This window comes from Gordonia sp. 135, assembly GCF_009720185.1.
Taxonomy (GTDB): domain Bacteria; phylum Actinomycetota; class Actinomycetes; order Mycobacteriales; family Mycobacteriaceae; genus Gordonia; species Gordonia alkanivorans.
The window spans coordinates 1265868-1323538 of the sequence record NZ_CP046257.1 but is presented as its reverse complement, the minus strand read 5'-3'; the positions used below and the strand labels follow the sequence as shown (position 1 = coordinate 1323538).

The 57671-nt window shown below is 67.2% G+C and carries 52 protein-coding genes and 1 pseudogene (2 of these 53 cut by a window edge); 26 read left to right on the top strand and 27 right to left on the bottom strand.

Annotated features, from left to right (window positions below; all coding sequences use genetic code 11):
* Window positions 1-160, bottom strand: partial view of an MFS transporter gene (locus tag GKZ92_RS06050; RefSeq protein ID WP_035750961.1) — the 5' portion only. It extends 1109 nt beyond the left edge of the window; only the first 160 of its 1269 coding nucleotides appear in the window; the start codon lies at window positions 158-160; its stop codon lies off the left edge, out of view.
* 89 nt (window positions 161-249) lie between these two features.
* On the bottom strand, window positions 250-945 hold the full coding sequence (gene pdxH / locus GKZ92_RS06045; protein WP_281430958.1) for a pyridoxamine 5'-phosphate oxidase: 696 nt from the start codon (window positions 943-945) through the stop codon (window positions 250-252).
* 166 nt (window positions 946-1111) lie between these two features.
* Here pdxH and GKZ92_RS06040 point away from each other — a divergent pair, with 166 nt between their 5' ends.
* The 8 genes from GKZ92_RS06040 to GKZ92_RS06005 all read left to right on the top strand — a co-directional run bounded on the left by GKZ92_RS06040 (window position 1112) and on the right by GKZ92_RS06005 (window position 10609).
* Window positions 1112-2239, top strand: a complete 1128-nt coding sequence (locus GKZ92_RS06040; protein WP_075863655.1) for a citrate synthase 2 — start codon at window positions 1112-1114, stop codon at window positions 2237-2239.
* Window positions 2240-2538: 299 nt separating this feature from the next.
* On the top strand, window positions 2539-2862 hold the full coding sequence (locus GKZ92_RS06035) for an invasin (RefSeq protein WP_081724778.1): 324 nt from the start codon (window positions 2539-2541) through the stop codon (window positions 2860-2862).
* A gap of 238 nt (window positions 2863-3100) precedes the next feature.
* Window positions 3101-5224 carry a TPR repeat region-containing protein gene (locus tag GKZ92_RS06030; RefSeq protein ID WP_230461910.1) on the top strand — a complete coding sequence of 708 codons (2124 nt, stop codon included), beginning with the start codon at window positions 3101-3103 and terminating at the stop codon, window positions 5222-5224.
* 197 nt (window positions 5225-5421) lie between these two features.
* Window positions 5422-6105: a hypothetical protein gene (locus GKZ92_RS06025; RefSeq protein WP_230461909.1), complete on the top strand. Its 684-nt coding sequence runs from the start codon at window positions 5422-5424 to the stop codon at window positions 6103-6105.
* 168 nt (window positions 6106-6273) lie between these two features.
* The gene (locus GKZ92_RS06020) at window positions 6274-7191 is read left to right on the top strand and encodes a type IV toxin-antitoxin system AbiEi family antitoxin domain-containing protein (RefSeq protein ID WP_042378529.1); all 918 of its coding nucleotides are present in this window, start codon (window positions 6274-6276) and stop codon (window positions 7189-7191) included.
* A gap of 168 nt (window positions 7192-7359) precedes the next feature.
* Window positions 7360-8505, top strand: a complete 1146-nt coding sequence (gene serC, locus GKZ92_RS06015; RefSeq protein WP_075863653.1) for a phosphoserine transaminase — start codon at window positions 7360-7362, stop codon at window positions 8503-8505.
* Window positions 8506-8737: 232 nt separating this feature from the next.
* A complete protein-coding gene (sepH, locus tag GKZ92_RS06010) occupies window positions 8738-9835 on the top strand; it encodes a septation protein SepH (RefSeq protein ID WP_035751322.1) in 1098 nt (365 codons plus the stop codon).
* Between the two features lie 3 nt (window positions 9836-9838).
* Window positions 9839-10609: a DUF6928 family protein gene (locus GKZ92_RS06005; protein WP_035750952.1), complete on the top strand. Its 771-nt coding sequence runs from the start codon at window positions 9839-9841 to the stop codon at window positions 10607-10609.
* 36 nt (window positions 10610-10645) lie between these two features.
* Here GKZ92_RS06005 and GKZ92_RS06000 read toward each other — a convergent pair whose 3' ends face one another.
* Complete coding sequence (locus tag GKZ92_RS06000; protein WP_230461908.1) at window positions 10646-11947, bottom strand: DUF222 domain-containing protein; 1302 nt, start codon at window positions 11945-11947, stop codon at window positions 10646-10648.
* Between GKZ92_RS06000 and GKZ92_RS05995 the strand changes: the two genes are divergently transcribed.
* A protein-coding gene (locus tag GKZ92_RS05995) for an IS3 family transposase (protein ID WP_155225059.1) occupies window positions 11946-13246 on the top strand; the annotation gives its coding sequence in 2 pieces (ribosomal slippage) (window positions 11946-12219 and window positions 12219-13246; 1302 coding nt in all). The genes GKZ92_RS06000 and GKZ92_RS05995 overlap by 2 nt on opposite strands.
* 5 nt (window positions 13247-13251) lie before the next feature.
* On the opposite strand, the pseudogene GKZ92_RS05990 reads toward GKZ92_RS05995, so the two are convergent.
* Window positions 13252-13629, bottom strand: a pseudogene (locus GKZ92_RS05990) (HNH endonuclease); the annotation flags it as partial.
* A 132-nt stretch (window positions 13630-13761) separates the two neighbouring features.
* Between GKZ92_RS05990 and GKZ92_RS05985 the strand changes: the two are divergent.
* On the top strand, window positions 13762-14997 hold the full coding sequence (locus GKZ92_RS05985) for an ISL3 family transposase (RefSeq protein ID WP_155225094.1): 1236 nt from the start codon (window positions 13762-13764) through the stop codon (window positions 14995-14997).
* Between the two features lie 216 nt (window positions 14998-15213).
* On the opposite strand, the gene GKZ92_RS05980 is transcribed toward GKZ92_RS05985, so the two are convergent.
* Both GKZ92_RS05980 and GKZ92_RS05975 read right to left on the bottom strand, forming a co-directional pair.
* The gene (locus GKZ92_RS05980; protein WP_006360677.1) at window positions 15214-15513 is read right to left on the bottom strand and encodes a DUF2537 domain-containing protein; all 300 of its coding nucleotides are present in this window, start codon (window positions 15511-15513) and stop codon (window positions 15214-15216) included.
* Window positions 15510-16364, bottom strand: coding sequence for a TrmH family RNA methyltransferase (locus tag GKZ92_RS05975; RefSeq protein WP_035753036.1), 855 nt, complete (start codon window positions 16362-16364; stop codon window positions 15510-15512). The genes GKZ92_RS05980 and GKZ92_RS05975 overlap by 4 nt, the downstream gene beginning before the upstream one ends.
* A 96-nt stretch (window positions 16365-16460) precedes the next feature.
* On the opposite strand from GKZ92_RS05975, the gene GKZ92_RS05970 reads away from it, so the two are divergent.
* Entirely contained in the window at window positions 16461-17711 is a 1251-nt protein-coding gene (locus GKZ92_RS05970) for a GNAT family N-acetyltransferase (protein ID WP_035753038.1), read from the top strand.
* A 2-nt stretch (window positions 17712-17713) separates the two neighbouring features.
* Here GKZ92_RS05970 and GKZ92_RS05965 read toward each other — a convergent pair whose 3' ends face one another.
* Together GKZ92_RS05965 and GKZ92_RS05960 are read right to left on the bottom strand one after the other, a co-directional pair.
* Window positions 17714-18178 (bottom strand): MarR family winged helix-turn-helix transcriptional regulator, encoded by a 465-nt coding sequence (locus GKZ92_RS05965; RefSeq protein ID WP_035753039.1) that lies wholly within the window; start codon window positions 18176-18178, stop codon window positions 17714-17716.
* Between the two features lie 98 nt (window positions 18179-18276).
* Entirely contained in the window at window positions 18277-19875 is a 1599-nt protein-coding gene (locus tag GKZ92_RS05960; protein ID WP_075862743.1) for an NCS2 family permease, read from the bottom strand.
* Window positions 19876-19899: 24 nt separating this feature from the next.
* Here GKZ92_RS05960 and GKZ92_RS05955 point away from each other — a divergent pair, with 24 nt between their 5' ends.
* Complete coding sequence (locus GKZ92_RS05955) at window positions 19900-20148, top strand: DUF2530 domain-containing protein (protein ID WP_035753043.1); 249 nt, start codon at window positions 19900-19902, stop codon at window positions 20146-20148.
* An 18-nt stretch (window positions 20149-20166) separates the two neighbouring features.
* On the opposite strand, the gene GKZ92_RS05950 is transcribed toward GKZ92_RS05955, so the two are convergent.
* Window positions 20167-20769 carry a TetR/AcrR family transcriptional regulator gene (locus tag GKZ92_RS05950; RefSeq protein WP_155225092.1) on the bottom strand — a complete coding sequence of 201 codons (603 nt, stop codon included), beginning with the start codon at window positions 20767-20769 and terminating at the stop codon, window positions 20167-20169.
* Between the two features lie 53 nt (window positions 20770-20822).
* Between GKZ92_RS05950 and GKZ92_RS05945 the strand changes: the two genes are divergently transcribed.
* Window positions 20823-21794 carry an oxygenase MpaB family protein gene (locus GKZ92_RS05945; RefSeq protein ID WP_075862745.1) on the top strand — a complete coding sequence of 324 codons (972 nt, stop codon included), beginning with the start codon at window positions 20823-20825 and terminating at the stop codon, window positions 21792-21794.
* Between the two features lie 3 nt (window positions 21795-21797).
* Here the strand turns inward: GKZ92_RS05945 and GKZ92_RS05940 are convergent, their stop codons facing one another.
* From GKZ92_RS05940 to GKZ92_RS05925, 4 genes are all read right to left on the bottom strand, one after another.
* On the bottom strand, window positions 21798-22871 hold the full coding sequence (locus GKZ92_RS05940; RefSeq protein ID WP_035753048.1) for a phosphotransferase family protein: 1074 nt from the start codon (window positions 22869-22871) through the stop codon (window positions 21798-21800).
* Between the two features lie 48 nt (window positions 22872-22919).
* Entirely contained in the window at window positions 22920-24170 is a 1251-nt protein-coding gene (locus tag GKZ92_RS05935) for an acyl-CoA dehydrogenase family protein (RefSeq protein ID WP_042378062.1), read from the bottom strand.
* Between the two features lie 35 nt (window positions 24171-24205).
* A complete protein-coding gene (locus GKZ92_RS05930; protein WP_230461906.1) occupies window positions 24206-26695 on the bottom strand; it encodes an outer membrane protein assembly factor BamB family protein in 2490 nt (829 codons plus the stop codon).
* Window positions 26696-26757: 62 nt separating this feature from the next.
* Complete coding sequence (locus tag GKZ92_RS05925; protein ID WP_006360655.1) at window positions 26758-27339, bottom strand: phosphatase PAP2 family protein; 582 nt, start codon at window positions 27337-27339, stop codon at window positions 26758-26760.
* Window positions 27340-27565: 226 nt separating this feature from the next.
* Here GKZ92_RS05925 and GKZ92_RS05920 point away from each other — a divergent pair, with 226 nt between their 5' ends.
* The gene (locus GKZ92_RS05920) at window positions 27566-28288 is read left to right on the top strand and encodes a hemerythrin domain-containing protein (protein WP_006360654.1); all 723 of its coding nucleotides are present in this window, start codon (window positions 27566-27568) and stop codon (window positions 28286-28288) included.
* 126 nt (window positions 28289-28414) lie between these two features.
* Here GKZ92_RS05920 and GKZ92_RS05915 read toward each other — a convergent pair whose 3' ends face one another.
* Window positions 28415-29554: an acyl-CoA dehydrogenase family protein gene (locus GKZ92_RS05915; RefSeq protein WP_035753056.1), complete on the bottom strand. Its 1140-nt coding sequence runs from the start codon at window positions 29552-29554 to the stop codon at window positions 28415-28417.
* Window positions 29555-29663: 109 nt separating this feature from the next.
* On the opposite strand from GKZ92_RS05915, the gene GKZ92_RS05910 reads away from it, so the two are divergent.
* From GKZ92_RS05910 to GKZ92_RS05890, 5 genes are all read left to right on the top strand, one after another.
* Entirely contained in the window at window positions 29664-30242 is a 579-nt protein-coding gene (locus tag GKZ92_RS05910) for a TetR/AcrR family transcriptional regulator (RefSeq protein ID WP_042378064.1), read from the top strand.
* Between the two features lie 226 nt (window positions 30243-30468).
* A complete protein-coding gene (locus tag GKZ92_RS05905; protein ID WP_139319419.1) occupies window positions 30469-31689 on the top strand; it encodes an ABC transporter substrate-binding protein in 1221 nt (406 codons plus the stop codon).
* Between the two features lie 33 nt (window positions 31690-31722).
* The gene (locus tag GKZ92_RS05900) at window positions 31723-33741 is read left to right on the top strand and encodes an ABC transporter permease (RefSeq protein WP_155225090.1); all 2019 of its coding nucleotides are present in this window, start codon (window positions 31723-31725) and stop codon (window positions 33739-33741) included.
* On the top strand, window positions 33738-34589 hold the full coding sequence (locus GKZ92_RS05895) for an ABC transporter ATP-binding protein (protein ID WP_042378067.1): 852 nt from the start codon (window positions 33738-33740) through the stop codon (window positions 34587-34589). The genes GKZ92_RS05900 and GKZ92_RS05895 overlap by 4 nt, the downstream gene beginning before the upstream one ends.
* On the top strand, window positions 34586-35314 hold the full coding sequence (locus GKZ92_RS05890; RefSeq protein ID WP_035753068.1) for an ABC transporter ATP-binding protein: 729 nt from the start codon (window positions 34586-34588) through the stop codon (window positions 35312-35314). The genes GKZ92_RS05895 and GKZ92_RS05890 overlap by 4 nt, the downstream gene beginning before the upstream one ends.
* On the opposite strand, the gene GKZ92_RS05885 is transcribed toward GKZ92_RS05890, so the two are convergent.
* The 5 genes from GKZ92_RS05885 to GKZ92_RS05865 all read right to left on the bottom strand — a co-directional run bounded on the left by GKZ92_RS05885 (window position 35281) and on the right by GKZ92_RS05865 (window position 40926).
* Entirely contained in the window at window positions 35281-36849 is a 1569-nt protein-coding gene (locus GKZ92_RS05885) for an MFS transporter (protein WP_052362809.1), read from the bottom strand. The two genes, GKZ92_RS05890 and GKZ92_RS05885, sit on opposite strands and share 34 nt — an antisense overlap.
* Before the next feature lie 17 nt (window positions 36850-36866).
* Entirely contained in the window at window positions 36867-37796 is a 930-nt protein-coding gene (locus GKZ92_RS05880; RefSeq protein ID WP_042378068.1) for an alpha/beta hydrolase, read from the bottom strand.
* A 52-nt stretch (window positions 37797-37848) separates the two neighbouring features.
* Window positions 37849-38331, bottom strand: a complete 483-nt coding sequence (locus GKZ92_RS05875; protein WP_042378070.1) for a DoxX family protein — start codon at window positions 38329-38331, stop codon at window positions 37849-37851.
* Between the two features lie 56 nt (window positions 38332-38387).
* Window positions 38388-39860, bottom strand: a complete 1473-nt coding sequence (locus tag GKZ92_RS05870) for an aldehyde dehydrogenase family protein (RefSeq protein ID WP_042378071.1) — start codon at window positions 39858-39860, stop codon at window positions 38388-38390.
* Between the two features lie 85 nt (window positions 39861-39945).
* Window positions 39946-40926 carry a cyclase family protein gene (locus tag GKZ92_RS05865; RefSeq protein WP_035753079.1) on the bottom strand — a complete coding sequence of 327 codons (981 nt, stop codon included), beginning with the start codon at window positions 40924-40926 and terminating at the stop codon, window positions 39946-39948.
* Window positions 40927-41040: 114 nt separating this feature from the next.
* On the opposite strand from GKZ92_RS05865, the gene GKZ92_RS05860 reads away from it, so the two are divergent.
* From GKZ92_RS05860 to GKZ92_RS05850, 3 genes are read left to right on the top strand one after another with little or no spacing between them, the layout of a single operon-like run.
* Complete coding sequence (locus GKZ92_RS05860; RefSeq protein ID WP_042378075.1) at window positions 41041-42210, top strand: acyl-CoA dehydrogenase family protein; 1170 nt, start codon at window positions 41041-41043, stop codon at window positions 42208-42210.
* Window positions 42211-42252: 42 nt separating this feature from the next.
* Window positions 42253-43233, top strand: coding sequence for an acyl-CoA dehydrogenase family protein (locus GKZ92_RS05855; protein WP_075862752.1), 981 nt, complete (start codon window positions 42253-42255; stop codon window positions 43231-43233).
* The gene (locus tag GKZ92_RS05850) at window positions 43230-44417 is read left to right on the top strand and encodes an NAD(P)/FAD-dependent oxidoreductase (protein WP_052362810.1); all 1188 of its coding nucleotides are present in this window, start codon (window positions 43230-43232) and stop codon (window positions 44415-44417) included. Before GKZ92_RS05855 ends, GKZ92_RS05850 begins: the two co-directional genes overlap by 4 nt.
* A gap of 81 nt (window positions 44418-44498) precedes the next feature.
* On the opposite strand, the gene GKZ92_RS05845 is transcribed toward GKZ92_RS05850, so the two are convergent.
* From GKZ92_RS05845 to GKZ92_RS05835, 3 genes are all read right to left on the bottom strand, one after another.
* A complete protein-coding gene (locus GKZ92_RS05845; RefSeq protein ID WP_042378078.1) occupies window positions 44499-44804 on the bottom strand; it encodes a hypothetical protein in 306 nt (101 codons plus the stop codon).
* Between the two features lie 4 nt (window positions 44805-44808).
* Window positions 44809-45963: an amidohydrolase family protein gene (locus GKZ92_RS05840; RefSeq protein ID WP_042378079.1), complete on the bottom strand. Its 1155-nt coding sequence runs from the start codon at window positions 45961-45963 to the stop codon at window positions 44809-44811.
* Window positions 45964-46152: 189 nt separating this feature from the next.
* Complete coding sequence (locus GKZ92_RS05835) at window positions 46153-46797, bottom strand: TetR/AcrR family transcriptional regulator (protein WP_052362811.1); 645 nt, start codon at window positions 46795-46797, stop codon at window positions 46153-46155.
* A 224-nt stretch (window positions 46798-47021) separates the two neighbouring features.
* Here GKZ92_RS05835 and GKZ92_RS05830 point away from each other — a divergent pair, with 224 nt between their 5' ends.
* Window positions 47022-48299, top strand: a complete 1278-nt coding sequence (locus GKZ92_RS05830) for a cytochrome P450 (protein ID WP_158037458.1) — start codon at window positions 47022-47024, stop codon at window positions 48297-48299.
* 196 nt (window positions 48300-48495) lie between these two features.
* On the opposite strand, the gene GKZ92_RS05825 is transcribed toward GKZ92_RS05830, so the two are convergent.
* The 4 genes from GKZ92_RS05825 to GKZ92_RS05810 all read right to left on the bottom strand — a co-directional run bounded on the left by GKZ92_RS05825 (window position 48496) and on the right by GKZ92_RS05810 (window position 53663).
* The gene (locus GKZ92_RS05825; protein WP_035753097.1) at window positions 48496-49608 is read right to left on the bottom strand and encodes a Zn-dependent alcohol dehydrogenase; all 1113 of its coding nucleotides are present in this window, start codon (window positions 49606-49608) and stop codon (window positions 48496-48498) included.
* Between the two features lie 55 nt (window positions 49609-49663).
* Window positions 49664-50653, bottom strand: a complete 990-nt coding sequence (locus GKZ92_RS05820; RefSeq protein WP_035753099.1) for a cyclase family protein — start codon at window positions 50651-50653, stop codon at window positions 49664-49666.
* 87 nt (window positions 50654-50740) lie between these two features.
* Window positions 50741-52216, bottom strand: a complete 1476-nt coding sequence (locus GKZ92_RS05815) for an aldehyde dehydrogenase family protein (RefSeq protein ID WP_155225088.1) — start codon at window positions 52214-52216, stop codon at window positions 50741-50743.
* 268 nt (window positions 52217-52484) lie between these two features.
* Window positions 52485-53663: a thiolase C-terminal domain-containing protein gene (locus GKZ92_RS05810; RefSeq protein ID WP_035753103.1), complete on the bottom strand. Its 1179-nt coding sequence runs from the start codon at window positions 53661-53663 to the stop codon at window positions 52485-52487.
* A gap of 116 nt (window positions 53664-53779) precedes the next feature.
* On the opposite strand from GKZ92_RS05810, the gene GKZ92_RS05805 reads away from it, so the two are divergent.
* A complete protein-coding gene (locus GKZ92_RS05805; RefSeq protein ID WP_230461905.1) occupies window positions 53780-54244 on the top strand; it encodes a Zn-ribbon domain-containing OB-fold protein in 465 nt (154 codons plus the stop codon).
* A 39-nt stretch (window positions 54245-54283) separates the two neighbouring features.
* Here GKZ92_RS05805 and GKZ92_RS05800 read toward each other — a convergent pair whose 3' ends face one another.
* Window positions 54284-55462, bottom strand: a complete 1179-nt coding sequence (locus GKZ92_RS05800) for a thiolase family protein (protein ID WP_042378080.1) — start codon at window positions 55460-55462, stop codon at window positions 54284-54286.
* 126 nt (window positions 55463-55588) lie between these two features.
* On the opposite strand from GKZ92_RS05800, the gene GKZ92_RS05795 reads away from it, so the two are divergent.
* On the top strand, window positions 55589-56359 hold the full coding sequence (locus GKZ92_RS05795; protein ID WP_042378081.1) for an SDR family NAD(P)-dependent oxidoreductase: 771 nt from the start codon (window positions 55589-55591) through the stop codon (window positions 56357-56359).
* A 67-nt stretch (window positions 56360-56426) separates the two neighbouring features.
* A protein-coding gene (locus GKZ92_RS05790; RefSeq protein ID WP_042378098.1) for an AMP-binding protein crosses the window boundary here: on the top strand, window positions 56427-57671 show its 5' portion. The gene runs 324 nt beyond the window's last position; 1245 of the gene's 1569 nt are visible here — the first part of the coding sequence; its start codon is at window positions 56427-56429; its stop codon lies beyond the right edge, outside the window.

Here is a 57671-nt window from a genome sequence, read left to right as displayed (position 1 = left end):
TCAGACCGACGTACGCAGAGCTGCCGGTGACCTCGTAGATCTGCGCGGGCACCGCGATGATCGTGAGCTGGGCCCCGATGACCGTGACGATGTTCGCGATCCACAGCCGTCGGAAATACCGGTTCCGCAGGGGCGTCGTGTCTGCGAGGAGCCGTGACATTTTCACGATGCTAGGAGGCCCCTCGGGTGTGACCTCCGTCCGGTCCGCCGGGCCGCCACGAACCCCCGGGAATCACCAGTGGACCCGTCTCAGGGCTGCAACCGCTCGATTCGCCATTCGTGGTCGACGTGGGTGAGTCGCACCCGGTTGTGCAGGCGGTTCGCCCGCCCCTGCCAGAACTCGACCTCCACCGGCTCGATGCGATAGCCACCCCAGTCCGACGGGACGGGGATCTCGTCGCCGGCGTCGAATCCGCCGTACCGGTCGGCCAGATCGGCGGCCTTCTGTTCGAGTTCGAGGCGGCTGCCGATCGGCCGGGACTGATCCGACGCGGCGGCCGACAACTGCGAGCCGCGCGGCCGGAGCTCCCAGTAGGCCTGTGTCTCCTCGGCGCTGAGATGTTCGACGGGACCGCGGAAATGGACCTGACGCTCCAACGCGATCCACGGGAATGTCACGGATGCGTAGGGATTGTCGGCCAGATGCCGACCTTTGTCCGACTCGTAGCCGGTGAAGAAGACCACCCCGTTGGCGTCGACACCCTTGCACAGCACGGTGCGGGTCGACGGCCGACCGTCGGCGTCGGCGGTACCCAGGACCATCGCGTTGGGCTCGGCGATCCGGGCGTCGAGCGCTTCCTTCAGCCAGACACTGAACAAGTCGAGCCACGGCGGGTCGCCGCGGAGCCAGCTGGGGTCGAGGTTCTCGCGAATTCCGTCTGCTCCCGCCGCGCGATCGCCCTCTCCGATGTTGGGCGGAATACCTCCGCCGTAGCCGACGCGCATGTTCGGCAGATCAATCGGATCGAGCGGTTTCTCCAACACTCGCCTGAATTTACTCCGCCGACATCGTCACTCCCTGATACACGCGGGGTGTCGTGCTGATCTACAGTTCGATCTGGATCGACGCACGTGATTGCAGGACACAGTTGTCTGGAGTGAGGTGGTTGTCATGGCCAACGCGGTTCCCGAGGATTTCGTCCCAGGTCTCGAAGGCGTGGTGGCTTTCACCACCGAGATCGCCGAACCCGACAAGAACGGCGGCAACCTGCGTTATCGCGGCGTCGACATCGAGGATCTCGTCGAGAACAAAGTGACCTTCGCCGACGTCTGGGCACTTCTCGTCGACGGCAAGTTCGGCGACGGACTGCCCCCGGCCGAACCGTTCCCGCTGCCCATCCACACCGGTGACGTGCGCGTCGACGTGCAGGCCGCACTCGCGATGCTCGCCCCGATCTGGGGTTATGAGCCGCTCCTCGACATCGACGACGAGACCGCTCGCGAAAACCTGGCCCGCGCATCGGTGATGGCGCTGTCCTACGTGGCGCAGTCGGCTCGAGGCATCCATCAGCCCGCGGTCCCGCAGCACGTCATCGACGAATGCTCCACCGTCACCGAACGGTTCATGACCCGCTGGAAGGGCGACCCGGACCCCAAGCACGTCGCCGCCATCGACGCCTACTGGGTCAGCGCCGCCGAGCACGGCATGAATGCGTCGACCTTCACCGCACGAGTCATCGCCTCCACCGGCGCCGACGTCGCCGCGTCGCTGTCGGGAGCGATCGGCGCCATGTCCGGACCGCTCCATGGTGGTGCGCCGGCCCGCGTGCTGCCGATGATCGAAGAGGTCGAGAGCACCGGTGACGCACGAGGATTGGTGAAGGGAATCCTCGACCGCAAGGAGAAGCTGATGGGCTTCGGGCACCGCGTGTACCGCGCCGAGGACCCCCGGGCCCGCGTGCTCCGACGCACCGCCCAGGAACTCGGGGTACCGCGTTTCGAGGTGGCCGCCGCGCTCGAGCAGGCCGCGCTCACCGAACTTCGCGAACGACGCCCCGACCGCGCGATCGAGACGAATGTCGAGTTCTGGGCCGCGGTCATCCTCGACTTCGCCGAGGTCCCGCCGCACATGATGCCCGCGATGTTCACCTGCGGGCGCACCGCGGGCTGGTGTGCCCACATCCTGGAGCAGAAGCGCCTCGGCAAGCTGGTCCGCCCTGCGGCGATCTACACCGGCGCCGCACCCCGCCGTCCCGAGGACGTCGCCGGCTGGGGTGATCTGGTGAAGCCGGGGCTTTAGCCGCCGCAGCAACCGACTGCCCGTTACTGTCGCGCGCTGGCGGCCAGGAGAACCCGCTCAACGTCGTGGCCATCACGTCCTGCGGAGGCCCAGTCGCCTTCTCGGAGTCGAACCCGCAGAGCGGTTAGGTATTCCTCGATCAGTTCGTCGAGACGATCGAACGGATCGTCGGATCTGAAAAGCACGATGAGATTCAACGGCCACCCGACGCCGCCTGTGGATGCCTCTCAGCCGGCCGGCCTGCGGCATCGTAAAGTCTTGCGTGGGTAACGCCGTATGCACGACGTTTGGGGGAGAAAGTGAGTGGGGAATTCACGGTCGACGCCGGTGCGATGGACAGCATCGCCGGGGCGCTCGAGGGTATGTCGGCTTTCATCGAATCCGCGCCGAGCCCCGACCTGTCCGCCGATGTGGCAGCCGCGATGCCGAACTCTCCTCTGGTCGCGGCAACAGCTGACGCAACCAAGATGGTCAAGCAGTCCAAGACTGCGGTGTCGGGGCAGTGGGAGACCTTCGCCTCTGCGGTTCGCGCCGCTCGCACGATCGCCGAGAGCGCGGACGAGGGGAATGCGACGAAGTTCCAGAACTTGTCGACCCTCCCCGGCATCGAGTTCCCACAGTGAGCGATGCGCTGCCGTTGACCAAGGCGATCATGGATTCGTGGAACCCTTGGGACATGGCGGAGCATTCTCTGACAACTCTTGCCACTGACATCCGTGAGAATTCCGTTGCGGCTCACTCAACCGTCGATCAGATGCCGAGCACCTCATGGGAGGCCAGGCGCGAGACGCAGCGAATTGGCGTGCCGCCGACCAAGCCTCCTGGGCGAAGAAGGTCGCGGACGGTGTCGACGATCTCCAGGTGGCGCTCACCGACGCCGCCGAGGCGATCAGTACCTCGCAGGCCGTCGTCAACGGCGCGCTCCTAGGCGCAACCCTGCAGCGTTGTTTCCTGGTGAGCGACACCGATCCCACCTGGGCGATGCGTTATGTCCCGAAAGAGGACGACGACCTGACTCCGGCAGAGATCGCCGAGCGAGAACGTCAGATGACCAGCTTCGTCAAATCCAAGGCCGACGAACTGGCGACGACGGCGGCCGACCACGCCGCCCTGATCAAGGGGGCCGTCGATGCGCTCAACACCGTCGCACCGCCGGCGCTGACCATCAGCGCGCAGGACGGTCGCCGGGACGCCGACCTGGCCGAGAACGGCTGGACCGACGAAGAAGCCGCGTTCGTCGGCCGCAACCTGCGCGCCGCCGGACTCTCCGAAGATCAGATTCAACAACTACTCAACGGCGAGAAACTCACCGACGTCCCTGCGGGAGTGCAGGAATACCTGCACATGTTCTACGGGAACCTGGACTCCGACGAACTGTTCAGCCTGAAGTCGAAGTTCGACGGCATGGAAACGCCTGACGGCGCTTCATGGTCCAGGGCCCTCGGCCAAGGTTTGGTCACGCTCTCGAACGAGAACGTCGGAAACAACGCCGGTTATCAGTACCTACCGTCGTGGGTTCGCGACTGGTCGGAGAATTACAACTCGAACGACGGCAAACGGATCCGCGACATCGATGTCCCACTCGCTGGACTCATCGGCAACAGCGGATCCGCGCCTCCCGGGGAACGGTTCGGCACCGAGCTCATACGGAAGGCGGCCGGAGGCGCGAGCCGAAGCGCCGAGGACAGCGGCCTCCTGGCACCCGAAAGCAATTACGGCAACCTACACGATGTTCCGGACGCCGCACGATCGAAGTACGAGGAAACGATCCGTCGTTTCCTAGATGTCGGCGGTCGAAGCCAGGTTGCGGCGACTGCGTTCCTCACCGGCGAGTACGCCGATGGGACAGCGCTTGTCGACTTCGACCGCGACGACATGGTCGGCTACGCCTTCAGGCACGACTGGAATGACGGGGGCGCTGCCGCGGGGAGCCTGGTCGACTGGATTCGCGATTATGGGGGAAGCGGGAATCCGACCAACGTAGCGCTCGCAGACCGTGCGTTCAGCGGGTTGTTCGATTGCACGACGTCCACCGGCGGAGACAACACCTTCTCCGATCTGATGAACGCGAATTCCTCGGGTGATGCGATCGGAAAGATCAACCCGCACCTTGCGGGAGCCCTGCGAGAGGCTTCGCTCCCATACCTCAACATCCTCGCCGGTGGTGATTCGGCCGTGTACGGCCACTCCGGATTCGATCCGGACATCCCACCCGATGAGATGCAGCGTCGAACCGCGCGACTGTTCACGCTGATCGCCAGCGACAACACATACGGTGAGCCCACGGCCGAGAATCCCGATGGGACGGGCGCTGGAGCAGACCTGTACCGAGACATCCTCGACCAAACCGTTCGTAACGGCGCCACCGCCGGCGAACTGGCGGCCTCAGAGCCTCACCGCGCTCGTTCACTAGCCGAGCTCAGCGCAAACCTGAGGGCGCTGGGGCAGTCCGGTCTGTATGGCGCCGAGTACGACCTGCAACGTGATGAGGATGCCAACACAGACGAGCGGAACGATGCGAACACCAAAGTCCGGAACATCGTCAGTTCTGCGTCGGCGGGCTTGACTGCTGTTCCTCACCCTGCCGCAATCGGAGTCGGCGCCGCTGGGACTGCCGCTACCCCGTGGCTCCTTCCCGCCGAATCACCCGGGGACGTCCCGTTTCGACCTCCGACAGTCGCTGGCGGCGGTGGCACCGCAGCGGAAGACGAGATGCACCTGGTCTATGGCGCCCTGCGCGGGCTCGAAATTGCGCCTGAACCAGGCGCCCTCGCGGAGTCTTGGTATCGCGAAGACGGACAACTCAAGCCACTCGCGCACATTCTCTCCGAGCACAAAGGTGACAGCGGCGAACTGCTGAGCGCGATGGAACGCGCTCTCGGCGATGACGATCTGCTGGAGTCACTGCGGGCTGGTACGAGTACTGGAAACCATCAGGGACGGATGAACTTCGACCCCACCGACCTGACAACTATGACGACATGATCCTGAATGGCTCAGATTAAATGACAATCAGACGGACCGCCTCAGTCCTCCTCGCCGTCTTGACACTTGCGGTAGCCGGTTGTTCCACTGCGAGCACCCCCGCCGAGAATGCGTTCACATCAGCGAAATCGACAACGCTGAGCACTGTCGCCCCTCAGGACTACCAATACCCCGCCGGCCTCGCCGGACCCTACAGCGTGGTCTGGTCAGCCGCCGAACCGATCGACTTGCACAGCAGGCCCGCCGAGCTGGCACGCGCATACCTGGAGTCCTGTCAATTGTCGGTGTTCGGCCGTCCGAACGTCTACCCGGGCGCAGTCGCCGCGGCCCCCGAACCCAGCCTCGAGAACCAAGTCGGTTGCCTCTACGCCACGAAACGACCCGAAGCCACGTTTCCGGCCTACTACGGCACCTTGTATGCACGCATCACAGAACTCATCGTGTCCGACAAAACCATCTCAGCGGGGGGCTGCTACACCAGAATCGGGCGCGCCGAAGTCGAGACACATGAACCCGACACCACCTCTGCCACCGCGCAGGAATTCAGTTTCACCGCCGACCTGCCCGACGGGTCAATCGACTCCAGAAGGAACGTGAACCGGACAGCTCGGCCGGGGTCGGGTACGCGCGCACCCCAGTTCGACGTCTTCTACCCGTGGAAGTTCCGCGCTGTCCCCTGGGGCACTCCGCAGCCTGCCGAGGGTCCGCCCAACAATCGTGATTGCGCCCGATGGGCAGCATCACTCGTCGACCAGGTCCCCGCCTTTTCCGGACAGAAGCCCTTCACCTCGACCGGCCGGAGCGCAACCCTGACACCGAGGATGTTCGGCGAGCGAGGTTTTCCGACCTTCCCTCAAACCCCGGCCTGGCCCTCCCCCTAGCCTCCACAGAGTCGCTGGTTCCAGTGCAGCAGCGCCAGTTCTAGCTGGCGCATCTATGCTCAAGTCGCGATTCTGCGGGAGCGGCGGAGATGTGGACAACGCCGGAAACCCTCCACAACCAGGCCCGACACGACGGCAAGACGCGGAGGTCGGGGCACCATCGGACCCATGACCTCCGACAACCCCGTCGTGCGACGATCCGCACTGAGCACGGTCCTCGGCAACGAGGAACTCAAGCTACGGCAAGACGAGGGGACCCTGACCAGCGTCTGGCGCGGCGCGGTACATCTCGGGCCGACGCCCGACGACGCGACCGAGAAGTACCGCCTCACCGTCATCGGCGCCGCGACGGTCGGAGGCGAGCAACGCGTCGTCAGCCATCAGTCAGCCGCTGCGCTGCACGGCATTCCACTCCTGCGCCCCGATCTGACGAAGGTCCACTTCACCACTGCCAAGACCGGCCGGGCCGGCGCGAAGATCCACCTTCACCGCCACAAGCTCCTGCCCGAACACGTCACCGTCGTCGACGGCGTGCGGGTGACGACTCCGGCACGCACGGTCGCCGACATCGCGCGACGGGGCACCTTCGAACAGGCCGTGTGTTGCCTCGACAGCGGACTGCGGCTCGGCGTCGATGCCGCAGACCTCGGCGAGCTCGCCGCATCTGCAACCCGGATGAAAGGCGTGGCCTGCCTGCGTCGGGCGCTTGCCGTTGCTGATGGGAGGTCGGAGTCCGTCGGGGAATCATTCAGTCGCGCAACGATGCTCACCCTCGGTATCCCTCCGCCCGACCTCCAGGTCACCGTCCTCGACGACGCGGGCCGGTTTGTCGCACGCGGCGACTTCGGTTGGGAGGACAAGGTGATCGGCGAGTTCGACGGAAGGGTCAAGTACTCCGGACAGTTCGGGACGTCGGCGTCGGAGACGGTCTTCGCCGAGAAGCGTCGCGAAGACGCGATACGACGGACCGGACGCATCGTCGTGCGCTGGACCTGGGACGACCTGCTGAAGCCCATGCACTTTCGAAAGCTCATCCTCGACGCCCTGCTCGACGCCAAGGTGTTTCCGGCGCCCACAGAATCTTGACCTGCAATCAGAAGCGCGAGTTCCATCCAGCGCCCCTGGGCGCAAGTAGCGATTCTCGGGAAAGACAAGCCCACACGTGCCCGAAATCGGCGAATCCCCGGACGGCCGGGATCGCGTAAGCCGAGGTGGCCCGAAGGTGGCCTCCGCCACAACCCTAGAATTGACGCCATGAGCGATACCGCAACCGCACCCATCACCCTGCCCGCCGACCTGCTGCCGTCGGACGGCCGCTTCGGTTGCGGACCGTCGAAGGTGCGCCCCGAGCAGTTGCAGTCCCTCGTCGACACCGGCGCATCGGTGTTCGGCACCAGCCACCGGCAGGCACCGGTCAAGAACGTGGTCGGCTCGATCCGTGAGGGTCTGGCCAACCTGTTCTCGCTGCCCGAGGGCTATGAGGTCGTCCTCTCCAACGGCGGCACCACCGCCTTCTGGGATGCCGCCGCGTTCGGCCTGATCAAGCAGCGTTCGCTGCACCTCACCTACGGTGAGTTCTCGTCGAAGTTCGCGACCGTAGCCAAGAAGGCGCCGTTCCTGGACTCGCCCGCGGTCATCTCCACCGATCCCGGCACCGCTCCCGATCCGGCCGCACTGACCGCTGACGATTTCGGCGGCGTCGACCTCATCGGATGGGCCCACAACGAGACCTCGACCGGCGTGTCCGTGCCGGTCGTGCGCCCCGCCGGCTCCGACGACGCGCTCATCGCCATCGACGCCACCTCGGGTGCAGGCGGCCTGCCCGTCAACGTCGCCGACGCCGACGTCTACTACTTCGCGCCGCAGAAGTGCTTCGCCTCCGACGGTGGCCTGTGGGTCGCGCTGATGAGCCCCCGCGCCCTCGCCCGCGTCGCCGAGATCGCCGAGACCGACCGCTGGTGCCCCGAGTTCCTGTCGCTGCCGACCGCCGTCGACAACAGCAGCAAGAACCAGACCTACAACACCCCCGCAGTCGGCTCGCTGCTGCTGTTCGCCAACCAGATCGAGTGGATGAACAACAACGGCGGCCTCGACTGGTGCGTCTCGCGCACCGCCGATTCGAGCTCGCGCCTGTACCAGTGGGCCGAGGCCAGCGAGTACGCGACGCCGTTCGTCGCCGAGCCGGCCAACCGCAGCCAGGTCGTCGGCACCATCGACTTCAACGATGACGTCGACGCCGCCGCGGTCGCCAAGACCCTGCGCGCCAACGGCGTCGTCGACACCGAGCCGTACCGCAAGCTCGGCCGCAACCAGCTGCGTATCGGCATGTTCCCGGCCATCGATCCCGAGGACGTCACCAGGCTCACCAACTGCATCGACTACATCGTCGAGCGCCTCTGAGCTCGGCCAGAACCAACCGTCACCGGCGCGTCGCACCTTCGGGTCGACGCGCCGGTGGCGTTCGGGCCAGCGGGTAGCCTGGACAACACAGACCACATACGACGCACCCATCGCTGGTGTCGCAGCGGCCCCACGGGTTCTGAACTGCGGTTTTACCGCGTGTCCCACAGTGAATCGGCAGATCGGTGAGTTAATGTGACCCCAATGCGTGCACCCACCGGAGGAGGAGCAGATGCGTGAGCTCCGCGTCGTCGGGGTGGAAACCGACGGTTCCCACGTCATCTGCCAAGACCCTCAATCAGGTGAGAAATTCCGGATCGCCTCCGACGAACGCCTTCGCGCCGCGGCCCGCGGCGACATCACCAGGCTGGGACAGATCGAGATCGAGATGGAAAGTGCATTGAGGCCACGAGAGATCCAGGCACGCATCCGCGCAGGCGCCTCCGTCGCCGAGGTCGCCGCCGCGGCCGGGGTTGGTGTGGACAAGATCGAACGATTCGCCCACCCGGTGCTGCTCGAGCGCAGCCGCGCGAGCGAACTCGCCGGTGCCGCCCACCCGATCCGGCACGACGGCCCGGCCGTCGCGACCCTCGCCGAATCCGTGGCGGAAGGGCTCGTCGCATACGGCCACAACCCCGCCGACGCCGACTGGGACGCCTGGAAGGACGACGGCGGCTACTGGGTCGTGCAGGTCGCCTGGAGCGTCGGACGCACCGACAACCTCGCGCACTGGCGCTACCAGCCCGGCACCCACGGCGGCACAGTCGACCCGCTCGACGACCTCGCCGACGAACTGACCCACCCCGAGACGATCGCGCCGCGACGCCGGCTCACGCCGGTCGCCGCACCGGAGGTCGCCGTTGAGACCACGTCCGACGGCCGCGAGGAAGTCACCATCGACGCCAACTCCCTCATCGGTGCGCAGCGTGCGCGGCAGGAACGTCGCGCGACGCACGACGACCACGGCACCGTCCCCCTCGATTTCGGGTTCGACGACGAGACCGACGCGCACACTCCGCCGGCTGCGGTCACCCCGATCTCGGCTCCCGTCGCACAGGCTCCCGACACACAGGCTCCCGACGAAGTAGCTCCCGTCGAACGGGCCGTCGACGACGAGGAGCCCGCCGAATCGGCAGTCCGGGAGACCACCGAAGCCGACGCCGCCCCGGCGACCGCCGAGGACAGCACTCACGATCCGTCGGAATCGTCTGCGTCCGGCGAGCCCGGACCGGCCCATGCTGACCGTCCGCGCAAGAAGAAGACCCGCAAGCCCGCCGTGCCCGCCTGGGAGGACGTCCTGCTCGGCGTACGTAGCAACGGGAACAGCTGATCGATGTCGGCACGCGCGGCCACCGTCTGGTTCATCGACTCCCCTGACCCGGCCGACGACCTACGAACCATCGTGCGCGCACAGCAGCACGATCATCAGCACGCCCAGCAGCTTGCGACGAAGATCTATGGCGACAGCGTGCTCGTCCCGCTCGTCGACACCGACCTCGCGACCGCGGCCGCCGCGAAGGATCACCACGTCTACGCCGGTTATTACGGTTCGCTCGCGGTGATCTCGTGCTCGCTGTTCGAGACGGCGACCCCCTCGACGCTGACCCGGACGCTGGCCGCGGTCCGACCGAGTGCGGTGACGACGCTGCTGTACACCGAACCCGAGACGTCGTTCGGTGCGTTCGCCCGCTGGGAGTCGGGTTCACTTCGACGTTCGTTCTCCGCCGACCCGGTGACCATCCACGAGGACGACGGCCTCCCGTTCACCTTCGAGAAGCCGTTCTGGGGCGGCGAATACCCGCTCACCTACGCCGAGGGTGTGCCGAACCAGGGGATGGCGCTGCCCTTCCACCCGGCGCAGCTCGCCGAGGAGGCCAACCGGTCCTGGCTCGGGTTCCGCTACACCCATCCCCTCGCGCCGACCGACCTCGACCCGGCCGACATCACCGTCACCTGCTTCGCGCTTCACCCCGCGGAGTACGAACCCACCGCCGCCGACTTCGAGAACTACCGCAGAGCCACCGCCGCGCGTAGTGCGGAACGCACCGCGCACGAGGGCACGCCACGCAAGCGCGGAAGATTCCGGGAGTACTTCGGTTTCTGATCCGGGTGGCTTCTGTTCCCGGACGACTTGTCGCCCTCAGTCGTACAACGTCACCTTGCCGAGGAGTGCCGCCAGTTCCAGTTCGACAGCAGACAGCTCGGAGCTCGACAGCTTGCGGGCAGTCGGCCTCGCCGGCCGATAGTCGATGACCCTGCGTGCGACAAGGCGCACTCCATCGCCGGACTGCTCGTCTGGTCCGTGAATCTCGTTGCGTACCTGTTTGAGTTGTTCGGCGAACCGGCGGGGGATGTCGGGTCGCCGGTTGATGCGCTCGGGGTTGGGTGGTGCGCCGGGTTCGGCGTTCAACCGCCAGGCGCAGCGGCCTTCGTCGGGACCTTCACGGACCATGCGGGTGGTGTAGCCGCCGGGTTCATTGCTGACCATCCGATTGTGTTTCGGGCACGCCGGTGCGAGGTCGGTGATGTCGGTGAGTCCACCGAGACCCCAATCCAGTTGCGCGTGGTGCATTTCCACGTGCGCGGCGGATATGCCGCAGTCGGGGGTGGAACAGACCTCGCCGTCGGGTCGGGCGAAGGACACGAGACGTTGTTCACGGGTGGCCAACCTCTTGCCGCGTCCGAAGTAGAGCGGGATTGCGGTGGCGTCTTTGAACACCGCCAGCCAGGGCTGGGTGTCGGCGGCCATGTTGACGAGGTCGGTGATCGGGATCAGGGTGCCGGTCGCGGTGGTGGCGAACCCGGCTTCGCGTCGTAGGTCGTTGACGTCGGCTTTGATGATCAGCTGGATGGGTAACCCGCGGTGGCTCTTACCCAGGAGTCCGTCGTCGAACACGGCTTTCAGGAGTGCGTTGAGGGCGTCGTGGTTGAGCTGGGCGGGGGTGCGGTCGTCGCGTGCGGCTGCGGCTTCGACCGCCTCGGGGTCGGCGTCCTCGATGGAACCGTGGGGGGAGTCGGGGTCGTCGGGGTTGTTCATGCCGGGTTTGGCCCAGACGGCGAGCAGCATGGTGATGCGGGCGAGGAGTTCGGGGGTGAGGTTGGCGGTCATCTTGGCGGTGCCGTCGGCGCGTTGCCGGTTGACCGACAGATTGCGGCGACGTTTGCGGTCGGTGTCGTCGGTCAGTGTGCCGTCTGGGTCGAGGTGGGCCAGCAGTCGTGCACCGAGGGCGGTGATGTCGGCGGGGGTGTGGTCGACGGCGATCTCGGCCATCTGTCGTTCGGCGGCGACCTTTACGTCGTGGTCGACGGCGTGTGGGATCTGGTCGAGGACGTCGAGTACTGCCCGGACGTGGGAGGTGCTGACCTTGCCGTCGGCCAATGCCTCTGTGAACCACCCCTGGTTTGATGCCGCTTCCTTCTGAGTCAGGAAGGATGAGCTCATGCCTAAGAAAATCGATCCGGAGGTCCGTTCGAGGGCCTTGCGGTTGCTGGAGGTGCACGGCGGCGAGTACACGTCGTTGACTGCCGCTGCCGAAGCGATCGCCAAGCAGGTCGGTGTCGGCGGGGAGACGGTACGTCGGTGGGCAGTGCAGGCACAGGTCGATGCCGGCGCCCGCGCGGGGACCACCTCGAAGGAGTCCGCCGAGATCAAGCGACTCAAGGCGGAGAACAAGCAGTTACGCGAAGACGTCGCCATTCTGAAAGCGGCGACAACTTTCTTCGCGGGGGAACTCGACCCCCGCAACCGATGATCGTGGCGTTCATTGATCAGATGCGCGCCAACGGTTTTGCGGTCGAGTCGATCTGCCGGGTCTTGCGGGAGCAGGGCTGCATGGTTGCCGCACGAACCTACCGGGCGTGGCGAACCCGGGCACCTGCCGCACGGACCGTCTCCGACGCTCACGTCGTCGAGGCGGTGCGCAATGTCGTCTGGCGCACCGATGACGACGGCCGGCGGAAGATGACTCCGGAGGGCCTCTACGGGCGGGTGAAGATGCGCGCCCATCTGCACCGGACAACCCTGCCTGGGGTGTCCTATGGCGCCGTTGATCGAGCGATGAAAGTGTTAGGCCACAATGGAATTCGAAGGTCCAAGGGAGTCCGCACGACCGTCAGATCCGCTGATGGTGTACGCGCGGAGGACCTGCTGAACCGACAGTTCAGTGCCGCCGAACCCAACCGGGTCTGGGTGACCGATTTCACGTACTGCCGGACATGGGCTGGGTGGGTGTACGTGGTGTTCATCATCGACGTGTTCTCGCGCCGAATCGTGGCGTGGCACGCATCGACATCGAAGACAGTGGAGCTGGTGACGGTCCCGCTTCGGATGGCACTGTGGCAGCGGAATCGGGAAGGGCATCCGGTGAAAGCTGCTGAGCTGATTCATCATTCGGATGCCGGTAGTCAGTACACATCGGTTACACTGACTGAGCGTCTGCGCCTGGAAGACATCGCCGCGTCGATCGGAACGGTCGGGGACGCCTACGATAACGCGCTGGCCGAGTCGGTGAACGGCTTGTACAAGACAGAGTGCATCCGGACCACGATCTTCCACTCCGGTCCGTACAAGACCGTCTCCGACGTCGAGTTCGCGACCGCCGGTTGGGTCGACTGGTACAACAACAGCAGGCTGCACTCGAGTATCGGCCAGATACCCCCGACCGAGTTCGAAACGCTCCACTACTCTGGCCTCGGCCCCGAGGACCAGCCCACATTGGAGGCGGCACAGAACCTAGGGTGATTCACTGCCAGAGCGGGGCGTTCGGGTTCGAGTGGTTCGCCGGTCGGGCTGAGGTGGGTGGCGGTCGCGTGGCGTTGTTTGGTGCGGCGCATGGGGTCGGCCATGCGTAGGCGGTGGGTCATGAACTGGGTGATGCTGCGGTGGCCGGTCTTGTGGGGTAGGTCGCGGTCGGCGATCTCGATGAGCTGTCGGTCGCCGGCGAAAGTGAGTCGGGCGATGGCGCGTTCGGTTCCGGCGGCGACGTCGATGAGTTCGGCATCGGAGCACTGTGTCAGATCGACGGCCTGGAGTTCGGTGGTGATCCGGTGCAGTTCCTGCACGAGCTCGGAGGGGCGGGTCGACGGCCCGACGTCGGTCTGCGAGATTTCGGTCAAGACGGTCACCCCCCGATGCCGTGTTCGAATTTATGTGGCACTCTTGACGGTTCTGTGGGTGCCTCCCGGTGCGCCTGAAGCGCGCAACGCCCTGTCTCACTTAAGGTTTGGTTTGCGAAGACTAAACCGAGGAGCAGGGCGTTGCGCGCTACTAGACTACTGCAGAAGTTGCTGAAGATCGAGAACCTGGTGGTTCTTGATGTCGGCGTTGAAGACGACGATGACGGCCAGTTGTTGGTCGTCTCGGTCCGTGCGAAACGCGGGCAGGACTCGCGGTGTCCACACTGCCGACGGCGTCGACCAGGCTATGACCGCTCACACCATCCGCGCCGTTGGCGACACCTCGACCTGGGCGGGATGCGCTGCTACCTGCAAGGACACATTGGACGGGTTGACTGCAGCCTGCACGGCGTCGTCACAGAACATGTGCCGTGGGCACGGCCGGCAGCAAAGATGACGCGCCGATTCGACGACACGGTCGCCTGGCTCGCCGCGCACAGTCCATCATCCGCGGTGTGTGAGTACATGAGGGTGTCGTGGCGAACAGTGCAACGCATCATCGCTCGAGTCGTTGCCGATCACACCGGACAGGCCGACCGAATGGATGGGTTGCGCAGGATTGGTATCGATGAAATCGCCTACCGAAAAGGTCGGCGATATCTGACGGTGATCGTCGACCACGACACCGGCAGGTTGGTGTGGGCGCGTGAGGGTGCAACCAAGAAGACGCTTCGCCAGTTCTTCGACGAGCTCGGCGCCACGCGCAGTGCACAGCTGACCCATGTGAGCGCCGACGCGGGTCAGTACATCGAAACGGTTGTTGCAGAACGTGCTCCGGATGCCATTCGATGCATGGATCCGTTTCATGTCGTCCAGTGGGCCACCCGTGCCGTGGACCGTTGTCGTAGCCGGGTCCTCAACCGGATCCACGGTCTGTCCAACGACGATCGTAGGAATCTGAGGTGGGCACTGTTGAAGAACCCTGAGAACCTCACCCCCGGTCAACAGCGGACCCGTGAGCTGATCGTCAAACGCGCCAATAGTGAACTCGCTCGCGCGTATCAACTGAAAGAGGAACTCCGCCATATCGTTACCGGGGAGCATTCTGGCACGTGGCGACGGCTCGAGCACTGGTTACATCGAGCTGATCGTAGTCGAATCATCGAACTCGTCGGTCTCTCCAGATCGGTACGACAGCAACAGATCCAGATCTACAACTCCGTTGTCGTGGGCCTATCGAACGCCCGGGTGGAGGCCACCAACACGCATCTGAGGGCACTGACCAAGCGGGCCTACGGATTCCACTCACCAGAAGCACTCATCGCGATGTCGACACTCACGCGAGGAGGGGCGTGTCCTGTTCTGCCACACCAGTAGTGACCCACGAAACCGTCAGGAGGACCATTTATGTTCGACTGTACTCGCAATCCCATTGCCGCGCAACGCGTATCGAACATCGATCGATCGCGGGGATTGTCGGTGGCGTCTGGTAATGGGCGGCGTGGTGCTGCCGTCCCTTCGATACGCTCGCAAGCTCGCTACTCACGGAACAGAACGACGCTCGCAAGCTCGCTACTCACGGAGCAGAACCGGTCAGCGCCCCATGATCAGCAACGCGACCGACGATGTGATCCCGGCGAGGAAGCCGATGAGCAGGCCCCACACGATCCAGCGCCACACCTGGCGGTAGCGGAACTCCCAGAGGGTCCAGCCGAGGCCGCCGGCGACGATCAGCACCGCCGCGATGCCGAGGAACTCGAGGATGCCGCCGATGAGTTCGTAGATCCCGACGAGCACGAAGGCACCGAAGAGCGCACACACCGCGGACACGATGATCCCGAGCGCCCAGGGCGTGGGCTCCGCGGCCCGATCGAACGGTTCGGGGGTGTTCACTCCCCCATCGTGCCCGACCGGACGCGTTCGTAGAACGCAACGGCCGCGGCTGTCGCGACGTTGAGCGAATCGGTTCCGCGACTCATCGGGATGCGGGCCTTCACGTCCGTCGCCGCCATCGCCGACGCGGTGAGCCCTGGCCCCTCGGCGCCCACGAGGAAACCGACCTTCTCGGCATCGACCGCCTCGGCGAGCGTGACGGCGTCGGGATCGGGGGTCATCGAGACGAGACGGAAGTCGCGCGAACGCAGTTCGTCGAGTCCGCGCGGCCACTCGTCGAACTTCGCGAAGGGCACCAGCAGCGCGTGACCCATCGAGACGCGCACGCAGCGCCGGTACAGCGGGTCGGCGCAGCCCTGACCGAACAGGACGGCATCCACACCGAGGCCGGCGGCGTTGCGGAAGATCGAGCCGATGTTCTCGTGGTCGTTGACGCCTTCGAGGATCGCGACGGTGCGCGCGGTCTCCAGGATGTCGGACACCGACAACACCTCGGGGCGTCGCGCGACGGCGAGCACGCCGCGGTTGAGGTGGAAACCGACGATCTCGGCCATCACCTCGGCCGACGCCCGGAAGAACGGGACTCCCGACAGCGACGGGTCGCGCAGATCGTCGTCGAGTTCCTCGAGGCGTTTGTCGACGCCGAGGAAGGCGTGGGCGGAGAACCGCGAGGCGATCATGCGCTGCGCGACGAGCACGCCCTCCGCGATCACCAGGCCGCGTCCCGGCCGGCCGCCGGGCAGAACCGGAAGGTCGGGTCGGCGGTCCACCGAGTTGAGGTCCCGAAAGTCCTCGACCCGGGGATCCTGCGGGTCGTCGATGTCGATCACTTCCACTGCGAGCCCGGGCACCGCAACAGTGTGCCACCCGCCACCGCCGTGACCTGCGACACCCGGTACAGAACCCAATGAGTGCCCGAGTCGCAGTGATGTGAAAACGTTGAAGTCGTGACCAACAGCGGCTCGACACCTCAGTCACGTCTGTCCCTCAAGCGCGCCACCGACGCCGACTGGGACGACATCATCACCACGGATGCCCGCGCATTCGCGATGCGCAATCCGCTGCCCGACGACGAACGCGCCGACCTTCGCGGCAAGGTCGCCGACGACGACATCGTCCTGGTACGCGACACCGGCCTGCCGTCGAAGCCCCTTGTCGGGGTGTCGATGTTCTACCGGATGTCGATGTCGCTGCCGGGCGCGGGTGTCGCCGACACCGTCGGCCTGTCGTGGGTCTCCGTGGCATCGACGCATCGCCGTCGTGGAATTCTGCGCACGATGCTGACCGAACTCTTCGAGCAATGGGAGGCCGAGAACTACACGTTCGCGACCCTGACCGCGAGCGAGGGCACCATCTACGAGCGCTTCGGGTTCGGTCCGGCCTGCTTCTCCAACACCGTGTCGATCACGCCCGGACAGGCTCCGCTCCGCGGCGACCAGCCGAAGGACGCGACCGTGCGGTTCGCGGACGCCGCCGAGGTCGCCGCGGCCGTCCCCGATCTCCACGCACGCTGGACGCTCACCACTCCCGGTGCGCTCACCCGCACCCCCGCCTGGTGGGCGCCGATCCTCGCCGACCGTCCGTCGGAGCGTCCGCTGCCCGCGAGCGGACTGCACTACCTGCTCCACGACGACGGCTACGCCAGCTACCGCATCTACAAGAACGAGAACGGCGGCGTTCGCGGCGAGGTCAACGAGGTCTTCGCCGTCACCGACGAGGCCCACACCGACCTGTGGCGGGTGCTCACCAGCCTCGACCTGATCCCGTCGCTCACCGCGACCATCCCGGTCGACGATCCGTTGCGGCACAAACTCATCGACGCCCGCGCGGTGTCGATCACCGGTCTGCGTGACGAGATGTGGCTGCGTATCCTCGACATCCCGGCCGCGCTGGGGTCGCGGAAGTACGCCGCCGACCTCGATGTGGTCATCGAGGTCACCGACGAGTTCCGTGGTCGCGGAGGGGTATTCACGGTGTCCGCGCGCGGGGGCGACGCGATCGTCGCCCCCGCACCCGACACCGCAACGCCCACGGTGAGGATGGACACCTCGGTGCTGTCGAGCATCTACCTCGGCGGCATCCGCCCGTCGGCGTTTGCGGCGGCCGGCCGGCTCCGCGTTGACTCCCCGACAACGCTTCGAGCTCTGGACCAGGCCTTCACCACCGATCGAGCACCGTTCTCCGGCACCTTCTTCTAGTGTTAGATCGCCCGGGAGCGAGGTATCTCGGTGTCGGGCTGGTTGAGGATCTTGTTGAAGATCTGCACGCCCTCCCGGAGGGTGTCCCGTTCGCTGGGCGTGAGTTCGCGTAGACGGTCACTCAGCCAGGCCTCGCGTGCCGCCAACTCCTCCTTGATGACCTCGACCCCCGAGGCCGAGAGCGTCACGATCGCCTGGCGGCCATCCGTCGGGTGCGGTTCACGCTTGATCATCCCGAGGTCCGACAGCGACGCGATCACTCTCGTCATGGAGGGCGGGCGAACCCGCTCGGCCGCGGCGAGGGCGCCGGGTGTCATCGGGCCTTCGTGATGCAACGTGTAGAGGGCCGAGAGCTGCGTCAGCGAGACCAACTTGTTCTCGCGCCGCCCTCTCAGACGGCGCGCGAGTCGTACGACGGCGAGGGACAAGTCGCCAGAGAGACTTCCGTCACCATACGGTGAATGCATTGCCCCAGCGTAGGGCATGTAAATCACCGTCGAACCCTAAGCATTGCAAATTGACCCGGCTGGATGACAAAACCGGTCGCAAATTTTGACTACACGCGTTAGCCGATGAGGTCGGAGATCGGTCCCCGCGCGAAATAGGCGACGAAGACCGCGGCCACCAGCCACAGCAGCGGATGGACCGTGCGCGCCTTGCCCGCGGCGGTGGCCATCACCACCCAGCTGATGAAGCCGATGCCGATGCCGTTGGCGATCGAGTAGGTGAACGGCATCGTCACGACGGTCAGGAAGGCAGGTATCGCGAAGTCGAGGCGACGGAAGTCGACGGCCGTCAACTGCCCGATCATCATCGCACCCACCACCACGAGAGCCGGCGCGATCGCCTCGAGCGGGATCACCTCGTAGATCGGGGTGAGGAACATGGCGACCAGGAACAACACGCCGGTGACGACGTTCGCCAGACCGGTTCGTGCACCTTCGGCGATACCCGAGGCCGATTCGACGAACACAGTGTTCGACGACGCCGACGCGGCACCGCCGGCGATGGCACCGGTCCCCTCGACCACCAGCGCACGCCCGATACCGGGGAGGTTGCCCTTGTCATCGGCCAGACCGGCCTCCTTGCCGAGGCCCGTCATCGTGCCCATCGCGTCGAAGAAGTTCGACAGGACGAGCGCGAACACGAAGACCGACGCCGCCAGCACACCGATCCGGGTGAAGGCGCCGAACAAGTCGACATCTCCGACGAGGCTCAGATCGGGTAGTCCACCCAGCGCGGTGGGGATGTCGGGCACGGTGAGGCCCCAGCCCGAGGGGTTGTCCATGCTGGAGCCGTAGTCGAAGATGCGCTCCAGCACGAGCGACAGGACGGTGGTGATCGCGATACCGATCAGCAGACCGCCGGGAACCTTCCGCACCACCAGGACACCCATGATGAGAACACCGAGAGCGAAGATGAGCGTCGGAACGGTGGCGATCGAGTTGTCACTGCCCAGCTGGACCGGGACCGTGGTTCCGGCGGCGTCCGGGATGCGTTTGACGAAGCCGGCGTCGACGAAGCCGATGAAGGCGATGAACGCGCCGATACCGGCGGCGATGGCCGCCTTGAGTTCGCTCGGGACCGCGTTGAACACCGCCGTGCGGAAGCCTGTCACCGCCAGCAGCACGATGATGATGCCGTCGACCACGACGAGGCCCATCGCCTCCGGCCATGTCACCTCGGGTGCGATCGACACCGCGAGAAGACTGTTGATGCCGAGACCCGCGGCGATCGCGAACGGGTAGTTGGCGACGAGGCCGAACAGGATCGACATCACGCCCGCGACGAGTGCGGTGACCGCGGCGACCTGCGCCAGCGGCAGCACGTTGCCGAGCACGTCGGCGTTCTTCTCGCCGCCGGGGATGCCGCCGATGATGATCGGGTTGAGCACCACGATGTAGGCCATCGTGAAGAACGTGACCAGGCCTCCGCGGAACTCGCGGTTGAGCGTCGAGCCGCGCTCGGAGATCTTGAAGAAACGATCGATCGCGCCGTTCGGCGTCGCCGTCCTCGCTCCCCTGGTGGTCGAGGGGCCGGTGTCCTCGGGTGGCGCTTCGGCAGCACCCGTGTCGGCCGCGTCGGTCGTCGTCTCGGACGAGATGTCGGCGGGGTCGTCGGCGGGGGTCAGATCGCGGGACTCACTCGGGACGTCTTTTGGCACCTGTCGAAAGCTACTCTTTGTCTCATGCCGGATACAGTCGACGTCCCCGAACTGCCCCGCGCGCTGCGTGCGCCCGAGCCGGTGATCGTGGTCGGGATGGTCGCCTGGCTGGTCGCGACGGTGGTCGTCGCGGTCGCCGACCTCGGCGGCGGCAACGCGCTGACGATCTGCCTGGTCGGGCTGGGCGTGGGACTTCTCGGCACCACGATCGTGCTGGTCCAGCGGGCGGGAGTCCGACGCGGGGCCCGCGGCGCACAGGAGGGTCTGGACTAGAACGGGCCGTCGAACGCGTCAGTCCGCCGAGAAGAGAATCCACCCGACGTGTTCGCGTCCCCACGCGCCCACCTCGTCGCGGTTCGCGAACGGACGTGTCTCGAGCGTGGTCAGCAGGAGCGAATGTGTGATGCGGACCATGACCTCGGCGACCCGCCGCGCCTCGTCGTCGCCGAGCGGGGCGTCCCCGGTCATCAGACCCGCCACCCGGGCGGCCAGATAGTCCACGGCACGGTCGAAGACCGGCGCCGACGACACCGTGAGCACCCGCAGTGTCGTCGCCGGGTCCGCCGCGTACTCGCGGGCCAGTAGTGGGTGGTCGTAGAACGACCAGAAGATCGCCGCGAACCCCTCGATGAGCCGCTCCCGCGGATCCCCTGTTCCCGCCAGTTCCCGGTCGACGCGGGCGAACAACTCGTCGGCCTCACGCGAGAGCAGGTCGGAGAAGAGATCCTCCTTGTGCGGCCAGCGACGGTAGACGGTCATGTGGGACACGCCGGCCAGCGCGGCGATCGCCTCGATCGACGTCCGTTTGAGCCCCTTCGCGAGCAACGATGACATCGCCGCATCGAGGATCTTCTGCCCCGTCCGCTCGGCCCGGGACGCGCTCGGCGTCTTCACACCGCCATCATTGCAATGTTAGTGTTCGGCCGAACTACTAACATTGGAGTTTCATGACCGCCACCGAGAACCCGGACGCGTCCGTCGCCGACACTTCGGCGCCGCCCGCAGTCGACCTCGCCGACCTGCCACCGGCCGTCGAGCAGTTCCGGTGGCATCTGGGCAGTGTCCTGTTCGGATTCTTCGGCGCCTCCTTCTTCGACCAGGTGGCGCTCGTCCCGGTGGCCGCGGCCGTCGACCGTACCGGCCGCTTCGCCGAGAACTTCGTCGATCGCGGACTCCGCAGCTTCAGTGCCGAACAACTCGTGCTGTGGGGCGACGAGAGGACGCGCCACGCGTTCGCCGACCGGTTGAGGTTCCTGCATCGTGAGGTCCGGGGCACCGGACGCGACGACTTCGACGAGATCCGGTACAGCGCACTCGATCCCACGCTGTGGAACTGGATCGCGATGAGCGCGATCATGGGCTACCTCAACACGTTCACGGCGTGCACGGGCATCGAACTGTCGCCGGAGGAGGAAGAACTCGCCTACGCGGTCGCACTCGAACGCCTGGGCATCCTCTCGCTGCCGGGGAAGTCTGCCCAGCTCCCACCAACGCTCGCCGATGCGCGCCGCTGGTACGACGGCGTCGTCGACGAACACCTGCAAGCCAATCCGTTCCTCGACGCCGTCACCGACCAGCTGACCCGCCTCCCCCTTCCGACGATCGGCATGCCGCCAGTCCTGCGCATCGCGCTCACGCCGCCGTGGTTCGTCATCCGCCCATTGGCCGGCCACGTCGTCAAGGTCTGCTCGTTCAGCGTCATGCACCCCGGCGTCCGAGAGCTGACGTCGGTTCGCCTCGACCGCCGCGAACAGTGGGAGTTCCGGATCTACAAGCGACTGCTGCAAACCGCGTGGCGCCGGCTCCCTCGTCGGATCGTGCTCACGCCCATGGCGTATCACGAGTACCGCCGCGACCAGCTGGCACGTACGTACCATTCGATCCAGCTTGAATCGTTCGCACCGACGTGCCCGGTCTAGTTCTCAGCCGGCGACGATCTCGTTCAGCCGCTTACCGATGATCCCCACCGCGAAACCCAGCCGTTCGAAGTCCTTGTTGGTGGTCTGCCCGTGGTAGAAGCGGTAGTAGATCTGCTGGGCGATGACCACGGCCCGGAAGAGGCCGAAGGCCTCGTACCACCGCCACCTCTCGGGTGACATCTCGAAACCCATACGCTCGCAGTACCGTTCGACGAACTCGGCGCGGGTGATCATCCCCGGCATGTTCGTCGGGACGCGGCGCATGAGTTGCAGCTCGTCGGTGTCGTCGGCCTGAATCCAGTAGGCCATCGAGCCGGCGAGGTCCATCAGCGGATCGCCGAGGGTCGCCATCTCCCAGTCGAGGATGCCGATGACCCTGGTCGGGTCGTCCTTGTCCAGCACCACGTTGTCGAGCTTGAAGTCGTTGTGGATGATGCAATTCGCCACGTCCTCGGGCTGGTTCTCGGCCAGCCAGGACATCGCCTCCTCGAAGTCGGGGACGTCGTCGGTGTGTGCGTTGCGGAATCGGGTGGTCCAGCCGTCGACCTGCCGTCGGACGTAACCGAGCCCCTTACCGAGGTCGCCGAGCCCGGTCTTCGACGGGTCGACCGAATGTACTTCGACGAGCGTGTCGATGAAGTTGAAGCAGAGCTGCCGCGCCTGATCGGCGTCCAGCGGAACGTCGGCCGGCCACTCCTTGCGCGGGATGACACCGTCGATGCGACCCATGACGTAGAAGTCGGCGCCGAGGACCGAGTCGTCGTCGCAGAAGGCGATCATCGGTGCGATGTAGCGGATCACCCCGGCGAGCTCGGATTGGATGCGGTACTCGCGGCGCATGTCGTGCGCCCCGCGGGCCTTGGTGCCGCGCGGTGCCCGACGCAGGATCAGGTCCCGCGTCGGATACCGCAGCAGGAAGGTGAGATTGGAAGCGCCACCGGCGAATTGCCGTACCTCGGGCACCGCGTCGAGTCCCTCGACATCCGGGGCCGCGGTGCGCAACCACGCGGCCACCGCCTCGACGTCGAACGCGTCCTCTTCCCGGACCTCGCGCGCCTCGGTCACCTGGTCAGCCATTGTGGGAGTTCACCCTTCTCGTTCGTGGATGTGTGGATACCACCGCGGTCAGCGGTACTTACCGAGTTCGAGACGCGCAACGACGTTGCGGTGGACCTCATCCGGGCCGTCGGCCAGGCGGAGCGAGCGTGCTCCGACCCAGGCCTGGGCGAGCGGGAAGTCGTCGGTCATACCGGCGCCGCCGTGCAGCTGGATGGCCATGTCGATGACCGACAGGGCCATGTTGGGCACCTCGACCTTGATCTCGCTGACCGCCGACAACGCCTCGGCCGACATGCCCTGGTCGAGCAGCCAGGCGGCGTGGTGGACGAGCAGTCGTGAGCGGTTGATCGCGATGCGGGCGTCGGCGATGCGTTCGCTGTTGCCGCCGAGCCGGGCCAGCTGCTTGCCGAAGGCCTCACGTGAGAGTGCCCGCTTCACACCGAGTTCCAGCGCCCGCTCCGCCAGGCCGATGGCCCGCATGCAGTGGTGGACGCGTCCCGGCCCGAGGCGGCCCTGGGCGATCTCGAAGGCGCGGCCGGGTCCGAGGAGGATGTTCGACGCCGGAACACGCACGTCGGTGAAGGACACCTCGCCGTGGCCGAACGGTTCGTCGAAATAGCCCATGGTGGTGAGCATCCGGTCGACCTTGACGCCGGGGGTGTCGATCGGGATGAGCACCATGGTGTGCTGCGACTTGCGGTCGGCTTCGGCGTCGGTGACGCCCATGAAGATCAGGACCTTGCAGTCGGGATGCCCGACGCCGGTGGAGAACCACTTGGTGCCGTTGATGACGACGTCGTCGCCGTCGAGGACAGCGGTCGCGGCCATGTTGGTGGCGTCCGACGACGCGACGGCCGGTTCGGTCATGCAGAAGGCGCTGCGGATGTCGGCGCGCAGCAACGGTTCCAGCCAGCGCTCGCGCTGCTCCTCGGAGCCGTAGCGCAGCAGGACCTCCATGTTGCCGGTGTCCGGAGCGTTGCAGTTGAAGATGACCGGCGACAGCGCCGACGATCCCATCGCCTCGGCGATCGGGGCGTAGTCGACGTTGGACAGGCCCTCTCCCCCGTCGGTGCCGAAATCCGCGGCGTAGCGACCGGCGTGCGCGGCCGGCAGGAAGAGGTTCCACAGACCCTCGGACCGGGCTTTCGCCTGCAGTTCGGCGATGATCGGCGACGGCGTCCAGGGATTTCCGTCCCCGTCGCGTCGTTCCTTGATGTCCCGGTGGATCTCGGGTTCGGCGGGTTCGATCTCGTTGGTGACGAACGCCCGCACGCGCTCGGTGAGTTCGGCGGACCGCGGTGACGGAGAGAAATCCATTCCCCGACCGTATCGCGGAGCCCTCTGTCCGGGGGCTAGTTCCGGTACAGCGTCGAGCCCTCCGGGCCGGCCGTGGTGCTCACCAGTTTGGCGAAGCAGTGGTCAGGGTCGAATCCCTGCGTTCGGCACCAGCTGTTCGCCTCGACCGGGCCCGGGAATGTCGCCGCCGCGACCGTCACCCACCAGCCCCTATACGAGAACACCGGCCACTCGTCACTCCACAGCAGGCGAACATCGTTGAACCGCAGACGAAGTGCCAGGAACTCGTCGAGGATGGCCTGGTCGGTCCACGTACGACCGTCGGCGACGAGACCGGCGTGCTTGGAACTGAGCTGCGCGACCCACCGGTTGTTCAGGTTCGCCAGGATGAACGCGCGGTCGGCGTCGGCCTGCAGGCGCAGGGCGTTGACACTGGTGGCGGTGACGTCGGCGCCGGCCGGGAACACCGTGTCGGTGGCCTCCGACGACGCCGACGACCTGCCCGACGCCGGTGCGGTCACGGCCGGGGCCCGCTCCGGCGTCGAACCCCGGTCGCACTCGACGAGGTATTGTCCGCCAGCCGAATTCGCGTCGTTCAAGGTGTCGGGCAGGCGGAAGAAGCTACCCGGCGGGTAGGTCAGTTCCAGGTTGAGGGCCGCTCCGCCGTCGGGTGCCGGGACGGCGAGCGGGGATCGTCGGAAGTCGAAGCTGCCCGAGGCGACGAGACCACCGCCGTCGGAGATGGTGATACGGGTCTGCGGACCGAACAGGACGTCCCCGTCGGGGCACTTCGCGGTGACCTTCATCGTGACGACGAGGCCACCGGCAGCGGTGCGGAACGACTGGGGTGTGAACACGGGCGGCGAACCGCACGGTGTCACGTACTGCGTTCCCCCGCCGCCGGATCCGCTGTTGCCCGCCCGGGTGGTGCCCGGCACGATCGCCCGCGGACCCGTCGGGGCGAACCCGGTGATGGTGGTCGAGGTCAGGGTCACCAGACGGTCGCCGAGGGCGAAGGTCAGCGCCGGACCGGGTTCGTCGCCGACGCGGACATTGCCGATCACATTCGGCGGCAGCGACCAGGCCGGTGATCCGCTGTACAGGTCGAGTGCGGCGATCCCGCCGTCGGGTGTCGGGGTGATCAGCCGTTCGCCGTCGGTGACGGCATGGCCGCTGACCGCGGCGTTCCGGCCCGCGGACGCACGCCACAGCAGGCGCCCGGTCTCGGTGTCGAGGGCGAGGTACTCGCTGCCGGATCGGTCGAAGACGATCACCTCGCGGTCGTCGGCGAGCACCACCCGCGACCCGAAGACGTCGACCTCCGGTATCGCCGCGGTCCACGGCGAGGTCCCGTTCCGGACGTCGGTGTACCGGCCGTCGACGAGCATCCGACTTCGCTGGCCGGTCGTCGCCGACGCCGGGACGATCGCGTTGTCCCCGGAGAGCTCCGCTGTCGTACCGTCGGGCCGCAGCACCACGAGCCTGCGGTTCGCGACCGCCATCCCGTCGGAGTCGCCCGTCTCGAGGACCAGGGTCCCGTCGTCGAACCGGCCGATCTCGCTGGTGCCCGCCTTCGCGACCAGGCGATCGCCGTCGTCGGCCGAGACGCCGACGACCCGCAGACCGGAGGTGACGACAGTGGTGTCGGTCGCTGTGAACGCTGAGGCGTCACCGCTGCCGGGTGCCGCCGTGGGCAGATTGTCGACCGGCCGCGACCAGAGAGGACCGTCCCGGGTGATCTTGTGGAACACGACCGAATCGGTCGCCGGCACGTACTCGACGACGAAGGCCGCGTCCCCGTTGTAGGCGACGCCGCCGGTGTTGGGCGGCGCCGGCACGGTTGCGAGTGCGGCGCCGGACCGGACGTCGATGAAGTGCAGTGTGTCGGCGTCGCGGCAGACGAGGGAGTCGTCGACGATCGTGTCCGCGCAGGTGGACACGGGTTCGCCGAAGCGCCAGCGTTCGCCGGTACGCGCGTTGACGCCCACGGCCCAGTGCGAACCGCCGACACTCGTGTACGGATCGCCGACGATCGTCACGAGCGTCTCACCGTCGGCGATCGCGCCCACCGTGCCGTAGCGCCCCTCGGACGGGATGACCGAGTTGAACTTCTGCCCGCCCATCGACGCCGCGGTGATCGACCATTCCGCGCCGGGCGCCACCGGATACGACGCCGCCAGCTGACCGTCGACGAGGTCGGGGTCGTCGGCCTGCGACAACCTCCACCAGACGACGCCGACGACGACCAGTGCGACCACGCACAGCAGTGCGACGCCGATGATGAGATAGGCCGTGGTGTTCGACCGTCGCGGCGGCGGACCGGCCATCGGATACCCCGGTGGACCCACTCCTGGAGGGCCCATTCCCGGCGGTCCGGTCGGTGGGGTCGGGTACATGCCCGGGTACGGGTACTGCCACGGCGGCGGGGAGGATCCGGGGAATGCCCCGGGCACCACCGTCGGATGCGCGGGTTGGCTCGTCGTCGGCGGCTCGTCGGGCCGGGGCGCGCCGGAACCACCTTCGAACGGCGGCCCCGAATGCGACATCACCCCAGTCAAGCTCAGTTCACGATCGCGGGACTATCCTTCGCGCAGACGAATCCCGTGAGTCAGCCCGCGTGTGCGGCGGGAACGTCTGCACGCCTCCGCGTTTCGTACCGCACCAGCACCCACGTGCAGAGCGCGACCCACAGCACACCGACGATCCAGCCGGACACCACATCCGTCGTCCAGTGCACCGCGAGCTGAATGCGGGTGAGCCCCACCAGGATCGACATCAGTGGCGCGAGCAGCAGAATCCACCGGTGGTCGCGCACCCACGCGAAGCAGCGGTAGGCGACGACCGCGAAGAGGCCGAACACGACCATCGTCATCATCGCGTGGCCCGACGGGTAAGAGAACGAGTCGATGTTCAGCAGCCGGTCCTCGATGGGCGGGCGGTTGCGCGCGAACCCGAACTTGAGGCTCTGCATCAGCACGTAGCCCAGGATCGTGCCGAGGGCGACGTACACGGCGTCGACGCGGCGTCCGGCGTACGCCAGTGCGACCACGGCCAGAACGGTGAGGGCGGTGACCACCAGGGTGTTGCCGAGGGTGGTGATCACCTGGGCGATCGTGATCCAGGGCTCGGAGCGGTTCTGGACGACCCAGTCCCACGCGTTCTCGTCGATCGTCGTCGGCGAAATGAACATCCGCTGCCGGCCTTTCTCCACCGCGGTCGCGCTGTCCGTCGCAACCGATCCCACACGTCAGCCACTTTATCCGGGGCTTCGCAACCGTTCGTCGCCACCGACACCGGACCGGCTGTGACCTGCCGGAATCCGATGCTCAAGCCGTCCTCAAGTGCACTGCAAGAGGCCAGACCGACAGTGGTCTCCGTCAGCCCGAACCCCGACCCCTGAGATGAGGACCCACCCGATGACGACCCATCCCGCTGCCACCGCGTTCCCGATCCAGCTCCGCCTCCCCGGTCAGGCCGCCGCGCCCGAGGGTCCGATCGACCCGTTCATGATGTACGTCCTCCACCACGCGTTCCGCCGCGATCTCGCCGACTTCGCCGCGGCCGTCCCGCGCACCAAGCTCGACGACCCCGGCACCTGGCGAGCCCTCGCCGACCGGTGGACGATGTTCGCCACGGCGCTGCATCACCACCACAACGGTGAGGACCTGGAGCTGTGGCCGCTGCTCGAGGAACGCTGCGACGAGACCGAGAAGCGGGTCCTCGAGGCGATGGACGCCGAACACGATCAGATCGACCCGATCCTCGAGGAGTGCGCTGCCGGTTTCACCATGATGGCCGCGCACCCGAACGAACAGACCCGTGCCGAGCTGGTCGACGCACTCGTCCGCGCCCAGCCGATTCTCGGCGATCACCTCGCGCACGAGGAGGCCGACGCCCTCGCCATCGTGCAGCGTCGGATGACCATGCACGACTGGGAGGAGTTCGAGGCCAAGATGAGCAAGCAGTCGGGCCTCGGCGAGATGCTGAAGATGAGCCCGATGATGGTCAAGGGGCTGTCCGACGTCGACCGCGAGGTGGTGTTCGCCCGCCTCCCCGGCATCCTCAAGCTGCTCGTCAGGCTCGGCGGCCCGCGGTTCCGTCGCCTCGACAGCCGCGCGTTCTACTACCTGAACCGATGAGCGCGTGCTGGTCGGGCGGTCCCGGCCGCCCGCGGGATCGCTACCTCACCCCGGAGGCGCAGGCTGCGAACAGCGCTTCCGAGCGGAGGGCGCGATCCTGCAGCGGGTCCGGGCCACGCCGAGACGTCACTTCGCGAGCGCGCGCCCGATCACGAGACGCTGGATCTGGTTGGTCCCCTCGAAGATCTGCGTGATCTTGGCCTCGCGCATGTAGCGCTCGACCGGGAAGTCGCGGGTGTAACCGTAGCCGCCGAAGACCTGCACCGCATCGGTGGTGACCTTCATGGCGGCGTCGGTCGCGACGAGCTTCGCGGTCGCCGCGGCCCGGGAGTACTCCATGCCCGCATCACGACGACGCGCCGCGTCGAGGTAGGTGGCACGTGCGGAGTCGACGGCGGCGGCCATGTCGGCCAGCACGAACGACAGACCCTGGTGATCGATGATCTTGCGGCCGAACGCGGCTCGCTCCTGCGCGTACTCGACGGCCGCGTCGAGCGCTGCCTGCGCCAGACCGGTCGCCACCGCGGCGATGCCGAGTCGCCCGGAATCCAAGGCGGAGAACGCGATCTGCAGGCCTTGTCCTTCGGCGCCGAGACGGCGGCCCTCGTCGATGAAGGCGTTGTCGTACGACGCGCCGGTGGTGGGGACCGCGTGTAGGCCCATCTTGTCCTCGGGCTTGCCGAAGGTCAGGCCCTCGGTGTCCCGGGCGACGAAAAGACAGGAGATGCCCTTCGAGCCCTCGCCGGTACGCGCGAAGACGTTGTAGACGTCGGCGATGCCGCCATGGGTGATCCACGCCTTGGAGCCGGTCATCGTGTAACCGCCCTCGGTGGGCGTCGCGCGGCACGCCAATGCCGCCGCGTCGGAACCGGCCTGCGGTTCACTCAGGCTGTAGGCACCGATCAGCTTGCCGTTCAACAAGTCCGGGAGCCAGCGCTGCTTCTGCTCCTCGGTGCCGAAGTTGAACAACGGGTGACACGCGAGTCCGTGGACGCTGACCGCGACCGCGACCGACGCCCAGCGTGCGCCGAGCTCTTCGAGCACCTGCAGGTACACCTCGTACGGCTGTCCGCCGCCGTCCCACTCGGTCGGGTACGGCAGGCCGAGGAGACCGGCCTCACCGAGCTCGGCGAACAGGCCTTCCGGGTACTTCCGCTCCTTCTCGTACTCACTCGCGATCGGCGCCATCCGCTTGTCGGCGATGTCGCGGACCAGCGCGATCAGGTCGCGAGCGTCGTCGTTGGGGAGCAGACGGTCGACCGGCATCGGTACCTCCAGGTGAAAGAGCTCAGGTAACTGAACTAGTACTCAAGTCCTCTGCACAGTACTATTTTGGCAGCGGTCAGTACAGCTGACGACATCGGTGAGGAGTCCCATGCCACGCGAGGGGTTCGCGACGCGGCGTCGCGCCGCCCTGTTCGACGCCCTGCTCGAACTCATCCTGCGCGACGGCTTCGCCCATCTGTCTATCGCCGACATCGCCGCCGAACTGAGATGCTCCAAGTCGACGCTCTACACCCTCGCGGCCAGTAAGGAACAACTGGTCACGGCCACCGTGACCCACTTCTTCCGCACCGCGACCGAACAGGTCGAAGCAAGGGTCGAGTCGTCGAAAACTCCCCGGGAGCGGGTCATCGCCTACCTGGTGGCCGTCGGCGAAGCGCTGTCACCGGCGTCGGAGGCGTTCATGCGGGACCTCGACGCCTTCCCGCCGACCCGCTCGCTCTACGAACTCAACACCGCCGCGGCCGCGGCCCGCGTTCAGAAGCTGATCGCCGAAGGTGTCGCCGCGGGCGACTTCCGAAATGTCGACGCCGCCTTCGCCGCCGACCTCGCCGCCTCGATGATGAGCCGCATCCAGCGCCGCGAGGTCTGGGCCGCCACCGGTCTCGACGACGCCGCCGCGTACCGACAGCTCGCGAGCATTCTCACGGCCGGGATCGACGCGGGATAGTCGCCACTACCGGCTCAAATCCGGGACGCGCACGTGCCGCGTCGCTGGGGCCGGCAATCACGCCCATCAACAGTAGGTATCCCCCGGCGATACCTACTGCCGAACCACGCCATCACCCCCGAAGCCCTCGACGCACCGGTTGACAATCCGCTTAATAAATCACAGTATCTACGTGATTCTGGTCACGCGTCGCATCCCGGGCGGCGCGCATTACAACGGAGGTCCTGTGAAGCGCAGATTCGTCAATACGGTGGCCGCGGTCGCCGCGGTCTCTCTGTTCGCGGCCGGTTGCGCCGACAACGGCAGCGGCGGAGGGGATTCGGTCGGCGAGGGGGACACCATCAAGGTCGGCCTCATGTACGACGTGACCGGTCCCGCGGCCGCCGGCAGCGTCGGCACCGACACCGGAGCCAAGGCCCGCATCGACACGATCAACGCCGCCGGCGGAATCAACGGCCGCAAGCTCGAGCTGGTCATCGGCGACTCCGCCTCGACCCCTGCCGGCGCCCAGTCGGCCGCCAAGACGCTCGTCGAGCAGCACGGCGTGTTCGCCGTCATGACCTGGACCTACACCGCGAACGCTGCGGCCCCCTACCTGGAGCAGCAGAAGGTGCCGGTGATCGGCGGTAGCTGGGATTCGGCGCCGCAGTGGGCCCACGGCGAGAACTTCTTCGGTACGCAACCGGCGAACACCGAGGCATCGGTGGTCACCACCTATGGAAACTGGTTCAAGCAGGCCGGCGTCACCAAGGCCGCGTCGATCGGATTGAACACGGCCTCGGGCAAGACGGCCGCGGAGAAGGTCGCCGAGTCGATCAGATCGGCCGGGATCGACGTCCCGCTGGTCAATACGTCCATCGACCAGACCACCGCCGACTTCGGACCCACTGCCATCGCGGTCAAGAACTCCGGTGTGGACGGGCTCTACGTCGCACTCGCGCCGAACGGAATCTACGCTCTTGCAGCCGCATTGAAACAGCAGAACGTCAACGTGAAACTGGCCATGGCCGGCACCGGCTACGGTCAGGACCTGCTGGACAACCCGTCGGCACGGCAGGGCGCCGACGGCATGCAGTTCGTCATGCACTACCAGCCGAAGGAGCTGAACACCGACGCCACAAAGGCGATGGTGACGGCACTCGAAGGCCAGGGTTTCACCGGCTCGCCCGGGTTCGCCGTCGCCGGTGGTTACACCGACGTCGATCTGTTCGCCCACGGCCTGCGGCTCGCCGGTGACGACGTCACCCGCGAGAACTTCATCAGCAAACTGCGGGACGACACCAGCTGGAACGGCGAGGGATTGATGGCGGGCACCGCGTCGTTCCCCGAGTTCGTTCCCGCCGGTCCCGGCCTGAACTACGGCAACTGCATGTACGTGTCCGAACTCCGCGGCGAGAGCTTCGTCCCGGTCGTGGACACCCCCTACTGCGGCGACAACATCGGCTGATCAAAACCGACGAACGACGGATTGGGTTGACCCATGCTTGAATTCACGGTGGCCGGACTCGCTCTGGGCTCGATCTACGCGATCGTCGCCTCAGGGCTGGTCATCACCTATGTATCTGCCGGCGTACTGAACTTCGCATTCGGTCCGATGGCGTTCTTCCTGGCACGCTTCTACTATTTCCTGCACAGCGAACAGGGCATGGGCATCCTCCCGTCGTTCGTCATAGCGGTGGTCATCGGCGGTCCGGCGCTGGGCGTCGTGCTCTATTACGCCTTGTTCCAACACATCCGACGGTCGTCGACGCTCATCAAGATCGTCGCGACGATCGGGCTCTCGGTAGCCCTCCCCGCTGCCAGCCGGCTCATCTTCGGCGACCTCGCGGTGACCGTTGTCCCTGGCCTCGCTCCCGAGCCGGTCGCGGTGTACCGGATCGGCGGCGTCGCCATCAACCTCAACCAGGTGCTGATGATGGGCGCCCTGGTGCTGCTGGTGGTCGCCGGCGGACTGGTGCTGAAGTTCACCCAGGTCGGCCTGGTGGTGCGGGCGATGGTCGACACCGAGGCGATGGCGCAGCTCGTCGGGGTCAACACGCGGCTGGTGTCGGTGGGGGTCTGGGCATTCAGCTCATTCCTCGCCGGTGTCGCCGGGGTCCTCGTGGCGCCGACCGTCGGATTGTCGTCGGATCAGTTCGTCCTCCTGGTGAGCGCTGCATTCGCGGCGGTGGTCATCGCACGATTCGTCAAGATCGGCATCGCCATCGCGGCCGGTCTGCTCATCGGATGGCTGACGACCGTCATCCAGAGCCAGCTGCCCTCCGACAGCAGCTGGACCACCGCCGTAGTTGCCAGCACGCCGTTCGCGCTGATGCTCGCGGTGCTGCTCTACTATCGCGTCACCGGCAAGGGCGCCGACGAGGACACCGGTGTCGGCGGCGCACTGGACCGTGCGATCGCGGTGGTGGACACCGGAACCGCGAAGGTCGCCGAGGGAGCTTCGCGGCGCCTCTCGCACGGTTCCCGTGGACCCCTCTTCGCCCCCGGCGTGCTGATCGCGATCGTGTGCGTGGCCCTGCTGCCCCAGGTCCTTCCGAACTACTGGGTAGGCCTTGTCGCCCAGGGCATCTGCATGGCCGTCGTCTTCCTCTCCTTCACCCTGCTGACCGGCCAGGGCGGCATGGTGTGGCTGTGTCAGGCGGCGCTCGCCGGGATCGGCGCGGTCACCACGGCACAACTGGTGACCGAGTTCGAGTGGCCCGTCATCGGGGCACTGCTCGCGGCGGGTGTGGTCACCTCCCTGTTCGGCCTCGTGATCGGTCTCGTCACGATCCGCCTGGGCAATCTGTACATCGCGCTGGTGACGCTGAGTTTCGCCCTGTTGATCCAGACGATGATGTTCACCCGAGAGTGGATCGAGAACAGTGGTGCAGGAATTGCCCTGCTGCGACCGGACTGGCTCGACGGCGACGCGGACTTCCTGTACTTCGGGTTGATCATCTTCTCTCTCGCCTCCCTCGTGGTCCTCAACTTCCGTCGGTCCACGGCCGGCCTGGCCCTGGCCGCGGTCCGATCCAGCGAAGCCGGCGCGCGGTCGATCGCGATCAACGTGGTGCAGGCCAAGCTGATGGTCGCGGTACTCGCCTCGGCAACAGCAGGTGTCGGCGGCGGGATGATGGCGCTGTACGCAGGGGCGGCCACCCCGCTGACCTACTCGGCCATCCTCGGCATGGTCTGGCTCGCGGTCCTCGTCACCATGGGTGTGCGTTCGAACGTCGCGGCACTCTTCGCCGGCATGGCACTCACGGTGTTCCCCGGGATCTTCACAACCTACTTCCCGCACGAGATCGGCGACCTGCCGACCGTCCTGTTCGGTGTCGGCGCGATCCTCGTCGCGCGTGACCCCGACGGGGTCGTCGCGACCCAGGCACGTCAGATCGCCGGTCTCGCAAGTCGGTTGCGGGCACGGGTCGGCGGACCACCCTCCGCCACGCCTCCGCCCGGTGACGACATGATCACGCCCGCACCACAACCCGCCCGGGAAGGGGTAGCACGGTGAAACACACCGAGAGCCGAACGACCGGTGACCTCGTGTTGTCCACCGCCGACATCACGAAGAAGTTCGGTGGCCTGGTGGCCCTCGCCGACGTCAGCGTGCGCGTGGCGCCCGCCTCGATCGTCGGCCTGGTCGGGCCCAACGGCGCCGGCAAGAGCACCCTGTTCAACGTCATGTCCGGGTACCTCCGGCCGACGTCGGGCTCGGTCTTCATCGACGGCGTCGAGCAGACACGCCGCAGCGGACCCCAACATCGCGCGACAATGGGCGTCGCCCGCACCTTCCAGCATCCAGAGTTGTTCTCGGACCTGACGATCCGCGAACACCTGGTGCTGGCCAAGCGGGTCCGGTCGGCCCCGCGACGGCTTTGGACCGACCTGCTCAAAGTGTCGGGTCTGCGGATGTCGACGGCCACCCGGGACGACACGGTCGACGCACTGCTCGAGGATCTGTCGCTGACCGACGACGCCGAACGACTCGCCGTCGGCCTGCCCCTCGGCGTCGCGCGCCGGGTGGAGGTCGGCAGAGCGCTCATCACCGATCCACGAGTGGTGCTGCTCGACGACCCGTCATCCGGTCTCGACGAATCCGAGACACGCGACCTCGCACAGGTCCTGCGGGACGCGAGGATCCGCCATTCGGTGGCCCTGGTCCTCGTCGAACACGACGTCGACCTGGTGCTCGGGCTGTCCGATGAGGTGTACGTGCTCGACTTCGGCAAGCTCATCGCGCACGGCACACCGGAGGAGATCCGTCGTGACCCGGCCGTCCGCGCCGCCTACCTCGGCGACGACCCCGGCACAGCAGCACCCGACTCGCCCGCACCCGAACCGGCAGGACTCCCCCGATGACAACCGACCACGTCCTCGAAGTACGCAACCTCTCCGTGCGGTACGGCCCGGCACTCGCACTGCACGACGTGTCGTTCGACGTCCGGGCCGGTTCCGTCACGGCCGTTCTGGGTACCAACGGCGCGGGAAAGACGACCCTGGCCCGAGCACTCTGCGGACTCGTCCGTCCCAGCGCGGGATCCATCCTGTTCGACGGGACCGACCTCGTCGGCAGGCGAGCCGACCAGATCGCTCGAGCGGGACTGATGTACCTGCCCGAGGGCCGCGGCATCTTCCCCGGGCTCAGCGTGGGCGACAACCTCCGCATGGCCACGGTGAGCCACCCTCGCGAGCAGCGGTCTGAGAACATCGATCGGGCCGTCGAGTACTTCCCCGTGCTCGCCGAGCGACTGGGACAGCGTGCCGGCACGCTGTCCGGTGGTGAGCAGCAGATGCTCTCGCTGGCAAGGGCATTGGCGTTGCGCCCGCCGCTCGTCATCGCCGACGAGATGTCGCTGGGCCTGGCCCCGAAAATGGTGGACATGGTGTTCGAGGGGCTCGCGGCCGCTGCTGCGGCCGGCACCTCGATCCTCATGATCGAGCAGTTCGTCCACCGGAGTCTGGCGATGGCCGACTCCGCACTGGTCATCCGACGCGGGGGCCTCGCTTGGCAGGGTCCCGCCGACGGAGCAGCGGAGGCGGTCGAGGAACACTACGTCCCCTCCGGACGCACGTCGTCCGCGTAGTCCTCCTCGTCCGACCGAAGACGGCGAACCCCACCACTTCTCGAGGAGCGGTGGGGTTCTTCGTCTCCTGGTTCTTCGCTCACCGGGCGCGTCGTGCTCGGCGTCAATCCGACGGCCGCCGGGTGACCGGCGCGGATGAGGGGTTGTTCGGTGGACCGCCGACGCGGTCGACGTGGAAGAAGCGTTGCGGCACAGACGGAGGCGACGATCGCCACGGCCGCCAGCACCGCGAAGCCGACCGCGAATCCGGTTCGTGTACCCACCGAGGCGGCCATGGTCAGGATTCCGGTCACCGCTACCGTGCCGACCGCACCGCCGATCGTGCGCAGATTGGCGTTGACGCCGCTCGCCTGAGCAGTGTCTCCGGGGTCGACCGACATCACCACGACCGTGGATATCGCCGGGAAACAGCAGCCGAAGCCGAGCCCCATGACGAGTGTGAGGGCCCAGCGCACCGACGAGCCGTGCTCGGCGAGCGCCAGTGTCAGCAGCACCGAGGCGACCACCGCCGAGCCGAGCGCGACCATGGCCCGTGACCGGAGGCGCCGGATCAATCTGCCCGCCACGAAACCCACGACGAACATACCGAGGCTCAAAGCCACCATGTACAGCCCCACGGACGCACTCGACAGTCCGAAGCCGCCGCCCGAATCCTGTAGGTAGGCAGGCAGAAGAGCGAAGACACCGAACAGTACGAACCCGATCAGCAACGAGATCGTGTGCGAGGCAGCGACTGCACGAGTGGACACCATCAGGCGCACGTCGATGAGCGCATGCCTCGACCTCAGTTCGGACACAATCCAGGCCGCGAACGCCACGACGCTCAGCACCGCAGCCAGGATCGTCGTCCGCGATGTCCATCCCCACGAGCTTCCCTGGCCGAGGACGATGAGCGCAGTCGACAGCCACCCGGCCAGGAGGACGGCCGCGGCGACATTGATCTTCGTGTCGCTCTTTGCACGAATGGACGGCACCACGATGGCCACCACGATTCCCGAGATGACGCAGAGCAGAGCGGGTATCAGGAACAGCCAGGCATAGCCGAGGTACTGCAGGATCGGCCCGGCGAGCACGGTTCCGGTCGCGTTGCCCATACCCGCGACTCCCCCGACCACACCGATCATGGCCGGAAGCCGGTGGGACGGCAGGATCGCTCGCAGGATGCCGTATGCCAGCGGGATGATACCGCCGCCCACCCCCTGCAGAATTCGACCGGCGACCGACACGGCGAGGGTCGGCGCACACGCGGCGATCAACGCACCGGCGGCCAGGCACGCCAGCGCGAACAGGTACATCCGCTTGAGCCCGCGGATGTCTCCGAGCCGCCCGACCACCGGTGTGCTGACGGCAGACGACAGCAGGAAGCCCGTCAGTATCCAGGCCACATCCGATGTGGTGACCCCGAATTTCTCCCGTAGCGAGGGGAGGACGGGTACGAGCATCGCCTGCAGCAGCGAGTATGCGACCACGCCGCCGATCGCGGCGCCCACAGCAAGGTACTCGGCGAGCGGCCGGTTGCCCTGTTCGGTGGCCACCGATCGGCGACGGCCGGTCAGGCCAACGCTCTTGCGAGAGCGGTGGTCTGGACGGCCGCGAAGTGCGCGCTACGGGATCCCGGCAGCGATGTGAACCCATGGCACACATCGGGCGCCACATGGAGCTCGGTCGGCACCCCGGCGTCGATCATCCGTTGCGCGTATGCGATTCCCTCATCCCTGAGCGGATCGAGTCCCGCCACGAGTACGAAGCTCGGTGGAAGCCCGGACAGGTCGTCGACGCGTGCCGGCGCACCGTAGCTGCCGAGGTGCCGGCGATCGTTGCCCGCGTACAGGTTCCACGACTGCACCACCTTGGCGCGGTTCCACACCGGGGTGTCGGTGAAGCGCATCGCCGACTCCGTCGTCGCTCGATCGTCGGTCACGGGGCAACCGAGCATCTGGAACGCCAGCGACGGCCCGCCCCGATCACGGGCCATCAGCGCGACCCCGGCCGCGATACACGCTCCCGCACTGCTGCCTGCCACGGCGAGCCGGTCGACGTCGAAGCCGTTCGCGCGGTCGTCCGCCCACCGCAGCGTCGCATAACAGTCCTCGAGCGCTCCGGGACACGGACGTTCGGGAGCGAGGCCGTAGTCGGGGTTCACCACCGCGATCCCGAGCTCGCGGGTCCAGGAGACGCACTGGGCCTCAATGGATTCCCGGTCTCCCATCACGAACCCACCGCCGTGGATGTTGATCACGGCGGCGGGCTTGTCCACCCCCACCGGTCGGTAGACGGTCACCGCGACCGGCCCGTCGGGAGCCGCGACCTCGATCTCCTCGCAGACGATGCCGGACAGGTCCAGCGGCGGCGCACCGGCACTCGCCTGTTCGACGAGTGCCCGCCCGGCGGCACGCGCGGCGACGGGGTCGTCGAGTGCCAGATCCGGGAGATGCGGCGCGATCGCCGCGAGTTCCGGGTGGAGTCCGGTGGTGTCGATCATCCGGGGATGCCTCTCGAGTCGTGGTGCAGGGAAACGGAAACGGCGCGAACGGTCACGCGAGCGCAGGCGTGGTCGGTCGGTAGAACGCGAGGAGCAGGCCGATCCCGGCGAGGAGCCCGCCGCCGAGTCCGATGACCAGTCCCCACCAACTGTCGAACAGCGGCGCGGACCCGAGGAGATGATCGACGGACAGCCCGCCGGGGCCGGTGATCGCGACGCCGACGGCCATCGCGGCGAGGATCATGTTGTACTCCCAGCCGTTGCCGTTGACGAAGAACCCGCCGTCGCGGTGCACTGTGCAGGCGGCGACGAGCATCACCGCGACGACACCGGCCGCGGCGAAGGAGGTCAGCAGCCCGGCCGCCAGCAGCAGCCCAGCGATCACCTCCGTCGACGCGGCGAGCAGAGCCTGCATCCGGCCGGGGCGCATCCCGATCGAATCGAACCACCGCCCGGTGCCGGGTATGCGGCCGCCGCCGAAGAACTTGTTGAATCCGTGTGCCGCGAAGGTCAGCCCCACCGCGATGCGTATCATCGCGAGGCCGATGTCGATGGCGTCGATCGTCGTACTCCTCTCTGGCGCAGGCCGAATCAGCCTGCGTGGTATTTGATGGTCTTGATCTCGGAGTAGTCGGCGATGCCCGCGTCCCCGAGTTCGCGGCCGAGGCCCGACCGCTTGTAACCGCCGAACGGATCCCAGCCCGGGGAGGCACCGGAGCCGCCGTTGATGTGAACCTGGCCGGTGCGGATGCGGCGCGCCATCTCGAAGGCGCGTCCGGCGTCGGCGGAGAAGATCGCTCCGCCCAGCCCGTAGTTCGAGTCGTTGGCCAGCGCGACCGCCTCGTCGTCGTCGCGGAAGGACATCACCGCCGCGACCGGTCCGAAGACCTCCTCCTGCGCCAGGCGGGACGAGTTGTCGACGTCGGCGAACACCGTGGGCTCGACGAAGAACCCCTTGTCCAGATCCGCGGGCCGACCACCGCCCGCCACGAGCCTCGAGCCAGCAGCCGTGGCGTCGCCGATGAACCCTTCGACCTTCTCCCGCTGCACGGCGCTGATGAGAGGACCCATCGCGGTCGACGGATCGGTCGGGTCGCCCACCTGGATCGCGCGCACGCGGTCGGCGAGGCCTGCGACGTAGTCGTCATAGATGTCGGCGTGCACCAGATGCCTTGTCGTCAGAGCGCATCCCTGTCCTGACTGGGTCACCACGCTGCCCAGGCCCATCGCCAGTGCGGCGTCGAGGTCGGCGTCGGCACGCACGATCATCGCCGACTTCCCACCCAGTTCGAGGAGCACACGCTTGATGGTCGGGGCCGCCTGCGCGGACACAGCGGCCCCGACAGCCTCTGAGCCGGTGAACGAGACGAGGTCGACGCGGGGGTCCGTGCACATCAACGCACCGACATCTGCGCCCCCGTTGACCACGTTGACGACGCCCGGCGGGAAGCCCGCCGCCTCGGCAGCCTCGGCCATCAGCGCGGCGGTGAGCGGGGTGTTCGGCGACGGTTTGAGCACCACGGTGTTGCCGCACGCGAGAGCCGGGCCGAGCTTGGCGATGTTGAGATGGAACGGGAAATTGTACGCGGTGATGGCCGAGACGACCCCCACTGGCTCACGGACCAGGACCGACCCACCCAGCCACGATGATCCGTCCGGTCGCGGATTGACTTGCAGCGGAAGCGATGTGGTGTCCGGCTGACGCGCCTGCTCGACGTAGTGGTCCAGGTGGCCCAGCGGTGCGAGCAGGTGGACGGCACGCACCGAGGCCGACGGCGCACCGGTCTCGGCGGTGACGGCCTCGGCGAGTGCGTCGACACGCGCACGCAGTTCCACGGCGAACCGGCCCAGCATCTCCGAACGTTCCGGCCTGCTCATCGCCGGCCACGGCCCGGAGCCGAAGGCGCGCCGCGCCGCGGCGATCGCGCGGTCACAGTCGGCGGCCGAACCCACCGCGGCGGTCGCGAACTCCTCTTCGGTGGCCGGGTTGACCACCACCATCCGACGGCCCTCGGCCCCGTCGGTCCACTGCCCGTCGATGTACAGCTGCGCCTTGTCGATCACGGTTGTCTCCTCTTGTCGAAAGATTCCTGGCAGGGGGTCGGCGACCCCGGGGCCGTCGGTCGCCGGAACGCGGCGCTCGTCGGACTCACTTCAGCACCAACGGGTTGAGGGGAGATCCCACTCCCCCGACCACCGGCAGCGGCGCCGCGACGAACATGCCGGTGTAGACGCCGTCCTCGGCACAGTCCCGCGCCCAGTCGTCGAGGTCGAAGAGCTCGCCGAGCAGCAGGCCAAGGTCTCGCAGTGCCGCGATGTGGAGTGGCAGGACGGCGTCGCCCTCCGGGTTGGGCAGCGCCTCGACGGTGCGGGTGTCGGTGGCGACCAGCGCCACGTCGGCGTCGGCCAGCCACTGCGCGGTGGACGGGGCCAGCCCGGCCGACCGGGTACGCGGCGACTTCTCCGCCGACAGGAACGCACCCAGCCATCCCGTTCTGATGAGCAGGATGTCACCGGGCTCCACCGTCACCCCGGCTGCCGCGAGCGTCGATTCCAGTCCGTCGACGTCGACCACGCCGGTGTAGGGATCGAGCTGGAGGTGACGTCCGGCGTCGACGAGCACGGCACGCCCGACCAGGCCGTTCGCCAGGTGATGAATACCCAGACGACGCGCCCCGGAGCGCGCCGTGGTGAGTCCCGCCCAGTAGCCGTTGTACATGGTGTCGTCCGCGGCGACGTGGGCGAGACCGTCGAGTTGGGTCGCACCCTGCAGCGGCATCACGACGACGTCGTCGGAGGTCTGGAACCCGAGCGCCGATGAATCGCCGACGATGTCGTCGACGGTGGAGCTGGTGAAGGTGTGGATCGTCGCCACCCGGCTGCCCACCAACGGGGATCGTTTGCCGATCGGGAGTGCCAGCGAGAAGGACTTGCCGGTACGGATCTCCCGGCCGGCCTCGACGACGCGATCGGCGGTGAGGAGGTTGGCGGTGCCACGCTGGTCGTGGTCGCCCCATCGACCCCAGTTGTTGGGTGTGCCGGCGCGCGCGCCGTCGACCTTGCCGTCGGCCGACACGGTGTAGGTGGGTGGACGCCATGCGTCGAGCTGTTCATCTCCTGGAAGCCGCATAGTAGCCATATTAATTATCTAATTAGACTAATAACAATGGATCCGGCATGATCGATCCAACCCGCCGGTCAGGCGCCTCGTGTGCCGCCGGCTCCGGCCGAGTGAGGAGGTCACGTGGACCTGCATTTCGATCCCGAGGACATCGAGTTCCGGGAGTCAGCCCGCGTCTGGCTGCGGGACAACGTCCCCGCCGAGCGACGGCCCGAGGACGGCCAGGCGATGCGGGACTTCGACAACGCCTGGCAACGCACACAATTCGACGGCGGGTGGGCCGGGGTGTCCTGGCCGCGCGAGTACGGCGGCCTCGGACTCTCGGTGGTCAAGCAACTCATCTGGTACGAGGAGTACGCGCGGGCGAAGGCCCCGTACACCGGCACCTCGTTCCCGGCGGTCTTCTACGGCGGCCCGACGCTGGCGCTGCGCGGCACGGATGAGCAGCGCGCCGAACACCTCCCCAGGATCCTGCGCGGCGAGGAGATCTGGTCGCAAGGATTCTCCGAGCCCTCCGGCGGCTCCGACCTCGCCTCGGTGCGGACCCGCGCCGTCGTCGACGGCGACGAGCTCGTGGTGAACGGCCAGAAGGTGTGGTCGAGCTACGCCGACGTCGCCGACTACCACTTCTGCCTGTTCCGCACCGATCCCGATGCCCCCAAACGCCAGGGACTCTCGTGGGTGCTCGTGCCGCTGGACTCCCCCGGCATCGAGATCCGGCGCATCAAGACACTCGCCCGCAACCATCACTTCTGCGAGGTCTTCTACGACGACGTTCGCGTTCCGCTCGCCAATGTGGTCGGCGGACTGGGCAACGGATGGACGGTCGCGATGAACACGCTCGGTTTCGAGCGCGGGTCGGCCTTCCTCACCGAACAGCTCGAACTGTCCCACGCCGTCGACGAACTCATCGAGCTGTGCACACGCTACGACGCGCCGTCGGGTAACCGCCGGGCCATCGACGACGAGACCGTCGCAGCCGAACTCGCCGACCTGCGTGCGAGCGTCGCCGCGCTGCGCGCGATGAGCTACCGCAGCGTGTCGAAGTCGGTCCGCGGCGGTGTACCCGGACCCGAGGGGTCCATCATCCGGCTGTACTTCGCCGAACTGCGGCAGCAGGTCGCGAGCCTGGCGATGAAGGTGCTCGCCGCCGACGGTCTGGAGTTCACTCCGTACTGGGAGGACGGCTGGTCAGGCCTGTGGCTCTGGGACTTCGCGCGCACCGTCGGTGCCGGAACCTCCGAGATCCAGCGCAACATCATCGGCGACCGCGTACTCGGACTGCCCAGATGACCCGACGCCACGCCAACCACACCCGAACCTGATTGGAAGATCATGGACCTACTACTCGACGACGAACGCGCGATCGCCGACCTCGCGCGGGACTATTTCGCCGCGAACGCCGGTGCGGCACCGGCCCATTCCATCGCCGACGGCGCCGAGGTCGGCTCGCCGGTCGCCAGCAGCGCCGAACTCGGCTGGTTCGGGCTGACCGTCGCCGAATCGGCCGGCGGCCTGGGCCTGTCGACGAAGGAACTGGCCATCGCCCACCGCGAAGCGGGTCGCGCCCTCGCACCGCTGCGATTGCTGGCCACCACGGTCGCGGCGACGGCGGCCGCCGTCGCCGGCGACGAGGCCCTGCTCAAGCGACTGCTCGCCGGCGATGCGGTGGCGGCCATCGCACTGTCGACGAGCACCGGGTACCTTCTGCTCGACGCCGATACCGAAACCTCCCTTGCGGTCTCGGTACTCGCCGATTCGACGACGGTCACCGCCGTAACGGCCGGCGATGCCCGGCCCGCCGACCTCATCGACCCCGCGACACCTGCACTGAAGGTCGCCACGCTCGGGGAGGTGCTGGTGAGCGCCGACGCGTCGGTCAGCTCGCAGGCAACCCTCGCCATCGCCGCGGCGCAGATCGGCATCGCCTCGGCAAGTCTGGACATGGCCGTCGACTATGCGCGAGACCGTGAGGCTTTCGGCAAACCGATCGGCTCCTTCCAGGCGATCAAGCATCGTCTCGCCGACGTCGGCGTGGCGCTCGAGGCCGCCGATGCCCAGCTGTTCTTCGCGGCGACGGCCGCCGCCGAGAACCGGGAGGGTGCGGGCTGGGAGATCGCCGCAGCTCGTCTGCTCGCGACCCGCGCCGCGACCGCCGCCACCTCGGCGGCCATCCAGACCCACGGCGCCATGGGCATCACCTGGGACCACGACGCTCATCTGTATCTCGAACGCGCGACCCTGCTCGACCGGATCGGCCCACGCGGCGCGGTTCTGGCGCGAGAGCTGATCGCCGGCGAGGGCGTGACCCCGTGAGCGCCGGCCGCGTCGTGATCGCGGGCGGCGGACTGGCCGGTATGCGGACCGCCGAAACGTTGCGTACCAAGGGCTTCGACGGTGACGTGGTCATCGTGTCTCAGGAGGAGCTCCCGGCCTACAACCGTCCTCCCCTGTCCAAGTCCGCACTCCACCGCGACATCACCGCCGCCGATGTCGGACTGCGGATGCGCAAAGGCGTCGAATTCGAGTGGCGCCTGGGCACGAGCGTCGTCGAAGCCGACCTCGCCGCCGCCCGGGTCCGATTGAGCGACGACACCACGGTGGAGTACGACCACCTCGTCGCGGCGACCGGCGTGCGTCCGCGCCGTCTTGATCTACCCGGGCCAGACCTGTCCGGTCCGACGGGCGGGCGCCACGTCTTGCGAACTGTCGCGGATGCGCAGGCGCTGGCTCGCACTCTGGACGGCCCGCGCGTCGTCGCGATCCTCGGTGCGGGATTCCTCGGCACCGAACTCGCCTGGACCCTGGCGGGACAGGGCCACACCGTCACCGTCGTCGCACCTGAGGCCGAACCGCTCGTCGGGGCTCTCGGGGCAGCCGCCGCGACGTCGCTGCGTCGCCGATCCGAGGCCGCGGGGGTGACCTTCCGGACGGGACGCACCGCGTCGCATCTGCTCGGCGACAACGCTCTTCGTTCCGTGGTGCTCGACGACGGGTCCGAGGTCGTCGCCTCGATCGTGATCGAGGCGGTCGGCTCCGTCCCCAATGTCGAATGGCTGGCGACGACGCCACTGGACGTGAACTTCGGGGTTCCGGTCGACGACACGTTACGCGTGGTCGACGCACTGAACGTCTGGGCCGTCGGCGACGTCGCGTGGGCACCGCAGTCGCTCCTCGGCGGGCTACGCCGGCGGCTCGAGCACTGGACACACGCGGGCGAGTCGGCTCGGCACGTCGCCTCGTCGATCATCGGCACGTCGTCCACCTTCGGTTCCGTACCGGGGTTCTGGACCGAACAGGGTGGCATCCGACTCGACGGCTACGGATTCCCCGGCGCCGCAGACGATCACATCCTCACCGCCGGTGACTGGGACGGACAGTTCCTGGCCCGCTGCGAGAAGGACGGCGAACTCGTCGGTGTCCTGTCGGTCGGCTTCGTGAAGGAATCGGCACCTCTGGTCCGGGAGCTGACCGAACAGGTCGCCGCCGCACCGGCCTGAACGTCAGCTTCCACGACAACGACGTCGGCCTGGCCCCCGATAGGGAGCCAGGCCGCTGCCGTGTGGATCCGGTCGCCCGTGTCAGGTGAGCGGGTGCGGAGTGGTCGCGGGCGCATCCGCCGCCGCGGCGAGGTCGGAACGGACCGAACGCATCGCCTCGATCCGGCGCTGCCGCAACATGATCGCCGACTCGCGCTGCTCGTCGGTCAGCCCCGGATCGTCGGTCACCGCCGCCACCCGCTTCTCCTCCGCCTCGATCTCGCCGTCGAGCAGCTCTCCGGCGAGATCCCGGGTGAGCAGATCCATGTCGGTCCAGTCCGCGGCCTTGATCTGTTCGACCTGTTCGATCTGCTCGCGGTTGTTGTTCGCCGATGCCTGTGCGCTCATGGCCTCACGCGTCCAGACGCGGGAAGTCGAAGAGCTTGCGCGCGTTGGTCTCCACCATCTTCTCGACGTCCTCGTCGGGCACGTCGAGCATGGCCTCGGTGACGACCTTGCGGCTGTTGGGCCAGTTGGAGTCCGAATGGGGGTAGTCGCATTCCCACGTGATGTTGTCGATGCCGACCAGGTGACGGTTCGCGATGCCGTGGTCGTCCTCGATGAAGCAGCCGTACATGTGCTTGCGGAACAGGTCCGACGGCCGCACCGTCTGATTGACGTTCTGATAGAAGCGGTGCTTCTCCCAGGTGGCGTCGATGCGCTCGAGCATGTAGGGCACCCAGCCGATACCCCCTTCGGAGAGCGCGAACTTCAGCTTCGGGTGGCGGTGGAAGACCGGCGAGAACAACAGGTCCGCGGTCGCGTACATCGAGTTGCAGCCGAACAGTGCGATCATGACCGCCATCGGCGCTTCCTCCGCGGTGATCGGGGGCTTGCCGGACGTACCGAAGTGCACGCACAGTGGCAGGCCGGTCTCCTCACATGCCGAGAAGACACCGTCCCAGTGATCGGTGTGGAACGAGGGAAGTCCCAGCGGCACCGGATTTTCGGGGAAGGAGATGGCCTTCGCACCCTTGGCCGCGACCCGATGGATCTCTTGCACGCACAGATCGGCATCCCACAGCGGGAGGATCGACAAGGGGATGAACCGGTCCGGAGCAGTGGGGCACCACTCGTCGAGCACGTAGTCGTTCCACGCCTGCACGCACAGCAGTGCCAACTCACGATCCTGCGCCTGCAGGAAGATGGTGCCGGCGAACTTCGGGAAGGACGGGAACGACAGCGCCGCCTGTACACCGTCGATGTCCATGTCGATGACGCGCGCCTTCGGGTCGTAGCAGCCCGGCAGCATGTCGTCGAAGCGAACCGGTTCGGCACCGAACTCCTCGGGCTTCTTCCCCGCCACCGCATTCAGTCCGATGTACGGGTAGATCTTGCCCTCCATCGTCCAGACGTGTGCCGGACGGTTGGGGTCGTTCATGACCTTCTCGATGATCCGGGGTCCGGGCTCGATGAATCTGCGCGGGAGGCGATCGGTCCACAGATTCGCCGGCTCGATCAGATGGTCGTCAGTCGAGATGAGTTGCATGTGGTCTTGCAATGGCATGGGACGTCCTCACTGACTCGGCCCCCGTTGGCTGCGGAATCCGGTGCGGAATTCCTGCCAATCCTCTGGCCTGAATAGCTATCTATTTGAGTGTCACAAACTGACACTATTGGAGTGTGCCAGATCACTCATCATTCGCCAAGCCGGGGCCACCCCCGCATCGTCAGGCGTCAGGCCGCCCCCGCATCGTCAGGCGTCAGGCCGGTCGCTCAGAATCGGCGCCAATGCCCGGATCGCCTCGGCGAGCACATCCGCGAGTTCCCGACGCCCGGAGGAGCGAACCCACACCTCGTGAGCGGTCACGATGGAGTTCAGGAGCGCCGCGGCGCGCAACTGCCAGATCGCGTCGATCGCCTCCTCCTCCGGCCGCCCGTCGGCGCGACACATGAGCCGCGCCAGTGCGTCGTGCTGACGATGCGCAGCCCAGAGCCACTGCGCCCAGAGTTCCCCCTCGTCCGACGCCGCCGCGACCAGACCCTCGGTGTGCTCGGACGCGTCGAGGAAGCCGCTGCGCGCCGCGTTCTCGAGGCTCGCGGTGAGGCCCATTCCGCCGTCGAGCAGATCAGACACCCGTGCAAGGTAATCCGAGATCCGGACCGCGAATCCGGCTGCGAGCAACGCACCCTTGCTCCCGAAATGCCGGTACACCGTGCGCGCCGACACCGAGGCGCGTTCGGCCACCGCGTCGACCGTCGTCTCGACGAAGCCGAGTTCGGCGAACACCTGGGCGGCGGCCTCCGCGATCTGACGGCGGGCGAGGGATCGACGCGGAGACGGCGACTCGGCACGGCGTGCGTCGATGCGCACGCCGGCGATGTGGTCGGGATCAGGCATGCCCGTACCGTGCCACCCCCCGCGACCCGACCGCAACGACGTGCGGTTCCCCGCAGGACTGGACCTTTGTGAGCGCTGTCACTAGTATTAGCTATATGATCTAGCGCATTATCGTCGTCCATGAGACGCGAAGCGCCCGACTTCGCAGTTTCTCAGCCCCCGTCGCGACATCTGTCCCGACCTCGTTTCACCGATCTGCAATACACCCCGAGAAAGGCATGTCCATGAGTGAGAACGCGACCGCAGCAACCACAGCTGCGGGCACTGTCCCTCCCGAGCGCGTGGAAGTGCCGCCGCACGTCCCGGAGGAGCTGGTCCACTGGGTGGATCACCACAACGACGAGATCGTCCACATCGACCCGATCGGGCTCATGGACGAACTCCGGGAGAAGTACCGCGTCTTCTACAGCCCCGCGTACGAGGGCTTCTGGGCGGTCACGCGATGGGAAGACCAACGCGAGGTGTTCCAGCGTCCGGAGGACTTCTCCAGCTCCCCGGTCGGACTCCCGGGCGGACCCGGCTACGGCGGAGTGAAGATGCTCCCGATCGAACTCGACCCGCCGGAGCACAAGAAGTACCGCGCGCTGATCAACCCGGTCTTCGGACCCAAGCGGATCGGCGCCATGGAGGACCACATCCGCTCGACCGCCAATGCGCTGATCGACGATATCCTCGAAAACAACGGCGACAAAATCGAATTCATGGAGGCCTACGCCGAGCAGCTGCCCGTGCGGATCTTCACCGAGATGCTCGGTCTGCCGTTCGAGGAGCACAAGAAGTTCATCGGCTGGGTGAGCGCGATCCTACACAGCTCGCAGATCGGCGACGGATTGGTGCGCAAGCGCGAAGCCGGCGGCGAGGTCACCAAGTACCTGACGCAGCTGATCGGCGAGCGTGCCGCCGACATCGACTCGGGCGTCGAGAACGATGACCTGATCACGATCCTGCTCAACAGCGAGGTCGATGGCGAGAAGCTCACGCACGACGAAGTGCTGCGGATGTCCTTCCTGCTGTTCATCGCCGGACTCGACACCGTAACGGCCGCCCACGGACTGATGTTCAGGTTCCTCGCGGATAACCCCGAGCACCGCGCCCAGATCGTCTCGGACCCTGAGTTCATCCCGAACGCGATCGAGGAGTTGTTGCGCTACAACAGCTTCGTCAACGACGCCCGCACGGTGACCCACGATCTCGAGTTCGCCGGCGTCGCGATGAAGAAGGGCGACCGCGTGTGGCTGCACAGCGGCTCGGCCTGCCGCGACCCACGGGAGTTCGACGATCCGCTGATCGTCGACTTCCTCCGCCGGCCCAACCGTCACCTCGCGTTCGCCGCAGGTGCGCACCGCTGCGCGGGTTCGAACCTGGCACGTCTCGAGCTGCGGATCAGCTTCGAGGAGTGGCACCGTCGGATTCCCGACTACCAGGTGACCCCCGGTACCGAGCTACGCATGCACTGCGGTGGTGTCGCGGGCCTGGAGAGCCTGCCGCTGACACTGGGCTGATCGCCGTGACCTGATGCGCCACTACGACGGTGCCCCGGTGAGGATTTCCTCACCGGGGCACCGTCATCTGGACAGCGCCGCCTGGAATCCCGTCGAGACGAGTCTCCCTCCGCGGGATCACCTTTCGCGCAACGACGTCAGGGCCAGGGACGTCGGTCCCTGGCCCTGAGATATGCCGGTTGTAGCCGATAGTCGACTAGTCGTCGAAGATGATCACGCCACGGATGTTCTCACCGTCGAGCAGGTCGTCGAATCCGGTGTTGACCTCGTCGAGAGAGTAACGCCTGGTGACCAGATCCTCGAGGTTCAGCTTGCTGTTTCGCGCCATCGCGAGGAGTCGCGGGACATCGGAGTGCGGGTTGCAGTGTCCGAACAGTGTTCCCACGATCGTCTTCTGGAAGAAGGTGAGCAACGACCCGGGGAGCACGATGGTGTTCTCGGTCATGTCGTCGGCGGTCGAGACGAGCACGATCTTGCCGCCCTTGCGGGTCAGCTCGAACGCCTGCCCGGTCACCTCTGCCGAAGCGACGCCGGTGGTGACGACCGCGATGTCGACACCGACACCCCCGGTCCGCTCCCACACCTCTGCCTGTGCCTGCGCCGCGTCGGCGAAGACCAGATCGGCCCCTTGCCGTTTGGCGAAGTCGCGCTTCCACTCGACGGGTTCGATCACCACGAGCAGATCGGGACTCAGCGATGCTGCGGCACGCACCGCGTTGGTGCCGATGCCGCCGCAGCCGTAGATCGCGATGGTGTCGCCCGGACGGGCGCCGCCGGCGTTGACGACGGCTCCCCAACCGGTGGTCACACCACAACTGACCAGCGAAGCGTGCTCGAGCGGGGTGTCCTCGGCGATCTTCACCACCGAGCGCTCGTTGACGACGGTGTACTCGGAGAAGGTGCCGACGGCGCCCTCGCCACCGAGATCCTCGCCCTCGTAATGGAAACGGAAGCCGCCGGCAGCGAGCTCACCGGTCAACATGTTGGCACCGAGGTCGCACAGGTTGGACTGGCCGTCGTTGCACCAGCGGCACCGGCCACACGCCGGAATCCAGGAGATGGCGACGGGGTCGCCCGTCTTCACCGACTCCACGCCCTCGCCGACGGCGTCGACGACGCCGGCACCCTCGTGGCCGGCGACGATCGGGAACCGCGCCCCGCCACCGACTTTCACGTGCTTGTCGGAATGGCACAGGCCGGCGACCTTCATCTTGACACGGACCTCACCGGGACCCGGGTCGTCGAGGTCGAGTTCGAGGATCTCCCAGGGTTTCCCCTGCTCGCGGAGCACTGCCGCACGTGTCTTCATCGGTGTCCGTTCATCATCGTCCGTTCTCATGGAAAAGGTTGTGGTGTGACCGCACTCAGCGAATCGCGATCGCGTTCGGCGGAGATCCGATGCCGCCGTCGACCCATAGCGGAGCCGAGGTGAGCAGGAAGTCGTAGCGGCCGTCCGCGGCACACGCTTCGGCGAGGGCGTCGAGGTCGAAGAACTCTCCGAGATGCACTCCGAGAGCGGTCAGAAGGTGCGTGTGTACCAGGTTCTCGGTGTCCGGGCCGGGCTGGGGTTCGAGGACCATGGGCGGCGGGAACGGTTCGACACCGGGGTTGTCGACGGCCACGGCGACGGTGCCCGTTTCCCAGACGAGTCGCGCGATTCCCTCGGCGGGTCCGAGACCCGCGGTCTCGAAGGCGAGGCGGTGACTGGCCTCGGCGAGGTCGCGGCGTGCCGCGGCGTCGAGTCCCTTGTAGTATCCGACCCATCCGGTCCGGACACAGAGGATGTCGCCCGCCCGCAGTTCGACTCCTTGCGCCGCGGCGATCTCGGCCAGGAGATCGGCACTGATCTCGAAGCGCTTCTCGGGTCCGTATGCCTGGCCGGTCTTCTCGAGATGACGCGGCACATCGAGCAGTACACCGCGTGTCACGATGCCGCGGGACGCGGGACCGTCGATCCCGAGCTCGCCCTTCTCGAGCACGTCGGCCTCGGTGCGGCCGTTGTAGTATCCGCGTTCGGCCGGGTATCCATGGTGGCCCAACGCATCCCACTGACTTCCGGACTGGGGGTAGAAGTTGTCCAGCCGGTCGTCGGTGACGTCGGGGTAGGTGGTGAACGACTCGTGCTTGAGCGGTTCCCGGCCGAAGAACGGCGGGTCCGGAAGCGACAGCGGCATCGACAGGACGAACCGCTCGCCGCTGTGGACGAGATCTGCGGCGGCGCGGACCACGTCCGGGGTGATGAGGTTGAGGGCGCCGAGGGCGTCGGTGGCGCCGTAGTGGCCCCACGCCGACCGTATCTTCATCCCGTCGAGGAAGGGCAGGTCGTCGTATGCGGGACGATCAGGAGCGGACATTGGTGATGCTCACTTTCTGTTCAGGGCAAGCTGTTGCGGGACAGTGCTGTTCGGGTGGGGACCGGTGGGGAGTGCTGAGCTGCGAGCTCACTCCGGCACCCGGATCTGCTTGACCTCGAAAAAGTGGTCGAGTCCCTCCGGACCACCTTCGCGCCCGATGCCCGACTGCTTGTATCCACCGAAGGGCTGGGCCATGGCGGTGCCGGGTGTGTTGACCGCCACCACACCGGCGTCGAGACGGTCGGCGAGGCCGAGGGCGCGATCGACGTCGGTGCCGAAGACCGCGGCAGCCAAGCCGAAGTCGGTCCCGTTCGCGATCCGCACCGCGTCGTCGACGTCGGTGTAGGTGATCAGGCTGATGACCGGGCCGAACACCTCGTTCTGGGCGACGGTCGAGTCGGGCCGCACGCCGTCGAGCAGGGTCGGGGCGAAGAAGTAGCCGTTCTCCATGCCCGGCAACGAGAGTCGCTCTCCGCCGGTGAGGACGGTGGCCCCTTCCTCGACGGCCTCGGCGACGAACCGCTCGCAGCGCGTGACCGCGTCGGCGTTGACCAGCGGCCCGATCACCGTGTCGGGTGAGGCGGGGTCGCCGACCGGGAGCGACGCGAACGCGCCGGCCAGCAGTTCGGCCCACATGTCGTGGTTCTCCTCGGAGACGAGGAGACGCGTGAGAGCGGTGCACACCTGGCTCGATTGTCCCAATGCCAGCGGGACCAGCATCGGCAGGACCGCAGCGGGATCGGCGTCGTCGAGGATCACCGCAGCGCTCTTGCCGCCGAGTTCCAGGGTCATCCGGGCCATGTGGTCGGCCGCGGACTTCATCACCGCGCGCCCCGAGACGGTGCTTCCGGTGAAGCTGACGAAGTCGACGCCGGGATGTGCGACGAGGTGTGCGCCCACCTCCCGGCCCGCCGGCAGCACGGAGATGACGCCGGGCGGCAACCCGACCTCGTCGAAGACCTCGGCGAGGATGTAGGACGCCAACGGTGTGTACGGATCCGCCTTGACCACAACGGAACACCCGGCCAGGAGGGCGGGGGCGATCTTGGCCGCGGCCAGTGCCGTCGGCGCGTTGAACGGCACGATGGCGGCGACCACGCCAACCGGCTCACGACGGATGAGGGTCTTGTAGCCCGCTCCGGTGCGAACCTCCTCGGTGCGCAGCTCGGTCGCGAGATCCGCGACGTCGCGCCAGATCTGCGCGGCCGTCTGGTTGACGAACTCGGCGAAGGAACGCGGCAACCCGAGGTCGGCGATCAGCACCGACACCAGCGAGTCCGTGCGGGCGTCGAGCGCGTCGGCGATGGCGACGAGCGTCGCGGCACGCTCGGTGGCGTCCCGATCGGCCCAGACTCCGGAGTCCAGGGCCTCCCGGGCTGCGACGACCGCGCGGTCCGCCTCGTCGATACCCGCGGCGGCGAGTTTCGCGACCGGCGACCCGGTTGCCGGGTTGACCACGGTGATCTGCTCACCCGCGACCGGTTCCTGCCATCGGCCGGCCAGGTAGATCGCGGCCTTGTCCGCCACGGGCCCGGCGGATGTCGGCTCGAGGGTGCTTGTCATCGGCTCTCCTTGTGTGGTCGCCCCGGCGTGGCGAATCGACTAAATATTTAAGTTCTTTAGTGTGATTAAAGCCATAACCCGGGGTGGCGTCAAGGAGTTGAGGTGATTCGCCCCAGAACCATCCCCACAGCGGCGCGTTCCACGTCGACCAGGATGCACGACCCCGCGCTGAAGGTTCGAATATCGTTGCAGCACTGAACCTCCTGTCGGTGCCGTGCGCACAACCGGAGGGTGACGCGACATCAGCGGTCACGCCATACGAGCGACGTCAGGCCGGCGCGGAGACCAGCAGGCACCCCGCCAGCGGACCTCCGCCGGCGGACGCCACGGCGAGCTCGGCGCCGGACACCTGGCGCCGATCGGCGTCGCCCCGCACCTGGAGACACGCTTCGTGCAGCATCCCGAAGCCGTGCAGGCGACCGCCCGAGAGGTGGCCGCCCTGGGTGTTCAGCGGCAGCTCACCGCCCAGCGAGATGCGTTCGCCGCCTTCGACGAACGCCGCTCCTTCACCGCGCCCGCAGAAACCGAGGGCCTCGAGCCAGGCGATGGCGAGATAGCTGAAGCCGTCGTAGAGCAGCGCGACGTCGACATCCGAAGGCCGCAGGTCGGTGCGTTCCCACAGGCGACGGGCCGCCCCGGTTGCGGCCATCTCGATCATGTCGGGCGACTGATCCCAGTAGGCGCTGACCCGCATACCCGCTCCGGCCGCCTCGACGTTCACGGCGTTCTCGGGACGCGGGCACGCGCCCTTGCGCGACAAGATGATCACGGTACTGCCGTCGATGGGCGCATCGCAGTCGTAGAGGCCGACCGGGTCGGAGATCATGCGCGCGCCGAGATAGTCGTCGAGAGTCATCTCCGCCCGGTAGATCGCCTTCGGGTTCAGCGCCGCATGCCTGCGCTCGGTCATCGCGAGGCCCGCGAACTGCTCTCTGGTGGCACCGAATTCGTGCATGTACCGCTGCATGTACAGCGCCACCCACGACGACGCACTCGCCAGGCCGTAGGGCATGAAGTACTCGATCGTCTGATTCAACGACGCCCGCGGGCGGCCGGTGACCGACGATCGGCTCGCGGCGCCCTGAGCCGTCGACTCGGTCATCGTGCGGTAACAAAGCACGTGGTCGGCGAGACCAGACGAGATCGCCATCGCACCCTCGAGGATCGGACCGAACTGGCCCATCGAGTGCGGCATCCCGACGATCCAGTCCAGCTCCAGACGCATGGCCTCTTTGAGCTCGTACACGCTGACGGGCCCGAATCCCGGATCGTCGTGCATCGACGGATATGCCGAGAGCCCGTTGACGTCGGCCCGCGTCAGCCCGGCGTCGGCCAGTGCAACACGAGCCGCTTCGACGGTGAGGTCCAGACCCGAGCGCCCCAACCGCCGCCCCACGGCCGACTGGCCGATACCGCTGATCACCACATCGGATTCGAAGAGATGCACCGTCGACCTTCCGTCGGACGCCGTCGCGAACCACCCAGGACTCGCATAATCATATAGCGATTTATAGGCTAGCAGTCACCGCCGCTCCGGCGACACGAACGACCCCAGGAGATCCTGTGAAGCACACCGACGAGAAGCCCACCCGTGACAGCAACCCGCGCCTGCTGAGCGCGGATCCGATCGCCGAGACCCACATCCTCCCGCCGGTCACGGAGGCCAACGCGGCGTTCTGGACGTCCGGCGCGTCGGGAACATGGCAGCTCCCCCGCTGCGGCGACTGCCGGACCTTCATCCACCCCGGGCAACCGCTCTGCCCGCTCTGCCTCACCGACACCCTGCGCCCCGAGCCGGTCACCGGCAACGGCACGGTCTTCACCTACACGATCAACCGCTACCCGTGGCTGCCCGGCTGGAAGGTCCCGTTCGTCGCCGCCGTGGTCGAACTCGACGATCAACCGCGCCTGCGGGTGACCGCCAATCTGGTCGACGTCGAGCCCGAGGATGTCACCATCGGGATGCGGGTCACCGTGGCCTTCATCCACACCGACGACCGGTGGGTCCCGGTGTTCCGCCCGGCATGACCCACCCGGCCGCCGGAAACCGGCTCCCGGCGCCGTCGGTCAGAACACCTCGAGGACGACCGCGCCGGCCTGTCCGCCGCCGGCGCACATGGCGGCCACACCCACACCGCCGCCGCTTCGTCGGAGCTGGTGGGTGAGGGTGGTGAGCATCCGGGCGCCCGACGCCGCGACCGGGTGTCCGAGGCTGCATCCGCTGCCGAGCATGTTGACCTTGTCCTCATCGATCCCGAGACGACGGCACGCGGCGATGGGCACCGAGGCGAAGGCCTCGTTGATCTCCCACACGGCCACGTCGTCGAGTTCCACCCCGGCCTTGCGCAGGGCCAACGGCACCACGTCGACGACACCGAGACCCATGAGTGCCGGTTCGATGCCGACGGCGGCCCAGGACCGGATCCGGGCGAGGACCGGCCAGCCCTCGGCTTCCGCGAGCTCGGCGTTGGCCAGCGTCAGAGCCGCCGCCGCGTCGTTGACCCCACTGGCGTTGCCTGCAGTGATCGAGAAGCCGTCGATCTCGGGATGCAGCGGCGCCAGCGAGGCGAGCTTCTCGTACGTAGAACTCCGACGCGGATGCTCGTCGACGCCGAAGTCGCGGTAGGAGCCGTCGAGCTGCAACGCCTTGACCGCTACGATCTCGTCGTCGAACAGACCGGCGTCGATGGCTGCGACGGCCCGCTGATGCGAGCGCAGCGCCCACCGATCCATGGCCTCCCGATCGATGTCGGCGGCGCGCGCGGTGTTCCATCCGACGGTGATCGACATGTCACGGTTGGGCGCCTCGGTGGAGTCCGGATGCGTCGGGCTCAACCAGTTGTCGACGTACTCGTCGGCGGTGCCGGGAACCCGCCAGCGCATGGTCGGTGCCGTCGATGTCGACTGGACGCCACCGGCGATCACCACGTCGTTCATGTCCGCGCGGATGGCCGCGGCGGCGTTGCCCACCGAGGCGAGACTGCCGGCGCAGTGGCGGTTGATCGCCTGGCCGGGCACCCGCGGCATCCCGTTGGTCACCGCCGCGTGGCGTGCGATGTCGCCTCCGCCCCAGCCCGACTCGGCGAAGATGATGTCTTCGACCCGCCCGGGGTCCACAGTAGAGCGACGCAGGGTCTCGCCGACGACCTCGTGTGCCAGTTCCAGCGCGGTGGTGTTGGCCAGTGCCCCCTTGCGGGCGGTGCCGATCGGTGTACGGACTGCACTGACGATGACTGCCTCGGTCACATTCCCTCGTTTCGCTTCGCGGCGACGTCTGCCGGCGGTGGCTGTTTCGGTGAGCCTTGTGCCCGGCCGAGATTAGGTATAAAAAGCTAACCATATTTTCGTTCACAATCGGTAGGAGACCTCGACGTGATTCTTGATGGCGGTTCGGCGATCGTGACCGGTGGCGCCGGCGGATTCGGCGCGGCGACGGTACGCCGTCTCGTCGCCGCCGGGATGAAGGTCGTCGTCGCCGACCTGGCCGCGGACCGGGGCCGCGAGCTCGCCGACGACCTCGGCGACGCGGCGGTGTTCCGCAGCACCGACGTCACGAGTGAGGAGTCGGTTCGCGACGCCATCGCCGCTGCGACGGAGCTCGGCCCCCTCCGGGTCGCCGTCATCGTCCACGGCGGGTCCGCCGCCCGCGCCCGCATCGTCGACCGCGAGGGAAAGACTTACGGCCTCGAGCGTTTCCGCAAGACCGTCGACATCTTCCTGTCGGGGACGTTCAACGTGATGAGTCAGGCCGCGGCCGCCATGGTCGGCAACGAGCCGCTCGGGTCGGGTCAGCGCGGCGTCGTCATCTCCACCGCCAGCATCGCCGGCTACGAGGGTGCACCCGGACAAACCGACTACTCGGCGGCCAAGGGTGGCGTGATCGGCCTGAACCTGACCGCTGCGCGCGATCTCGCTCCCGTCGGAGTGCGGGTCATGTCGATCGCGCCCGGCACCTTCTTCACCCCGGCCTACGGGATGAGCGAGGAGGACGCGCAGGCGAAATTCGGTCCGGGCGTGCCGAACCCGAAGCGGATGGGCGACGTGGAAGAGTACGCCTCACTGGCCTTGCACATCGCCGAGAACGACTACCTGAACGGCGAGGTGATCCGCATCGACGGCGCCCAGCGGTTCAACGCGCGCTGACACGAAAGCCGGCGACCGGCCTCCGTGCCGACCGGTGATGGTGTGGCACGCGATGGATGGAGAGAACATGACTGAACCCGACCTCGACTCGTCCTTCGAGCCACTGACCCCGGTCAGCTACCTCGAACGGGCGGCCGTCGTGCACGGCCACCGCATCGCTGTCGTCGACGGCCCGGTGCGACGCACCTACGCCGACCTGCTGCAGCGGTGCCGCAGACAGGCAGGACTGCTCACCGAACTCGGCGTCGAACCCGGCGATCGGGTGGCCGTACTCGCACCGAACAGCGCGATGCTCCTCGAAGCCCACTACGGCGTGGCCATGGCCGGCGGCGTGCTCGTCGCGCTCAACACCCGGCTGGCCCCGGCGGAGCTGCGCTACATCGTCGAGCACTCCGGTGCCCGTGTGCTGCTCTACGACGACAGTCTGGCGGCTGCGGCCGAGCAGACCGCCGCCGCGACGATGCTGGATTCGACCGCCTACGAACACCGGCTCGCCGGTGCCCCGGAGGTGCACCGGCGCCTGACCGATGAACGGACGCCGATCGCCCTCAACTACACCAGCGGCACCACCGGTAAGCCGAAAGGCGTTGTCTACCACCATCGCGGCGCCTACCTGCAGGCCTTGTCGATGGCCTTCCACGCGCGGCTGGGACCCGAGACGGTCCACCTGTGGGTGCTGCCGATGTTCCACTGCAACGGGTGGTCGTTCCCTTGGGCCCTCACCGCGGCCGGAGCGACACACGTCTGCCTGCGCAAGGTCGATGCGGGCGAGATCTGGACCAGGATCCTGGACGAGGGTGCCACGAGCATGAACGCCGCTCCGACGGTGCTCATCGACCTCGCAGCGCACCCGCGCGCCACCCGGCTCGACCATCCGATGTCCGTCGGCACCGGCGGCGCCCCTCCGTCGCCGTCGCTGCTCGCGGCCCTCGCCGACCTCGACATCTCCGTCACCCACCTGTACGGACTCACCGAGACCTTCGGACCGTCGGTGCTGCGGGACTGGCAACCGGAGTGGGACGACCTGCCCATCGGCGAGCAGGCCGCACTGAAAGCCCGGCAGGGCAATGCGAGCGTCGTCGCGCAGTTGCTGCGGGTGGTCGGTGACGGCGATCCGGCGAAGCCCGACGTCCCCGCCGACGGCGAGACCGTGGGCGAGGTCCTCATCCGCGGCAACACCGTCGCCGGCGGTTACCACGACGACCCCGAGGGCACACGAGAAGCGTTCGGCGGCGGATGGTTTCGTACCGGCGACCTGGCTGTGGTGCATCCCGCAGGCGAGATCGAGCTCCGTGACCGACGCAAGGACGTC

Bases quoted from the DNA above. Each gene is read 5' to 3' on its own strand.
- GKZ92_RS05930 (WP_230461906.1), bottom strand. From the start codon at position 26,695: ATGTCGCATTCGGGGCCGCCGTTCGAAGGTGGTTCCGGCGCGCCCCGG.
- GKZ92_RS05965 (WP_035753039.1), bottom strand. From the start codon at position 18,178: ATGCATTCACCGTATGGTGACGGAAGTCTCTCTGGCGACTTGTCCCTC.
- pdxH (WP_281430958.1), bottom strand. From the start codon at position 945: ATGCGCGTCGGCTACGGCGGAGGTATTCCGCCCAACATCGGAGAGGGC.
- GKZ92_RS05875 (WP_042378070.1), bottom strand. From the start codon at position 38,331: ATGATACGCATCGCGGTGGGGCTGACCTTCGCGGCACACGGATTCAAC.
- GKZ92_RS05890 (WP_035753068.1), top strand. From the start codon at position 34,586: ATGACAACCGACCACGTCCTCGAAGTACGCAACCTCTCCGTGCGGTAC.
- GKZ92_RS06005 (WP_035750952.1), top strand. From the start codon at position 9,839: ATGTCGGCACGCGCGGCCACCGTCTGGTTCATCGACTCCCCTGACCCG.
- GKZ92_RS05880 (WP_042378068.1), bottom strand. From the start codon at position 37,796: ATGATCGACACCACCGGACTCCACCCGGAACTCGCGGCGATCGCGCCG.
- GKZ92_RS05940 (WP_035753048.1), bottom strand. From the start codon at position 22,871: ATGGCTGACCAGGTGACCGAGGCGCGCGAGGTCCGGGAAGAGGACGCG.
- GKZ92_RS05915 (WP_035753056.1), bottom strand. From the start codon at position 29,554: ATGCCGGTCGACCGTCTGCTCCCCAACGACGACGCTCGCGACCTGATC.
- GKZ92_RS05835 (WP_052362811.1), bottom strand. From the start codon at position 46,797: ATGCCTGATCCCGACCACATCGCCGGCGTGCGCATCGACGCACGCCGT.
- GKZ92_RS05855 (WP_075862752.1), top strand. From the start codon at position 42,253: ATGGACCTACTACTCGACGACGAACGCGCGATCGCCGACCTCGCGCGG.
- GKZ92_RS05945 (WP_075862745.1), top strand. From the start codon at position 20,823: ATGACCGCCACCGAGAACCCGGACGCGTCCGTCGCCGACACTTCGGCG.
- serC (WP_075863653.1), top strand. From the start codon at position 7,360: ATGAGCGATACCGCAACCGCACCCATCACCCTGCCCGCCGACCTGCTG.
- GKZ92_RS05900 (WP_155225090.1), top strand. From the start codon at position 31,723: ATGCTTGAATTCACGGTGGCCGGACTCGCTCTGGGCTCGATCTACGCG.
- GKZ92_RS05840 (WP_042378079.1), bottom strand. From the start codon at position 45,963: ATGCCATTGCAAGACCACATGCAACTCATCTCGACTGACGACCATCTG.
- GKZ92_RS05825 (WP_035753097.1), bottom strand. From the start codon at position 49,608: ATGAAGACACGTGCGGCAGTGCTCCGCGAGCAGGGGAAACCCTGGGAG.
- GKZ92_RS06000 (WP_230461908.1), bottom strand. From the start codon at position 11,947: ATGAGCTCATCCTTCCTGACTCAGAAGGAAGCGGCATCAAACCAGGGG.
- GKZ92_RS05935 (WP_042378062.1), bottom strand. From the start codon at position 24,170: ATGGATTTCTCTCCGTCACCGCGGTCCGCCGAACTCACCGAGCGCGTG.
- GKZ92_RS06040 (WP_075863655.1), top strand. From the start codon at position 1,112: ATGGCCAACGCGGTTCCCGAGGATTTCGTCCCAGGTCTCGAAGGCGTG.
- GKZ92_RS05920 (WP_006360654.1), top strand. From the start codon at position 27,566: ATGACGACCCATCCCGCTGCCACCGCGTTCCCGATCCAGCTCCGCCTC.
- GKZ92_RS05815 (WP_155225088.1), bottom strand. From the start codon at position 52,216: ATGACAAGCACCCTCGAGCCGACATCCGCCGGGCCCGTGGCGGACAAG.
- sepH (WP_035751322.1), top strand. From the start codon at position 8,738: ATGCGTGAGCTCCGCGTCGTCGGGGTGGAAACCGACGGTTCCCACGTC.
- GKZ92_RS05845 (WP_042378078.1), bottom strand. From the start codon at position 44,804: ATGAGCGCACAGGCATCGGCGAACAACAACCGCGAGCAGATCGAACAG.
- GKZ92_RS05830 (WP_158037458.1), top strand. From the start codon at position 47,022: ATGAGTGAGAACGCGACCGCAGCAACCACAGCTGCGGGCACTGTCCCT.
- GKZ92_RS05955 (WP_035753043.1), top strand. From the start codon at position 19,900: ATGCCGGATACAGTCGACGTCCCCGAACTGCCCCGCGCGCTGCGTGCG.
- GKZ92_RS05910 (WP_042378064.1), top strand. From the start codon at position 29,664: ATGCCACGCGAGGGGTTCGCGACGCGGCGTCGCGCCGCCCTGTTCGAC.
- GKZ92_RS05925 (WP_006360655.1), bottom strand. From the start codon at position 27,339: ATGTTCATTTCGCCGACGACGATCGACGAGAACGCGTGGGACTGGGTC.
- GKZ92_RS05820 (WP_035753099.1), bottom strand. From the start codon at position 50,653: ATGTCCGCTCCTGATCGTCCCGCATACGACGACCTGCCCTTCCTCGAC.
- GKZ92_RS06020 (WP_042378529.1), top strand. From the start codon at position 6,274: ATGACCTCCGACAACCCCGTCGTGCGACGATCCGCACTGAGCACGGTC.
- GKZ92_RS05865 (WP_035753079.1), bottom strand. From the start codon at position 40,926: ATGCGGCTTCCAGGAGATGAACAGCTCGACGCATGGCGTCCACCCACC.